The sequence below is a fragment of the Paenibacillus sp. 05T425 genome (assembly GCF_056396205.1).
In genome coordinates this window covers 115,344-173,014 of sequence record NZ_JBFTLA010000008.1, presented here as the reverse complement: position 1 = coordinate 173,014, position 57,671 = coordinate 115,344, and the positions used below count along the sequence as shown (strand labels likewise).

The following is a 57,671-nucleotide window of genomic DNA, read 5'->3' as shown; positions in this document are numbered from 1 at the left end:
GCCTGGACAAGCCTATACTTACAATTCGGGGGCATCGCATCTGTTATCAGCCATATTAACGAAGGCTGTTGGCGTGCCTGCGTTGGATTATGCAAGCAGGAAGCTATTCCAACCGCTTGGGTTCCGCAAGGCGAGATGGACCGAGAGGGATGGAATCAATGAAGGCGGCACCGGACTAAGCTTATTTGGCATGGATTTGGCGAAGTTCGGTCTGTTGTATAAGCTAGGAGGCGTCTGGGAAGGAGAGAGGCTGCTGTCATCCGAGTGGATTGATCTCTCCACTAAGATGCATCATCGCGGTCTGCTGCATTACGAGCCGCCGATTTACGGAGAATACGGTTATCATTGGTGGCGCACTCCGGCAAGCCATAACGGAAACACGGATTGTTACTTTGCTTTTGGACACGGCGGACAATATTTGCTCGTCGCACCCGAACAAGAGCTCATTATCGTCATACGCAAAACGGTCACGAAGCGGAATGATGCCGATCTGTCGAGGCGACTCATCTTCGAGGAGCTGCTGCCTATGTTCAGCTCGATTGCTCAATAACGCGCGTAATAGAAAGGGCTTCGACTTCGGTCGAAGTCCTTTTCTATTCTACGGCTGATCCATCGTCGGATTCAAAATCGATCCTCATGTGGTGTAATATATGTGTGAGGTAAATCCGTCGTTTTGTCTCAATATGATCTGATTCCTAATGAAATGTATTGCCATAAGCCAAATCCTAATATATTATGTTATATAAACTAACATAAATGCTTACGTTTTGCTTGAAAGATGGGATGCTTGAACAGGCGATAGGGAGCAGCAATCATTCGAGAGCGGGGTGTGTCGATTGCATATGACCGTCGAGCAAGCTTTATCGGTGTATCCGTTATCGGAAGGGAAACTGATTGCCGGTATCAAAGGGAAGAATAAAATTATTACATCCGTCAATGTGATGGATGCGCCCGATATTACGGATTGGATTAAGGAAGGCGAGATGCTGCTGACGACTGCGTATCTCATCAAGGATCATCCGGAGGACGCTTGTCAATTGCTGCGAACGCTGCATGAACGCGGATCGGCGGCGCTTGGCATTAAGCTTGGGAGATTCTGGACGGAGGTGCCGCAGCAGTTGATCGACCAAGCGAACGAGCTTGGATTTCCGATTATCGAGCTGCCATACCCGTTCACCTTCTCGGACCAAATGAATGGATTGTTCCGGGCAGAGATGAAGCGAAGCACCGGTGTACTGACCGATGTCGTTAATAAACAAATCCAATTGATGAGATTCGCGTTGAAGCCGAATCCGATTCAACAAATGTTCGACTCGATTGCCGAAGTAGTGGAAATTCCGCTTGCCGTGGTTGGATCGCGCGGACAGATTGTTTATAACGGCACGTTATTGCCTGCCGAAGAGATCGCATGCGGGATGCAAGGGCAACGAGCAGAGGGATGGATCTCCTGCAAGCGGGTCGAGGCGCTTCGCATTCCGCTCATCAAGCATACGCCCGATTCCGGTTGCGTGCTGTTCTTCCAATCGGAGCTGCTCGTAACGCCAATTGAGGAAGGTTTATATTATCAAGCCGCTGAGCTGATTGCCTATCATATGAATTTTAGCTATGAGGATTATTTCGAACTATCGGTGCAGAAGGATTTCGGACTGCTTATCAAACGGTTTCTATTGAACGGCCTTCCTGTCGAGACAATAGAAGAGTATGCGGAGCGCTTCGAGATCGATCTGTTCCGCCCGTGGTATCGCTGTGTGCTAACGGATTTCAGCGGGCTGATCCATAAGGAGCTGCGGACGGAGAAGCTGGAGCTGCTGAAGTCGGAATATCTGTGTAATTCGAGTATTCAACAATTAAAGGGCACTCATATCGTAATGGAAGAAGGACTGCTGTCGGTGTTTCCTGCCGACGCGGACAATGGCGATGAAGCAATCGCTTCGGCGCTTGCTCCATTTTTTGCTTCGGTGAAAACGAAAGGCGGCTATGAGATCAGAGCCTCTATTAGCAGTGCGAAGAAACGTGCTAACCAGCTTGCCGAAGCGTTCGAGGAATGCAAGGAGACGAATCGCCTATCAGCGGAATGGGGCGGCGGCAGCCGAATCTTGAGCTACGAGACAATGGATCTCGCGCTTATCTTCGAGCATGTGACCAAAGAACGAATGGAGACGTTCTGCAAGCGCTGGTTGGGTTCGTTGTTGAACAAAGAACCGGAATACGCCTCCGAGATGCTGCGCACGCTTGAAGCCTACTTGGAAAACGACGGACAATTAAATGAGACGGCCAAAAAGCTGTTCATTCATCGCAACACTGCGACATACCGTATTGAGAAGATAAGCGAGCTGCTGGAAGTTGATTTGAAGAAGATGAATGATTTTATGCGTCTGAAAATTGCGTTTATTTTTCGCCGTATGCTTCATAACCAGCCTTTCGCAACGAGCGGCAGCGTTCAAGTCAAAGAGACGCTGCGTGTCGGAAAGCAATAAAGGAGAGATAGCCGTGGCTACAATATGGATTCGCAATGCCGTTATTATGACAATGAACGAACAGCATGACATTGTAGAAGGCGATCTTTTAATAGAAGGAAATGTAATAAAGCAAGTAGGCGGCGTCATCGACGCCCCGCATGCAGACCGAATAATCGATGCGGGCGGTAAAGTGCTGCTGCCGGGGTTTATTCAGACGCACATCCATCTATGCCAAACGTTGTTCCGCGGACGTGCGGATGATCTTGCTTTAATTGATTGGTTGAAGGAGAAAATATGGCCGCTTGAAGCGGCGCATAGCGAGGATTCTGTATACTACTCAGCCATGTTAGGCATCGGCGAACTCATTCGAAGCGGAACGACGACGATTCTAGATATGGAGACGGTTCATTATACGGAATCTGCGTTCCAAGCTATTATGGAAAGCGGTATACGAGCGGTATCCGGCAAGGTAATGATGGATCATGGCTCGGAAGTGCCGCTGCCGCTGCAAGAGAATACTGCCAAGTCGCTGCAGGATAGCGTCGATCTGCTCGAAAAGTGGCACGGCGCTGCGAATGGGCGAATACAGTATGCGTTCTGTCCGCGTTTTGTCGTCTCGTGCACGGAAGAGCTGCTTGTGGGTGTTCGTGACTTGTCTGCTCAATACGGTGTTATGGTTCATACTCATGCATCGGAAAATTTAGGGGAGATCGAGATGGTGGAGGCAGAACGCGGCATGCGCAATGTCGTCTATCTTGACCATATCGGTCTGGCGCGTCCTAATCTGATTCTCGCTCATAGTATATGGCTGGATGAAGAAGAGAAACGCATTATTCGCGATCGCGGCGTCAAAGTGACGCATTGCCCGGGCTCGAACTTGAAGCTGTCATCAGGTATTGCCGAAGTTCCGCTGCTCCTTGAGCAAGGAATTGCTGTAGGTCTTGGCGCAGACGGAGCGCCGTGCAACAACAACCTTGATATGTTTCAGGAAATGCGGCTGACTGCTTATATTCAAAAGGTGAAACATGGTCCGACGGTCATGAATGCGAGACAAGTGTTGCGGCTCGCAACGATCGGCGGAGCGCGAGTGCTTGGTATGGAGGAGAAGATCGGCAGCATTGAGGTCGGCAAGCTTGCCGATATACAGCTGCTTGATCTAGAGGACTTCCACGTCTATCCATCATTCGATGCGGATTGGTATTCCCGCGTTGTCTATGCGGCGACTAGAGGCGATGTCGATACGGTCATTATTGACGGTCAAGTGGTGATGGAACAGAAGCTTGTGAGGACGATTGACAAAACGGTCGTGCTGAAGGAAGCGGATCAATCGCTTCTCCGTCTTATCGCTAGATTATAATCGTCTATCCATGAAGAAACGGACAAATGATCCGCTAGAATAGGAGGAACGGCATATGGATGTGCATCGGCTATTGCAATCGATTGTGGATAGCGAAGAACCGTCCGTGCTCGCTACGATTATCGATGTGAATGGACATTCCTATCGTAAGCCAGGCGCATGTATGCTGTTCAAGCTTGACGGTGAGCAGATTGGCACCATAAGCCCGGGGTGTCTAGAGCATGATTTGCTCGAACGCACAGAACGGGTATGGTTGTCGGGCGAAGGTCAATTCGAGATTGCGCAATATAATATGAACCCTGAAGAGGATGCGATATGGGGAGAAGCGCTCGGCTGCGGAGGCGAGATAAGGGTGCTGCTGGAGCCGGTAACGGGCCTGCTGCGTGAGCTGCTAATAGAAGCTGCTGCCATTGTTGGCGGCGGACGAAGCGTAACCTTGGAGCGGCGGTTGGTTCATTCGGATATCACGTACCGTATTCGAGAGCGGGTGAATGATACCGCCGAGCCTATCCGCTTCACAGAGATTGATAATGTGCCTGATCGATTATTCTTTACCATCAGACCGCGGCCAAGGCTCGTATTGTTCGGTGCAGGCAAGGATGCTGAGGCTATTTATTCAATAGCTAGAAATGTCGGCTTTCAGCTTGTTATAGCAGACTGGAGAGCCGGTATATGCACGAATGAACGTTTCCCGGAGGCGCTGATTGTCATTGGCACTCCAGCGGAGATAGTGGCTGAGCTGGCGATGAGCCGCAATGATTATTTGATTATTTGCAGTCATCAGCTGCAGCAGGATAAAGAGCTGTTAGGGATCGCTCTTCCGCTTGGGTTAGCCTATATCGGTGTCATGGGATCGAAGAAGCGAATACGCATGCTGTTCGAAACCTTCTTGATGCCGTCGAACGTTAGAGCTCCTATCGGCTTATCGATCGGTGCCGACGGACCTTATGAGATTGCGGTGAGCGTTGTTGCGGAGTTAATCGCTGTGCGGGCAGGCCGAACCGAACGCGCGCGGAGAGGGGCGAGAGCTGATGGTCATATCGGCTATTTATTTGGCGGCTGGCCGGAGCAAACGAATGGGACGGCGCAAGCAGGAATTGGAGCTGATGCCGGGGATGACGCTCGGCAGCATGGCTCTTCATGCGCTGCTTCAATGCAGCGTTGAGGAAGTCGTCGTTGTTGTACATCCAAGCGATCCTCTAAATTGGTTGTCTAAGGAGTTTGATGAGAGAGTCTTGGGCCAGCCGTCTCAAGACTCTCCTTCCGTTCGGATTGTAATTAGCGAAAGAGCGGATGACGGAATGGCTTATTCATTGCGAACGGGATTAGAGGCGCTGCCATGGATTCAACCTAATGGGGAGCATGCGTTGCCGGATGCAATCCTTGTTATGCTGGCTGATCAGCCATTTGTTGATAAGACTCATTTAGAGCGGCTTATGGATCGTTATAGCAAGCAGTCTAACTTGGATTACGTTGCAAGCTCATCATGGAATGAAGAGAATGGGACCTATGCGTTGATGCCGCCTGCAATTTTGTCGAAGTCGATGTTTGCGGCTGTAACTAAGCTGGAAGGTGACACGGGGGCGCGTAAATTGTTTGCAGACGCTCGCTATCGCGGAGAAGCTGTATCTGCACGGTCGAATGGAGTGTTGCTAGATGTGGACAATCCAATAGATTTAGAGCTTGCGTTTGCGTTCAATAGGTCCGTCCGACCGTGAGACACCTCTTTTATGTAAGGTAATATAACGCAACACAATTCATTTAGTGCATGACGCACAATGGACAACGTTGTTTTTAGACACCCGACCAATATAATGTCATATATATTGACGTCATCATGACGTGAATATATATTGAAGTTACATCTCGAACAAAGTTGAGAGATGAAAAATAGAGAGTCGGGGTGGAACGCAATGAAGCAACGCAACAGAGTATTGTCCGTAAGCTTGGCCCTCATCTTAACGCTCGTACTCGTATTATCCGGTTGTTCCAGCAATAACAAAAACGATCCGGCAGAAGGCGGTAACAATGGCGCGACGAACGCACCGACCGATAAAGCTTCGGACGGAACTGCGACAGATACGCCTGCAGAGCTTCCTAAAGTTGCTTTCGTCTACATCGGCCCTCCAGGTGATGGCGGATGGACATTCGAACACGATAGAGGCCGCAAGTACATGGAGGAGAAGTTAGGCATCAAAGCGGATACGGTTGAGAACGTGCCGGAGAGCGCGGATGCAGAGAGGATCATAACAGAGCTTGCTCAGAATCACGACATCATCTTTACGACAAGCTTTGGCTACATGGACCCTACGCTGAACGTTGCCAAGAAGTTCCCAGATGTGAAATTTTTGCACGCCGGCGGCTACAAGACGAATGACAACATGAGCACTTACTTCGGCAAAAACTACGATGCCAGCTACCTAAGCGGTATTGCGGCAGGCAAAGTAACGAAGAAGAACTTGATCGGCTATGTAGGCGCGTTCCCGATACCAGAAGTTATCTATAACATTAACGCTTTCACGCTCGGCGTACAAAGCGTGAATCCGGATGCTACGGTGAGCGTCGTATGGACGAACACGTGGTACGATCCAACGACGGAACGTCAAGCGGCAGTCAGCTTGCTGGACAAAGGCGCAGACGTGCTGCTCGCTTATCAGGATTCGCCGGCAACGCTTCAAGCGGCTGCTGAACGAGGCGCAATGGCAGGCGGCAACGACTCCGATATGACACGCTTCGCTCCAGAAGCGTACTTGACCAACCCGATTTGGAACTGGGGTCCGTATTATACGCAGGTCGTACAATTGGTTATCGACGGCACTTGGAAGAGTGAGCAATTCTCCGGATCGCTCTCCGATGGCATGGTCGATCTCGCCCCGATGGGGCCTAGCGTTCCGGATGATGTGAAGAAGCTGGTTGACGAAACGAAAGTGAAATTGACTAGCGGCGAAATGAGCGTATTCAAAGGACCTATCGTTGATCCGACGGGCGCAGTCAAGGTAGAAGAAGGCAAAACGCTGACTCTCGAGGAAATTCTAGTCATGGATTGGTTTGTGAAAGGCGTAGACGGCACGATCCCGAAATAAATAGCAGCTTTGATAGCTTGTATGTTCTTAAATAACAGTCAATCAACAAATCCCTTCCCTAAGGGATTTGTTGATTTATAACCGTATTATTTTCAAGATGAGGCGATTCAAAGGAAAGATTTATTGAGAGGAAGAACGCCTATGGAGTCCATATACTCGGTAGAGATGCAGCAGATTGTGAAGCGGTTCGGCTCGGTCGTAGCCAATGACAACGTCGATTTCTATGCCAAACCCGGCGAGATTCATGCGCTGCTTGGAGAGAATGGAGCAGGCAAAAGTACGATGATGTGCATGCTGTCGGGCGTTTATCGACCTACGAGCGGAGAAATCCTGATCCATGGCGAGAAAGCTCGTATTCGCTCGCCGAAGGACGCGATGAAGCTTGGCGTCGGTATGGTGTTTCAAAACTTCCGTCTCGTGCAGACGCTGACGGCGGCGGAAAATATTATTTTGGGCGAGAAATCGTCGTTTTGGCGCGGGGCGAAGTGGCTGCGCGATAAGCAGGAGGAAATTGAAGGCATTGCAGATCGATTCGGGCTTGCATTCCCGGTTGACCGCCCGATCTGGCAGCTGTCTGTCGGCGAGCAGCAGCGCGTCGAGATCGTGAAGACGCTGTACAGAGGCGCCAGCCTTATTATATTGGATGAACCTACATCCGTATTGACGCCAGGCGAGGCGGAGCAGCTCTTCGAGACGCTGCAGCATATGAAGCGGGAAGGCAAGACTGTTATCCTGACTACGCATAAGCTGAAAGAAGTCATGGCGGTATCCGACCATATTTCGGTTATGCGTAAAGGAAAGATGATCCATTCGATGGCCAAAAGCGAGACGAATGAACGAGATCTCGCGAAGCTGATGGTCGGCAAGGAAATCGGAGAAGCTCGCCCGCTTGCGCCGCGTCAGCCAGGCAAGCCGTTGCTTACGGTTCAACAGGTTGACGTATTCGCCGATCATGGGCGCAAGACGCTTGACGGCTTCACGCTGCATGTGAATGAAGGTGAAATTGTTGGCGTTGCTGGCGTTGCCGGCAACGGGCAGAAGGAGCTGGCCGAGGTATTGACCGGGCTTCGCAGTTGGAAGCGCGGTACGATTCATTTTAATGGAGAAGCATTAAAGAATGGATCGGTCAAAGGAGCCATCGAGGCTGGTATCGCTCATGTGCCGGAGAACCGGATGAAGAGCGGGTTAGCCGGGAGTCTCGGCGTTGTTGATAATCTATTATTCAAGTCATATCGATCGGAGGAACGTTCGCGCTTTGGCTTCTTGCGCACCGGTCACAATCGCGAATGGTCGCAAAGTCTAGTGGAGCAATTCGACGTGAAGACGCCGAACCTGGACACACCGGTCCAGCAGCTCTCGGGAGGCAATCAACAGAAGCTGCTGCTTGCCAGGGAGGTTCACCAGCAGCCGCTGTTGATGGTAGCTGTGCATCCTACACAGGGACTGGACGTCGGCGCGACGGAAGGCGTTCATCGGCTGCTGACCGATATGCGCGGGGAAGGCAAAAGCGTGCTGCTAATATCGGAGGATCTGGATGAGGTTATGCAGCTGTCCGACCGGATATTAGTCATTTACAACGGACAGATCGTTGGCGAGCTTCCTCGCTCTGAAGCGAATCGCGAAACGATTGGCATGTATATGGCCGGACTGCGGGTAGTGGACGCCCAGAAAGAGGAGGCGGCAGTATGAGCGACAAAGCGGCCTTAACTAGCACGAGCGTCGGTACACCTCCACCGGGTAAATCCAGAGCACCGAAGGGCGTGAACCTGTTCGCCTATCGGATCGAGATCGATCCTTCGAAGAAAGGCAACGCCTGGTGGATCCCGTTCGCTTCTGTTCTGCTTGCGTTAATCGCCTGCGGCATCTTCATAGCAGCGAACGGCATGAACCCCATTCCTGTGTACCGCAAAATGTTCACGGGCGCTTTCGGCACCGAATACGGCATCACGGAGACGCTCGTCAAATCTATACCGCTATTGCTTTGCGGTCTCGGCGTTGCGATCGCTTATCGCATATCGGTATGGAATATCGGCGCAGAAGGCCAATTCGCCGCAGGAGCGATGGCGGCTACAGCAGTAACGATCTATATGCCGAACCTGCCGGGCATTCTGATCATTCCTGCGATGATTGTTTTAAGTATCGTCGCTGGCGGAATATGGGGACTGCTGACCGCAATTCCGCGAACGTATTTCCAAGTTAACGAGCTGGTCAGCTCCTTGATGTTAAACTATGTGGCGCTTCTCGCGATGGACTATTTCGTCTTCGGTCCGTGGAAAGATCCGGAAGGAATGAACTTCCCGGGTACGCCGATATTCACAGAGGCGCAGTCGCTGCCTGTACTCGGCGATACGAGACTTCACCTTGGTCTTGTGTTCGGTATAATCGCTGTCATTCTATACTTCCTGTTCATTAAGTACACGAGATGGGGCTACGAGCTTCGTCTGATCGGCGCCAACCCAGAGGCCGCGCGCAATGCGGGCATTCGAATCAGCAGACATATACTGCTCGTTATGCTTATTAGCGGGGGGCTTGCCGGTCTAGCGGGTATGGCAGAAGTGTCAGGTGTCTCGCATAGACTAATGTACGGCATATCGCCTGGTTACGGATATACAGCGATTATCGTTGCTTGGTTAGCCAAGCTGCATCCGGTTGGACTCATTATTTCGTCATTTCTGTTCGGCGGGTTAATTGTCGGCGGCTACAGCGTTCAGACGATAGGACTGCCGTCTTCCATATCGGAAATGCTCCAGGGAGCCATCTTATTTTTCTTAATTGCCGGCGGTACGATCAGCAAGTTCCGAATTCGCAAGAACAGTTACTAGAGGAGCGGATCAGACATGGATATTGTTATACAAATGGTGCTGGCGGCTATCTCTTCCGGTACGCCGCTCCTGTTCGCGACACTCGGAGGCATATTGATTGAACGCTCGGGTATTATCCAGCTTGGAGCTGAAGGTCTCATGCTAATGGGGGCTGTAACAGCTTGCTTGACTTATTTGCATACGGGCAGCTTGACGCTTACGCTGCTTGCAGTCTGCGGCGTCAGTATGGCGCTTGGATTCGTGCATGCATTTCTTAGCGTCTCGCTTCGAACGAATCAGATCGTGAGCGGACTTGCAATGACGTTGTTCGGTGCGGGGCTTAGCGCATACCTGGGCAAGCCGATCAGCGGTCAGCCTGTGAATGGCGCTGTGCCGAAGCTCGATATGCCGTGGCTCGAGTCCATTCCGTTCATTGGTCCCGTGTTCGCGCATCTCGATGTGCTGACTTGGTTCAGCTTCGTCCTTGTTATTGTCCTTCATCTCTACATTCATAAGACATCAGCAGGATTGCATCTGCGAGCGATCGGTGACAATCCGGCAACAGCTGACGTAATGGGCATTCGCGTACAACTGCTTAGATATGCTTATATCGTCGCTGGATCTGCACTTATTGGCTTTGCGGGTGCCGATCTGCTGCTCGTGTACTCGCCAACCTGGACGGAAGGGATGACCTCCGGACGCGGATGGATTGCGGTTGCGCTTATTATTTTTGCACGATGGAATCCGGTTCGGGCATTGTTCTGCGCCTATTTCTTCGGTGCGCTCGATATGCTCGGCTTCCGCATTCAGCTTATTGGCAGTGAAATACCTTCCTATTTCTTGAAAATGATTCCGTATATCGTAACGATTCTTGTACTTATGTACTTGGGATGGCGCAATCGCAACAAACCGTCGGGCTCGCCGGAATCGCTCGGTGCGCCGTATATAAGAGAACAACGATTCTAGCAGTAGCAGGAGGGGAACAGCATGGGTACAAACGCAAACGCACGGGCACAGGGGACCATAAATTCTCCTCTTGTATGGCATCCGCAATCTGCGGCGGATGCATGGCAATTGAAGCAAAATTACGGAGCAGACGCCGTCTATACGGCGGGAGGCACGCTGCTCCGTACGCAATGGGAATCGGGGTTGGCCAAGATGCCTGCCCATCTTATTGACGTCAGCGGAATAAGCGGACAAGCGGAGTCGATTCGAGGGAATGAAGCGGGTATCGCGATCGATGCCTCGACATCGCTGGCTGTATGCAGAAGCCATGAGCTAATCGCGCAGAAGCTGCCGTTGCTTACGGAGGCGATCAAACAGATCGCCGCCCCGTCCGTTCGTCAGCTTGCGACGATTGGCGGCAACATAAGCTCATTAGTCGGCGATTCGTTGCCTGCTCTGCTCGTCTACGATGCGCAGCTACATCTGTTCGGCGGAGCAGGAGAGCACTGGGAGGAGCTGTCCGATTGGCTGGCCGCAATCGAGGAATCAACGCCTTCTACACCAATGAGCGGTCGTCTTCTGCTTGGTATTTCCGTTCCTCAGCATGGTGCAACGGACGTTATGGATTCGAATGCGAAGCACTTCGGCGCTTATTATAAAGTCGGACGCCGCGAGGCGTTCACGCCGTCCGTCGTTACGGCAGCTGTTAGCGGTACGATTAACGCCGCAGGTGTATTGGAGCATTTGAAGCTGGCCGTCGGCGGCGGCCAAACCGTTCCTCGCCGTTTGAAGGAGCTGGAAACTTCCTTTGCGGACTCTGAGCTTAACATTGCTACTCTTAAGCGAATATACGACGGTGTGCTTGATGTCTTCGAGCCAAAAGGCGATCAATTCGCATCTGCGGACTATCGCAAGTCAACAGCCGCTAATTTGATTGTGACGGAGCTGTGGAAATCGGCGGCAGAAGCTGTTAACGGGGGAAGGTGAGGATATGCTGTTAAACCGAGACGGAAGCGGAAGCCGTTGGCGCATTAGACCGGACGGACCCGCTAAAGTAACTGGACAATTATCGTATTTGACGGATATGACGGCAGAAGGGATGCTGTATGGCTTAGTGCTTCGAAGCGAACACCCTCACGCCCGCATTGTATCGATAGATACCGAAGCGGCAAAGCAAGCGCCAGGCGTACGGGCTGTTCTTACTTATTTGGATGTGCCGGGTCTTAACGCATTCGGAATTGCACATCCTGATCAACCGGTGCTATGCGAGGATCGTGTTCGTTATGTAGGCGATGCCGTAGCGACGGTCGCCGCAGATTCATTGGAAGAGGCGGAATATGCCATAACTCTTATTCATGTGGATTACGAGTTGTTGCCCGTCGTGGACGATGCCGAAGCAGCGCTCGCTCCTGATACGGTTCAGTTGCACGATAAAGGCAATCTGCTTCATCACACTGGATATAGCAAAGGCAGCTTAGCTGAAGGATTCCCGCAATGCGTTCACATTGTGGAGGAGACATACTATACGCCGAGACAAATGCACACTTATATGGAAACAGAGGGCGGCTTGTTCATACCTGGCGAGGACGGACGGTTGACGGTATATGCGCCGACGCAGCACGGCTTCATGGATCGCATGCAGCTGTCGCGCATCCTGGATATGCCGCAGCAGCAAATTCGCATCGTATCGAGCCCTATCGGCGGCTCCTTCGGCGGCAAGGACGAGCTGAACGTTCAGCCGTACGGCGCATTGCTAGCCCTCCGAACAGGAATGCCGGTTAAGTTCCACAATTCAAGGTGGGAATCGGTACGAGCGGGATTGAAGCGGCATCCGATGAAAATAACGATGAAGACCGGCACGAATGCGGAAGGCAAGCTGATCGCGCATGAAGTGCGAATCGTGGCCGATACGGGTCCTTATTCAACGCTCGGCGCTGAAGTGCTTAACTTTGCCGTTGAGCATGTCATCGGCCCCTATGTGTATGAACATTTGGATGTGAACGGATATTCGGCTTTCACGAATAATGGAATGTCAGGAGAGTTCAGAGGATTCGGCGGCAATCAGGCGATCTTTGCCTTGGAAGGCCAATTGGATCGGCTGGCGGAGCTGCTCGGTATGGATTCCTGGACGTTCCGCAAGCTCAATATGAGACAGCTGGGCGATGCCGGTCCATTCAATCAGCCGATTGCGCAGACAGATGGCGCGGACCAGGTGTGGAACGTTATTGCGGGAAGCGACCTATGGAAAACAAAGGATGCGGTTCCTGCTGTTAACGTACCGCCTTGGATCAAGACGGGCGTCGGCGCGGCTTTCACGATGCATGGCGCCGGACTTGGCGTTGGCATCCCCGATCCGGCGGGAGGGCGTCTGCAGCTCGCGAAGGATGGCAAGATTGAAGCCGTATTCGGCTACGAGGAATTCGGTCAAGGGCTGATCGCTTCGCTGGAACTGATGCTGATCGAGCAATTCGGCTTCGCCGGCGGGGATGTCAGGATTATCATTGGCGATACGGATGTCGTGCCGGATAGCGGTTCAACGACCGCGTCGAGAGCGACAGCGATGATGTGGAAGTCTTTGCAGCGCATGCGAGCTCCATTCGAGGAGGCGATTCTCGGTCGCGCAGCGCAATCGGTGAATGTAGCTGCGGATCAATTGCGATTGGGCGAAGGCGGTGTGATGAGGAAGGACAGCGAAGTTATGGTTATCTCCTATGAGCAGCTTGCACAGCTCGATGGCGAGCCGATCAAATGCGAGACATCGTTCCACTTCCCGACATCACCGGTGGAGCGTGTTGGCGCACACTTTATGTACACGTACTCGGCCGTAGCGGTCAAAGTCGAAGTTAATACGTTAACAGGCAGAGTGAATGTATTGAATCAACTGCATGCGGTTGCTGCAGGACCGGTCGTTAATCCGCAAGGTTTCCTCGGACAGATCGAGGGCGGAAGCAGCATGGCGCTTGGCTTCACGCTTACCGAAGATGCCGTTATGGACAATGGTTATTATATGACTCGTAACCTTGACACTTATCTCGTGCCGACGATTGCAGATCAGCGCGGTGAAGTAGAGGTAGTTGCCATTGAGCAGCTGCCGGAAGGTGATACTTACGGGCCGCGCGGCATCGGTGAAGTAGGCTCCGTAACGCTTGCCCCTGCTATCGCGTCGGCCATTCGCGCAGCGACGGGCAAATGGGTGACGAAGCTTCCGGTTCAGCCGTCGTTTTTGCAGGAGCAGCCGGCATTTTTGCAGAAGGCGGTGAAGTGAAGATGGGGGAACTTAATCAAGCAGCAGAAACATCAACGGCGTATAAGCTTGCTTGTACGCTAAATGGCAGAACAACAGAAGTAGATACGGCGCCTGCTAGAAGGCTTCTCTCTATATTAAGGGATGACCTGGAGCTAACCGGTACCAAAAGATCCTGCGAGATCGGGCGGTGCGGCGCTTGCATGGTGCTTGTAGACGGCAAAGCTGTCAACTCTTGTCTGACGATGGCTTATCAGTGCGAAGGCAAGTCGATTGAAACCGTGGAAGGCGTATCGGCCGGCGGCATAGATCCGATCCAACAAGCCTTTCTAGAGGAAGGCGGTTTCCAATGCGGCTACTGCACACCTGGCATGATTATATCGGTAAAAGCTTTATTGGACAGCAATTCCGATCCAAATGATGATGAGATAGCCGAAGCGCTCTCAGGCAATATATGCCGATGTACCGGTTACGGGGGCATATGGAGAGCGGTAAAGCTTGCAGTTGAAAGGAGACGTCATACGTCATGAGTCACAATCATACGAATAGAAGCAATCCTAGTTATCATATTCCTTATTTACAAAGATGCGTAGAAATATCGGCAATGGCCCGGGGAGCAGGCAATACACCGTTTGGTGCTCTGCTCGTCAATCGCGAAGGCGAGATTGTGCTAGAGCAAGGCAATATCGAAATTACGGACTCCAATTGCACCGGGCATGCAGAAACAACATTAATGGCTGCGGCGTCCAAAAAGTTCACGAAGGCGGAGTTATGGGAATTCACGCTGTATACGTCAGTTGAGCCGTGCGCGATGTGTTCGGGTTCGATTTATTGGGGCAATGTCGGTACGGTCGTCTACGGCATCTCGGAGAAAAAGTTGGCCGAGATGACCGGTGATAACGAGCAGAATCCAACGCTCGATCTGCCGTGTCGTGTTGTTTTTGCACAAGGAAACAAACCAATTCAGGTCATCGGACCGATTCCTGAGGTGGAATCGTCCGTTATTGCCGTTCACGAGGGGTACTGGTTATGACAACGATAAATGAAATTAACGAACTTGATCGACAAGCATTCGTTGCAGTGCTAGGAGAAATTTTCGAGCATTCCCCGTGGATAGCAAGCTCGGCATGGGAGATGCGGCCGTTCGTCTCGAAGGAGGCGCTGCATGAAGCGATGGCTAACGTTGTAAGAGAAGCGTCGAACGATCAACTGATTGAACTGTTTCGAGCACATCCCGATCTAGGCACGCGGCTTGCGGTTGCGCCGTATTCGGCCAAAGAGCAGCAGGGTGCAGGACTTAACCAGCTCACTAGCGAGGAATTCGAGGTGTTCTCCGAGCTGAACCGCAAATATGTGGAGCAATTCGGCTTTCCCTTCATCCTGGCCGTTCGCGGCAAGACGAAGGAACATATATTGACGGCTATGGAGTCGAGGATTCATCATAGCATGCAAGAAGAGACGACGCAGGCGTTGTCGGAAATCGAGAAAATAACGAAATTCCGCATTCTGGATCTCATCACGGGCTAGAGAAGGGACGGATGACGATGTTGAAGCTTCGAGGCGGCAGAACGCTTTATTATGGCAAAGGAGATGTGCTGAGCTATCGCACCTACGCTTCTCCGCTTGCCGTAAGCGCAATTCCTGAATCGACGTACACAGGCTGCAGCAACGTTATTTTCGCGCATAATATAAAGTTCTCGGTAAGCGGCGAGTCGTTGCTCACCTCCTTCACGGAAGGGGATAACACGCTTGTTGTAGCGACGGACTCGATGAAAAACTTCATTCTTCGGCAGACAGCCGAATACGAGGGGAGCACGACGGAAGGACTTGTCGCATTCATCAGCGAGAAGTTTCTCGAGCGTTACCCGCATTTGGATGCGGTTGAAATCAGCGCGGATCGGCTTCCGTTCGATGCCGTCACCGTAAGCGGCAGCGATGGGAGCTTCGCGCCGAGCGAGCTTGTCTATCGACGTTCACGCAATGAGCATGGGAGCGCGACGATGACGTGGCAGCGTAATGGCGAGACGGTAGAGCTTGTCGCGCATGAGAGCTCCTTATCTCATATTCAGCTCATCAAGGTGCATGGCAGCTCTTTCCACGGCTTTGTGCGGGATGAATTCACGACGCTGCCCGAGAGCTTCGACAGGCCTTTATTTATTTTTTTAACGATCAATTGGACTTATGAGGAAGCCTCGAATGCGATCAATGGCGACCGCGGCCGATACGTATCGGCTGAGCAGGTTCATGATATCGCCCACACAGTGTTTCATGCAGAGAATACACCGTCGATCCAGCATTTGATTTATAAAATCGGGCAACGAATATTGACGCTGTTCCCGCAATTAGCCGAGGTTCGATTCGAATCGAATAATCGGACATGGKAGACGATTGTTGAGCCTGCTGCGCCGACATCGGCTGGCGTGTATACGGAGCCGCGGCCGCCATATGGCTTCCAAGGCTTCACCATGACACGCGATGACTTATGAGATAAAGGAGCGAATGATAGATGGGTGGACGGATTTCGACACATGTGCTGGACACGGCAGGCGGCAAGCCGGTAGAAGGACTTGTCCTTACATTAACCTACTTTGGCGATGGGGAGACGGACGAATACGCTAAGGTTGTGATCGGGACGTACAAGACGAATAGTGACGGTCGTGTGGATCAGCCGCTGCTGGAAGGGGAGGCATTGAAGCGCGGAACTTATGAGCTGCTGTTCATGGCCGGCGATTACTTCCGCAGCGCTCCGCATCTGTCGCTCGTGTCCGATCCGATATTCGATGCCATACCAATTCGATTCAAAGTAACTGACGAGACGGGACATTATCATGTGCCGCTGCTCGTTGCCCCTGGGGGATTCAGCACCTATCGCGGAAGCTGACGACCGCGCACCAATAAGTAAAGCAAGCTCACGTATACAAGCAGCGCAAGATGTGTATGAATAGAGCAATAAAGGGGGATTCGATGATGAATATGATTAACCAATCAGATGAACCTTCAATTGATGACACGCTGCGCCGAATGCCGAAGGTAGAACTGCACGTCCATCTTGATGGAAGCGTGAAGGCATCCACGATTCGTGAGCTAGCTGAATCAGATGACCATTCATTGCTGCCTGAGAGCGAGGATGAGCTGTTAGCTCTGATGCAAGCGGATCCCGATACGACAAGCTTGACGCAATATTTGAGCAAGTTCAGCTTTGTTCTTCCTTATATGCAGACGGCGGAGGCGATCGAACGGATCGCTTATGAGTTAGTGGAGCAAGCGGCGGAACAGCAAGTCCGTTATGTCGAGGTCCGTTTCGCTCCTTGGCTTCATACGCACCAAGGCTTGTCGATCGAAGATGCCATCCGCTGTACGGTAAACGGATTACGAAGGGGAGAAGCCGCTTTAGGTACAATAGCGAGAGTGATCGTTATCTGTATGAGAAACCATTCCTTCGATCACAACATGAAGGCTATCGAGGCAGCGTCGCGCTTCTATGCGAAGGGAGTCGTAGCGGTCGATCTGGCAGGTGACGAGGCCTCCTATCCTGCGCATCAATTCGCGCCGCTCTTCGAGAGGGCAAAGACGCTTAAGCTGCCGATTACGATCCACGCAGGGGAGGCTGCAGGCGCATTCAATGTGCGGGCAGCCATTGAAGAGTTGGGCGCGGAGCGGATCGGCCATGGCGTGCGGATGGAGGAAGACCCGGCTGTCATCGAGCTGGTGAAGGAAAAGAAGATTCCGCTGGAGATGTGTCCGATCAGCAATATCCAGACGAAGGCTGTAGGGAGCTGGGCAGCGTATCCGCTTCGGAAATATATGCAGGAAGGCGTTATCGTCACAGTCAATACCGATAATATGACGGTGTCGGATACGACGATAACAAAGGAATATTCGGCGCTTATGGAGCATTGCGGGCTGTCTCTTAACGATATTGCAGCGTTAGTCATGAATGGAGTGAAGGCTGCTTTTCTTGAGGCTGAGCGAAAGGACGAGCTTGTGAAGCAATTCGAGCATGAGCTGTCGGAGCTGGGGCTGAATTTTCGTTAAGGTGTTAGCGATTAGAAAGTCATGATTGTCTGGGGACAGGCACTCATGGCTTTTTTGTATTTTTGAAAATAGAAGAAAGTATAAATTTCAATATATACTTTCTTCTATTTCTTCGTGAAACGTTTGCTTCACGCCGCCTGAAAGACGGCGACAGCCGTTTACGCTTGACGTATAGGAAAGTATATGCGTTTACTCATACTTTCTCTATACGTTTCGACGAAACGATGGCGTCTAAAGAAAGGACGCATTCAGGCGTTTCTTCTTAGATGGATTTATTTGGATAACGTTGCAACTTATCATTTATCCTGAAAGTCTATAGGTGTAAGGAACCACGACAGGAAGAACCTCGCACCGAATAAGGGGAAGGAAGTCGTAGAATGAAAACCGTTTATTATCGGGTTAGCGGAATTGTTTTGTTATGTTCGCTCATCACGTATGCGAGTTGTTCGAATGCACAGCGTTTTGAGAATAAGCTGGCAGAGAAGGAGCAAATGATTGGCGAGTTGCAGCAGCAGCTGGATACCAAGATCGTTTTAGAACCAAAACCATCAGGATTGACCTTATCCGTATTGGAACAAACGATACAACAATATGAATGGCTTCAGAAGCTGCAAGCGGATACCAAGTGGGACAAAGTAGTCGTTAGCAGAATTGTTGGCGATGCCGAAGCCGTTACGGTTACGGATCCATTATTTCTAGCGAGCGTAGGTTCGCTGCTTCATTTAAGATCACTCAGCGATTCAGATTTCCCAAGCGGCTATCAATCGGACATTGGCTCGTACGTCTATGAGCTGTATGAACAAGGCCAAGTATACACCGTTCAAGTTGTTAATCGAGGTGTCATACAGGCTGCCGCGAATGAGCTGTTGTTCGAGGTGGATAGCAATGTCCATCAGTTAGGTGCTGCATTTATGCCTAAGCCTGACTTCTTGAAGCATGACGGATTAGTAGCGAAAATGGCTTCGAGCGGCGCAGTGAAGCGAGGGGACAGCTATGTGCAGTTCGCGCCTTTTCGGGTGCAGTCGCGAGTAGCTCCGTTGGCAGAAGGGGAGCTTTTGAAGGACGAACCTGCTCAAGTTGGAGACAAACTAGACCATTTTACGTTTTATTACTATGGTGAGCTGCTTCTGATGGAGGTGTACGCTGATTACGCGCATCTATCCGGTGACGGCTCCGAGGAATGGATCAGCTTGCAGGATGCGGGTACGAAGCTGTTAGTGGAAGCAGGTTAGATTAACACCTATGTTGGATTCTTGCACTAACTTTCCTGCGGAATGCTCCATATCAGCCCACCGAGAGCAAAGGTGATGCAAATTTCCCGTATAGCTGTATTACGGGGTTTTTAAGAGGTGTCTATCCTGCAGAAATCCATTATAGCTAGCACGTTTGCACTTTTTTGGAAGGTTATTGTGCCCTGCTTGGTGAATTTAAATTGTTATGAGGGGGGATGTGTTGAACATGAAAGCGATTATATTTGATTTGGACAATACGCTGTTGGACCGTAGACTTGCTTTTCGTAGATTTACAGAGCGGTTGATAGACGAATATATGATTATTGAGCTTGAATCGGACAAACAAGTCATCATAGAAGAGATACGAATAGCGGATCGTGAGGGGTATCGGGGCAAAAGAGAGCTTTATACGGAACTGTATAACGCATACCGATGGAAGGAGGGCGTTACGCCAGAATCGCTGCTCGCTTACTGGTTTTCGGAGTTTTCCCGCTGCACCGAAGTAATGGATGGCGCCATTGAAGCACTGGATTTGGTAAKGGATAACGGTTTGAAGCTGGGACTTATCACGAACGGCTCGGTACATTCGCAGAATGCGAAAATTGATTTCGCTGGATTAAGACATTATTTTGACGCGATCATCGTGTCGGATGAAGTGCAAACGAAGAAGCCTGACCCTGAAATTTTCGCTATCGCCGTGCAGAGGCTTGGCGTAGAACCTTCTGATGCAATCTATGTGGGAGACCATCCCGTAAATGATGTATTAGGAGCGCGCCTGGCAGGACTTCAATCGATCTGGTACCGAGGTGATCAGCCTTGGGACGAACGATTGAATGAGGGAGAACCGGCACTAGGTCATTTTAGTGAAATGAAGAAGATTCTACCCTAAACGTTAACTACATCTTCGAAAGGTCAGGTTGGACATCAATGTTGGCATACACCATATGTTTCATTAAGCGAGGAAACGAAATATTACTGCTTAACCGGGAAAAGCCGGCCTGGATGGGCTGCTGGAACGGTATCGGCGGCAAGATCGAGCAAGGCGAATCGCCGAGGGAATCGATGCTTCGTGAATTAGCGGAGGAGACAGGCATATCACCTGTCAATCTGCACTTTAAAGGCATTATTTCATGGAAATCGGAGATCGGCGGCGAATATGGCGGGATGTACACGTACGTTGCCGAGGTGGATGAGGGGTTTACATACGAAACGCCGATTAAGACGGATGAGGGAATTTTGGACTGGAAAACAATCGATTGGATTATGCACAAGGACAATGATGGGGTAGCTACGAACATCCCGTTGTTTCTTTCGAAGATATTGGAAGACCCTCATATTTATGAGCATTGCACCATTTACAAGGATGATGACTTGATCTCGCACTTTTCGTATCCTATTGATGCAGCGCTAGAACAATAGACTATCGTATTCATTATTGATAGGGGGACTTATAGATTTGGTACAAATACGCAGTTATCGACCGGAAGATATGGAAGCTATAGCAGAGTTAATGCTGGATCTAGGTTATCCGTCTACGACTGAACAGATGAAATCGAGAATGGACCGTTTGGGTGCAAGCAGCGAGAACGAAACATTCGTTGCGACGATTGAGGATCATGTTGTAGGCATGATTGGCTTTCGCAAATTGTATTACTATGAGGCTGATGGATTTGTCGTACATATTAATGTGCTCGTCACGAAGCATGAATATCAAGGCCGAGGTGTTGGCAAACAGTTAATGGCTTATACCGAGAACTGGTCCAGAGAACAGGGCGCAAACGCATTGTATTTGACTAGCGGCATAAAGCCGGAACGTGAACGAGCGCATGCCTTCTATCGAAACTTAGGCTTTGAAACAACGGGCTACCGTTTCGTCAAGACGTTGTGAAGCGAAACGAAAGGAGAGGGGAATTTAGATGGGTTCGAGAGTGATGCATTACTGTATACAAACGATATTAAGCAAGCGGCTAGATATCAACGACCCTCAGTTTTTTCTTGGTGGAATTGCTCCTGATGCCAATAAACCTCCAGGTGGGCCAAAGAGCGAATCTCATTTTCTACTTACGGATGCGGATGGTATCGTTAAGTCTGACTTACGAGCGTTCAGACAAAAGTATTTGTCGGAGCAGAAGTTGCCCTTCTATCTTGGCTATTATTGTCATCTTATATCGGATGAGGTGTGGGTAGAGGATATTTATTACCCTAAAATCAAGTATTTGCCGCAGCCAGAGAAGAAACGCGCGCAAGAGAGCTATTATCGGGATTTCGGTCGGTTGAATGGGATGCTTATTGACCATTACGGCTTAGTGCTGCAAAAGTTGGACGTTTCACCTGTCGACATAGACGAGATCGATTACCGGATGCTGCCCATGTTGGTTGATGATTTATATGGCGATTTTGAAAGAAAAGATGAGACGATGGATCAGCAGCTTGAGCTACTAACTTTCGATGAAGTTATAACTTCATTGGAGAGATCTGTAGCAGTTTGCTTGGAGCATATGCGATGAGATCACTTCAAGCGAATTTTTTTGTAAAAATTACCGCACTTATATGTCTAGTCCTTATGCTTGGCGGCTGTGCGAACAATGATCACGAGGAGCCGTTTGAATTCGTACTGAAATATGGCGTTATGTACAAAAATGAGCTGAATACGAACGAAAACACGTTTACGAAGGATCTAGTGATGGATGGCGTTGTTACAACCGATCTAACACTCACAGGAGAGCAAAAAAACGATATTCGCAAGCTGATGGAGCTGATGGATATCGAGTCTTATAGAGGGATGAATGAGGGTAAAGTAATGTTGCCTTCTAGCGGGTTCCAGTTTGATATCCAGTGGAAAGGTAAGCAGCTTCTCATTGACTGGATAGGCGGGTTCGGCGACGATTCTAAAGCTGTACAAATGCAAGAGCTTACGCAGCTCATCATTGAAATGGTAGAATCGAATGAAGCCTATAAGCAGCTTCCGCCTATTCAGGGAGGCTATGAATAGAAAATGAAAATGATAGGCAGATGGGGGAAAAGAATGATATGCGGTGGACTGTTGGTTAGTTGCTGCATGATCGGAATACTCGGGTGTTCTGGGTTACGTACATTGCCGGAAATATCAGAACCTATTGATAGTGTAATACAACCGTTGCCTGATCAGATTGCGTTGATTTTCCAGTCGCTGGAGCTAACCGAACTGCCTAGTACTGAAACTGTGTCAGGATGGAAGGAAATCAAATCGATTCCGTTCGGATCGTTAGAAGGTAAGCCGTTTCAACTAGATGTCTACGAAGAATCGAAGTCTGACGAATCGCTGTTTACCATATATAATGGAATTCTCGAAGTCGGTGATCAGACGTATCTCATTCGCGAGTTATCCCAATCTATAACGGAATCCGATCAGAGCCATTGCACAGAGCTAAGTGTTATTCATAAGCTGTTTTCCGGTCAGGAGAGGTATGAGCTAATCGGCAGCGTGCCGCTGTTCGCCAATGGACCGGGGCGTAATCTGTTTGTAGTATTCGATAGGATTGAATCAAAGCTGCTTTCATTCGAAGGTTGGGGAGCGGGCAACTTCATGGATCTCGATGCCGACGGTATGGAGGAATTTATCATTGAGTTCCCGGGTTTGCATATGTCGTGGCCGGATTTGACCGTTATTCGAGCTAAGGATGAAGGACTTGAAATCAGCTCGTCGGTTGTCGATGCGTTTGGAAGAAAACCTGGCGATTTTGCTACGCTTAAAAAGGATCAGTCGCCGCCGCTTATTCACTTTGGGAATATAGCTGACGAAAACTTGAGCTATGACTATGAATATAACAAAGGCGTTTTGCAAGCAGTCGGCAGATAATTGGGTGCACAAAAAAGAGCGAGGAAGTGAGTCAATGAAGCTAATAGCTGAATCGAATCATATGGCGAATTATTTGGCTGAACTGGATGAGGTGGATTACAGTCATCAAGAAATTCAAATGTTGGCGAAGAAGCTTTTCCAGCGGAGCATGAATGAAGTTGAAATGACTGAAGCGGCATACCGTTTCGTTCGTGATGAAATATCGCATACCTGGGACATCCAAAGCGAGCGTATAACAAAGACGGCGTCTGAGGTGCTCAGATTCAAGGAAGGGATCTGTTACGCAAAGTCGAATCTACTGGCTGCGCTCTTAAGAGCTGTTGATATTCCAACGGGCTTTTGCTATCAGAAGCTTACATTAGGGGATACACCGGATACAGGCTACTGCATACATGCGCTTAATGCGGTATATTTGCGCGGTCATGGACGCTGGTTCCGGCTGGATGCGCGCGGAAATAAGAAAGGTATTGTGGCGGAGTTCAGCTTGGAGGAGGAAAGGCTGGCATTTCCGATTCGCCCGCAATATGGGGAGATCGATTATCCGGTTATATTCGCGACGCCAAGTGCAAAGACGATGGATGTGCTTGATCAACATACGAACGCCCTTCAAATGTATGCGCAAGGGTTGCCGGTTGAGCTATAGCAATACATGATCTTCGAATGGAGGCAATCACTAGATGAGCAAAGTAAAGGACGGTATTCTCGGGTTATGCCTCGGCGACGCATTAGGCGTGCCAGTTGAATTTAAGCATCGCGATACGATAGCGAGTAAACCGGTGGTCGATATGATTGGTTATGGCACTTATCATTTGCCTCCCGGCTCATGGTCGGACGACAGCACGATGACGTTCTGTCTGTTGGAGAGCTTAGCGAGCCGTAATAAAGTGGATCTCGATGATCTATCGGATCGATTCGCGAAATGGCTGTTCGAAGGCTATTGGACGCCTTATGGAGAAGTGTTCGATATTGGCAATGCAACGAAAGCGGCTATTATTCGAGTCCGTAAAGATAAGATAAGTCCTTTGCTTGCGGGAGGCAGCGACCTATCTTCTAACGGAAATGGATCGCTGATGCGCATTCTGCCGATGGCTTTTTTCATGCGAGAGGCTTCTTTGGAAGAACGAATGAAAGCAGTCGCTGACGTATCCTCGGTTACGCATCGTCATCCGATTTCGATTATCGCTTGTCAATTTTACGTGGAGATGGCCATTTATTTGCTGGAGGGTCATTCATTGGACGAAGCGCTGGCCGCTACGAGAGCCGTTATAGTGGAACAGTATCGCATTGAGCCTCATTTAAAACCTTTCGATCGACTATTGTTTGGCGATTTCCGCTTGCTCGGTGAAAGCGATATTGCGTCCAGCGGATATGTCATTCATACATTGGAAGCATCGATCTGGTGTCTGCTAACGACTAGAAGTTACAGGGAAGCGGTCATGAAGGCGATCAACTTAGGCGAGGATACGGATACGACAGGCGCCGTTACGGGTGGACTGGCGGGTCTTTACTACGGACTAGATGCAGTGCCGAACGAATGGATTGATTCTCTAGCAAGAATTAAGGAAATTAATGATCTAATTGCAAGATTCGAATCTATATTGATTAAGTAGTTATTATAGTCTTTGCAGCTTGAATGCAAAAAGTAGGTGCAGGATGATAATCGGATTGGTCAGGCATTTTAAGGTGGCCTTCAAATCGGAGCGCTCATGGTTAACTTCCGTCGAATTCGAAGACTGGATCAGTCAGTATAATACAGCAGACGTCATTCCTAATGAGATGCAATGGGATGGGACCAAGTGGGAGCTCTGCTTCAGCAGCGATCTTATTCGAGCGGAACGAACGGCTGATCTGCTGTTCCCTGGAATCGTAACTAGACTGCCTAGCCTAAGAGAAATTGGCTTAGAGCCGATGTTCCGTTCGCGAATAAAGCTTCATTATAATTTATGGCTGCTGCTAAGCCGTATAGGATGGTTTTGTTGCCATCGCTCGCAAAAGGAGAGCCGCAAGCATACGGAAGCAAGAGCGGAGCAGGTCGTCACATATCTCGAATCGCACCCGCAGTTGAATGTTCTTGTCATCACACATGGCGCTTTCATGAACGCTTTGAACAGGGAGCTTATCAGAAGAGGTTATGCAGCTCGAACGAGAATGAAGATGAAGCCGGATAACGGCGTGCTCTATAGATATGAAAAGTCGAAGCCTTGATGTACCGTGGGCGATAGGGCTGAGATGAAACGGAGAACTGGTGTAATGATGAAGCTCAAAAAGATCGCAATTATTGCGATGGTAGCAGCTGCAGTTCTAGCTTTCCTAGAATATAAGGGCTACATATGGCATACGAGTCTATTTGCATCCGGCTACGAAATTCGCGGACTTGATGCGTCGCATTATCAAGGGGAAGTCGATTGGCAGAAAGTGGCTTCAAGCGGTAAATATTAATTCGTGTATTTGAAAGCAACGGAAGGTCACGACTACGTAGACGATACGTTTAAGAGTAATTGGGAGGAAGCGAAGAAAGCCGGTTTTATGACGGGAGCCTATCACTTCTTCTCTGCCAGAAGTTCTGGCGAGGAGCAAGCCAAGTTGTTCATTAGCAACGTTCCTAAGGAAGAGCAGTCATTGCCGCCAGTTATCGATCTGGAAATAGCATTAGATCATCCGGTAGAACAGATTCAGCAGGAACTAAAGTTGTTCAGTAACAGTGTCGAAACCTATTATTCCAAAAAACCGATTCTTTATGTTACGTATGATACGTATAACAAATATGTATCCTCAGGCTTTGAGGATTACGAAATTTGGATACGCGATATCCTTAAGCCTCCATCTTTGAAAGGCGATCGAGATTGGCTGCTATGGCAATATTGCAATCGCGGCAGAGTGGATGGAATAGATGCGTATGTAGATATCAATGTGTTTAATGGAGATCAGAGCGCTTTCGACGCGAGGTTTAAGTAGCTTGGACTAAGGAAGGGGGATAGCTATGCAAACGACCCAAGTACATGATTGGATTAATCGAGATATACAAAGTTTGAGAGGATACACCGTAATCGAGCAAGTGTATAAAGGCTACTCGGGAGATATGAAGTTTATTGTCAGCAAACCGGATAAGCGTTTCTTCCTAAAATGCTTCAGCCTCAGCGAATTGGATCAGAAGCAAGCCGAATACGATGTGCTGAAGCAGTTGGAGACGCTTGGCGTGAAATGCTCGCATGCAATAGAAATCGGGCGGATGACCGTTGTCGCGCTAGGGTTTATGGTATTAACTTATGTGGAAGGTGAAGATGCTTCCGACATGCTGCCTMGCTTTTCAGATGAGGAGCAATATGAGATCGGACTGGAAGCGGGGCGACAACTGCAGCTAATACATCAGTTGAAGGCCGACAATAAGGTGGAGGATTGGTATAGCCGCAAGGCAGCTAAGCACCTCCGATATGTGGAGCAATACAGAGATTGCGGAGTGCGAATTGCTGGTGACTCTGCGATATTGTCGTTTATCGAGGAGCATCTTCATTGGATGAACAATCGTCCAAATCTGTTCCAGCATGACGATTATCATACAGCTAACTTAATTGTGCGCAATAAAGCTTTTGCAGGAGCGATCGACTTTAACCGAATGGATTGGGGCGATCCTGTGCATGAGTTTTTGAAGACTGGATTTTTCAGCGCAGAAGTGAGTATTCCATTCTCCATTGGTCAGATCAAAGGTTATCATAACTTGAATGAGCCAAGTGAAACTTTTTGGCAGCTTTACGCGCTCTATGTTGCCATGTGTACGATCTCTTCTATTGTATGGATTATGAAGGTTAAGCCGGAAGAGCTGAAGATCATGATGGCGAAAGTAGAAAGAGTAGTCGCGGATCACGATCAATTCGCAAGCATAATTCCTCGCTGGTATCAATCATGGAACGGCCGACTTGCTTAATTGCTAGGTTCATTCTTTCCATAATGAGCGATCTGAAGTAAAATGAAAACAAATTGGTTATGCCATCTGGGCGACTAGACTACATACAGGAAATGGTGGAGACAGCTCTTGAAATTCAAGCCATGTATCGATCTTCATGACGGTAAAGTGAAACAAATTGTAGGGGAAACGCTTCATGCCGATCAAGAAGGCATCATTGAGAACTTCGTATCTACGCATGACTCCGCTTATTACGCCTCGCTGTTCAAGCGGGACAAGCTGACAGGCGGCCATGTTATTATGCTTGGCGGCGGCAATACAGAAGCAGCGATACGCGCGTTGAATGAGTATCCGAAAGGCATGCAGATTGGCGGCGGCATTAACGCCGAGAACGCGGAGCATTATTTGGATCAGGGCGCATCGCATGTTATTGTTACATCGTATATATTCCGAGACGGCAAGCTGGACAAGGATAACCTCGACAACATGCTGGCAGCTGTCGGCAAAGAACGTCTCGTTATCGATCTCAGCTGCAAGGAAAAAGATGGCAAGTGGTTCGTCGTCAGCAATCAGTGGAAGCAGTTCACTGACTTCGAGGTCAATCCTGACAATATCGCGTATTTGGAGCAATATTGCGATGAGTTTCTCATTCATGCCGTTGATGTGGAAGGCAAGCAGCAAGGTTTCCAACAAAGCTTGGTGAAGTCACTCGCCGAATGGGTTTCGATTACGACAACCTATGCAGGCGGCGTTAGATCGTTTGCCGATCTGGAGCTGTTCGCTTCCTTGTCAGCGGGCAAGATCGATCTTACGATTGGAAGCGCGTTAGATATTTTCGGTGGCAGCTTGTCTTATGACGAAGTGGTTGCCTATTGCGCTAATCTATAGTCAAGATTGTATAGGTAACGACAGTCCCTCTATAGCCTGTAAGGTGTAGGGGGATTTGTATGAGCAGACTTAAGGAGGGGCGTTATGTTTCGAGTCTTGAATCTATCGTTGCGGTTTCTGTTGGAAATCGTAATTATGATTGCCTTATGCTACTGGGGATTTCATCTCGAAGCGCCATTGTGGCTTAAGCTAATCGTTGGACTTGGCGTTCCGGTGGGCGCAGCTTATGTCTGGGGGAAGATCATATCGCCGAAGGCGACAGTCAAGCTGCCGCTCTACGGCGTATTAGCGGTGGAAACGATCATCTTCGGCTTGGCAATCGCTGCTCTGTTCGAATTGGGTCATGGAACATTTGCGATTATATTTGGTATCGTTGCTATAATTAATCGTACGATTATATTGACTCGGAACATGCAGCCCTGAACGGCCGTGACTTTATTATATGAGGAGGAGTGCCTATTGAAATCCTATGAGGTGCAAGCAGAACTGCTTAAGCATGATGGCATGGATGCCGCCTATATTGAATTCCCGTACGATGTATATAAGGAGTTTAATACGATGGGACAAGTGAAAGTGAAGGCTGTGTTCCGGGATGGAACCGAGTACAGAGGTTCGCTTGTGAAAATGGGCATGGATTGCCATTGTCTCGGCATACCTAAGGTAGTCCGCAGCAAGGTTGGTTTAGCGGCAGGAGATATGGTGAATGTCGTTATCTATCCAGACGATGCGCCGCGTATGGTCGACCTTCCGGCGGATCTCATGGCAGCGCTTCGCGGCAGCGGGCTGGAAGATGCGTTCCGTAATAAGCTATCTTACTCGAAGCAGAGGGAAGCGGTTCAGCTGATCGAGGATGCGAAGAAGGTTGATACACGTGCCAGACGAGTGCAGGCTGTCGTAGAAAGCTTGCTGGCAAAGCGATAGTACGGCATTTTATATGAAACATAGGAGAGGTGCAGCAGCTTTGACGAATCCCACATTTTCTATCCAATATCGATATACGTTATCAGGCTGTTTTAAGCAAATATGGTCAGACTTGTTCGGCAAACATCCTTATCGCGTCTTGGGCAATGCAATAATTACGGTTTGCGGTATTCTGCTTGCGGTGAACACGAAGGAAATATTAATTACGATTAGTATGGTGTGCTGGCTCATATCGATTTACTTCGGACTCAAGTTGATCGTATCATTGGGACTTGTTCCGCTCTTCTTCTATCTCCGAATGAGAAAACATGGCGAGGTGCGTATGAATTACTCGCACGAAGGCGTGGAGATGACAACTAATAAGGAAAGCGGCTTCAAAGAATGGGAGCATTACAAGGAAATTACCGTGGACGAGAACAGCTTCCGAATGGTTCGGCGAGACAATGTTGATACGCACAAAATATTACGGAATGTATTCAAGGACGATGCGGAGTTCCAGCGTTTCCACACGTTCGCCCAGCAGCGTCTTCGTATAGCTGAAGTAAAACTTTCGGTTGAGGCAAAGTCGGAGGCAGAGGAGGGCTAATTCGCAAATGGAAGAGCAACGGCTATCGAACCATTTAATTGCTCGTATCGTTCAGTCGGAGACGGATTACATGACCGACCGAATGATTGCCATCCAGCAAAGGCTGGGCAATCCGGAAGGGATCGAGTTACGGCAAGCTGGGAATGCAACCTGTTACTACAGCGAGACGATGCCTTGGCCAAGCTTCAACACGGTTAAAGGACTGCGAAGCGCAGATCTGGAGCATCTGGATTCGATCATTGACTTCTATCAAGCGCGAGGTCGCAAAGCGCATTTTGAAATAATCCCGTCACTCGTCGATCAGTCGCTGCTTGGCGCGCTGGCGGAACGCGGATTCTATCAATCCGGCTTCCATACTTCAATGTATGTGACTCCTGTTCCCCAAATTTTTGCAGATGAGGACTCGCTTCGAATCCGGATGATTGAGTCGGATGAATTCGAAACGTATGCGCGTATCCACTGTCTGTCGACAGGGCTGTCCTATGACGGCATACCGCATGTCGCGCGCAATAACAAGGTGCTGTATGATCGCCCTGGTTGGTCGTTCTTTATCGCAACAATCGAGAGTGAGCCTGCTGCTGTCGGCGTCATGCATGTTAGCAATCGCATCGCTTCCTTCACCTTTGCCGCGACACTTCCCGACTATCGAAGGAGAGGTCTGCAAAGCCGATTGTTGCGAGAGCGCATTCATTATGCGGCCCAGTTAGGATGCGAGCTAGCTGTTGCACAATGCGGCTTCTTATCGTCAAGTCATCGTAATATGGAGAAGGTCGGCATGCGAATCGGGTATGTTCGAGCTTCGTGGTCGCAGCGATAAATCTTTGACTATAAAGGAGGCGTACCGTGAAGAGAGTAGTGCCTATTTTACGGTTTTTTGATGAAGCGCTAACGAAACAGTTTTATATCGACTTTCTGGAATTTACGGTGGACTGGGAGCATCGATTTGAGCCGGATATGCCTCTCTATATGCAGCTATCGAAGGATGATTGTATTCTTCATCTATCGGAGCACTTCGGAGATTGTAATCCAGGCAGCGCGATTCGGGTAGAGGTTGAAGATGCTAAGCGGCTACAAGAGCATTTGCTCGCCAAAACCTTTAAGTTCGCCCGGCCAGGCTTCGATAGCCATTGGAATCAAGTGAGCCTCACTGATCCGTCAGGTAACAAGCTGCATTTTTATACCGTGCAACCGCAATGAGATGATCCTTAAAAAGAAATTCATGTATACGATCGGTGTTTCTGAATATACAATGTAATCTCAGTCAGTAAGTCGTGGAGGTGCGATGATGGAGCAGCAAGTCGTTCGTATTGCAAGAGAGGTCGCCATATCATCGGCCTATGAAGCAGGTCGGGTCATTCGAGAACGATTCGGAATGCTGAACCAGGTTCGCGAGAAGGATGAGCACGGCGATCTGGTAACAGAAGCGGATCATATGGCCGAAGCCATTATTTTACATAAAATTCAATCGGTATTTCCCGGACATCGCATTCAGTCGGAGGAAGCAGGCGAGATTGCCTCTTCAAGCGAATGGACATGGCTGGTCGATCCGCTAGACGGGACGAATAATTACGCGGTCGGCTTACCGTTATTTGCGGTTTCGATTACACTTGTGCACCACGATAACCCGATACTTGCTGTTATCTTTGAGCCGATGACAGAACGGTTATACGTAGCAGTGACAGGTGAGGGAGCGACTTATAATGGCATACGAGTAGCGATCGGGGAGCGGGGAGCGCTAGCGAAAGCTAGAGTGGGCTGGATCCAAGGTCATCAGGTGCAGCATGATGAAACAGCCGCCAAGCTTCGTCACCACATTGATGCGTCATCGCGTAGAATGATGCGGTTATGGGCGCCGACTCTGCAATGGACGATGCTGGCTAGAGGGGATCTGGACGGCATTATCGTTTACAATTCCGAAGGCGAAGATCTGTATTCGGGGCTGCTCATCGTGCAAGAAGCCGGCGGAATCGTCATGGACTATGAGGGAAATCCTTTCACTGGGACGGGCGGTAGACCTTACTTAATCGCATGCCGCAGCGAGCATCGTTCTTATTTCTTAGACTTAGTCCGCGAAGGGCTGAATAAGCGATGAAGAGAGTGCTGATTATCGGCTCAGCGGGCGCTGGCAAGTCGACCTTGTCAAGGAAGCTAAGCCACCTCATTGAGGTGCCTGTCATTCATCTTGACCGCTATTATTGGCAGCCGAATTGGGTAGCGACTCCTAATGACGAGTGGGATGAGGTTGTGAAGTCGTTCGCCGAGCAAGAGGCGTGGATTATGGACGGCAATTACTCTCGCACGCTCGATTTGCGCATTTCTCGAGCAGATACCGTCATTTTTCTCGATGCACCGCGATTATTATGTATGTATCGTATAATTAAGCGCAGAATGCAATATCAAGGGCGTACGAGACCCGATCTGAACGAGCAATGCCCGGAGAAGCTGGATTGGTCGTTCATCGTCTGGGTATGGAACTATAGGAAACGAAACCGGCCGACGATACTCAGGAAGCTTGAAGCTATTGAAGGCGAGAAAACGATTATAATCGCCAAGTMAAGAAAAGAGGTCGAGGCACTGCTGGAGCAAATCCGCAAAGATCAGGCCGACACTGCTCCCGCGAATAGCGCTACGGGCAGCGGGAGTGGAATGCATACCTAACAGGCGACAAGGAGAATCCATAAACAACATGACAGCGGCACTTATAGGCAGCTTTATATCAGCAATGGCAACGGTGCTTGGCGCCGTACCATTGCTGTTCGTGAAGAGCTTGTCCGAGAGATGGAAGGACGTGCTCATCGCTTTTACCGCGGGCATCATGGTGTCCGCATCAACATTCGGATTAATGCCTCAGGCGTTGAATGAATCCGGCATTATCCCTCTCACGATCGGATTGCTGATCGGTATTATAGCGCTCGATCTATTGGAGAAGAACATTCCGCATATTGATGTCGAGAATGAACGGGGCATTTCCTCGTTTGATTCCAAGTCGCTACTTGTCATCATTGCGCTGTTCATCCATAACATTCCGGAAGGGTTAAGCACAGGATTCAGCTATGCCAGCGAAAATGCCGGCTTAGGGCCGATGGTTGCAATCGCTATCGGCGCTCAGAATATGCCGGAAGGGCTTGTTCTCGCCATATTCCTGATCCATTCGAAGGTAAGTAAGCTGAAGCTGATGCTTCTTGTTACGCTGACCGGCTTAATGGAGGTCGTATCGGCTATCGTCGGTTACTTCACGGCAAGCTACATACAAGAATTAATCGGCTATGGACTGGCCTTTGCTTCCGGTGCGATGCTGTTCATTGTCTACAAGGAGCTTATACCAGAGACACACGGGCACGGTTATGAGCGATCGGCTACGTATTCGTTCATTATCGGATTGCTCGTTATGATCTATATCAGCTATTTCTTCGGATAATGCGACGGACATGGAGACGGGAGAGCTCGATAAAAAGTTTTTGGCAACATTCGCCTCTATCGATTACAATGGACGTACACGAGGGAGGTTTTGTGACATGAGCAATCCATTACGTATGATATTAGATGTAGATACAGGCGTCGATGACGCTGCAGCTATATTGTTCGCGCTGCTCTCGCCAGACATTAAGGTGGAGGGCATTACGACGGGATTCGGCAATATCGACATGGAGCAAGCGACGGAAAATACGCTGCGAGTCATTAGGCTCGCCAATTGCGGCTATGAAGTTCCGGTTGCAGCAGGCGCGGCAGCTCCATTAAAGCGTGCTTTCAAAGGAGCTGTTCCTCATATTCACGGACATAACGGCATCGGCGATGCGGACCTTCCGAGATCGCCTCAGAAGCTGCTCGAGGAATCAGCGGCTGACTTCATCATCCGCATGGCATCCGAGAATCCGGGCGAGCTGACGCTCGTTACGGTCGGAAGACTGACTAACCTGGCGCTTGCGCTGATGAAAGATCCGTCTGTGGCGGACAAGCTGAAGCGAGTGTTCGTCATGGGCGGTACGGTATTCGCGCCGGGCAATGCGACGCCGGTCAGTGAAGCGAATCTGCATGGCGATCCGGAAGCGGCAGCCCTTGTATTCGAATCAAGCGTGCCGCTTACTGTCGTTGGTCTTGATGTAACGCAGAAGACAAGACTATCCCGATCGCATCTGGCCTACTTATCGCAGCATGCGTCAGAAGAGAGACAGCCGATCGTTAAGTTTCTAACGGAATCGATGGAGGTTTATTTCGATTTCTACAATAAGTCCAACAACTTCTTGGGTGAATGCCCGATGCATGATCCTCTCGCAGTTCTCGTTGCGCTGAATCCATCGCTTGTTCAAGTCCAGACGCTGCCAGCCGTTATCGATTGCGGCAGCGGATTGACGGCAGGGATGATTATAACCGATCGACGAGTGAAGCCAACGGTGGGGCGGGCGGTCGAGATCTGCGTAGAGGTGGATTCAGAGAGAGCGATACAGCAATTGCTGTCCGTATATAGTAGAGGGGAAAGATAAAGATGGAACAACGTTTTTCTAGAGAATCGAAATGCTTCAAAACCGCTCGCGTATTTCCGACTGACGTCAACAACCACAACACGCTGTTCGGCGGCAAGCTGATGGCTTATATCGACGATATTGCTTCGATTGCGGCAACGAAACATTGCAGACGTTCCGTCGTAACGGCATCAACAGATTCGGTTGACTTCCTGCATCCGATTCGTCCATCCGACTCCGTATGTCTAGAAGCGTTCGTGACGTGGACAGGCCGATCGTCCGTCGAGGTGTTCGTCAAGGTCATCAAGGAGGATTTGCTTAGCGGCGATCGAATCATAGCGGCTACTTCCTTCCTAACCTTCGTTGCGCTGAATGCGGATCGAAAGCCAGTCCCGGTACCGGGCGTAACACCGGAGACCGAGGAAGAAAAGAAGCTTTACGAGACTGCCCCGCAACGCGCGGATATGCGCAAAATGCGCCGCGAAGAGAGCAAGAAGCTGGCGGATTTCCTAACGGTTACACATCCATGGGATTAAGGTAACCTTAGGGTCTCGTGATTAATAAAGAGCCGTATCGGGAATTCTAGGCTGGATCGCATGCTCTTGCGTACGTAATTACGTCCATATATGCATACATGCGAATCGAGATCGAGGAGGTCTGCACGATGGCTCGGAATAAACATCGCTCTTTCCAGGGCGAGCAGCAAGCGCTGGCGGCTAAGTCGAAGCAAGCGGAGGATAGTGTCGCGGCATCGACGGACGAGAATCGAAATCAGAAGGGGCATGTGCCAAACAGCCCGTCTACGGGTTAGCTCCGCAATAGAGAGCTGCAGCTGCCATCTGAACGGCGACAAAAAGCATGTCTATGTCGATCATTTTCGGCGTAAGCATGCTTTTTTTCGTTGCGCATACATATGGATTAATGGGTATGACTTTGCCGGCGGCAAATATGCGTTTTTTTGTTACTCTTCTGTAACGACATTTTCATAAATGAGCTATATAATTAACCCTATAAACAAGAAGCAACTAGAAAGGGCTGTGCACCATGTACGACAACCGCCGAAGCAGGAGAGCAACACACACATCAAGAAGAAAGAGAAGTCATTATGGCGTTCCTTTAAAGAAAGGAAATGACCATTATGCCTAAACCAATCGGTAACAGCTCCCGTTATATCCCTGGCCTTGATGGCCTTCGAGCGATCGCCGTTCTTGCGGTAATCGCTTACCATGTAAGCTTTGATTGGACACCTGGCGGTTTGTTAGGAGTAACGATGTTTTTCGTCTTATCCGGCTATCTCATTACGGATCTGCTGCTTGCGCAGTGGTCCGAGCACAAACGAATTGATTTCAAAACCTTCTGGTTTCGAAGAGCGCGCAGATTGCTCCCGGCTATGTTCATTATGCTCGCCTTAGTGTCACTATGGTTATTTTTAACCGATACGGGCAGGCTTTACTCCATTGGAGGAGATATTGGCTCGGCGCTGCTCTATATAAGCAATTGGTGGCTGATCTTTCACGACGTATCGTACTTTGAATCTTTTGGACCTCCATCACCGCTTGGTCATTTCTGGTCATTGGCGGTAGAAGAGCAATTTTATCTCCTATGGCCTCTTTTGCTGTTAGGGGGGCTGCATATCGCGCGTATGCGCGGTCAACTGCTATCGTGGACKATCGCTGCAACAGCTATATCGGCTTGTCTGATGACGCTGCTCTACTCGCCGGGCGAAGATCCTAGCCGTGTATATTACGGAACGGACACAAGAGCGTTCTCGCTGCTGATCGGCGCATCGCTTGCTATTGTATGGCCCAGCCGAAGACTTGCGGTCAACATTTCCATGAGATCGCGGGTCGCTCTGAATACGCTTGGTTCGATCGGACTCGGTATTATGATCGCGATGATTGTAATGACGAAAGAATATGATTCTTTCTTATATCAAGGCGGTATGGTTGTCGCTTCCATAGCGACAGCGGCCGTTGTGGCCGCAATCGTGCATCCTGCCGTGAAGCTCGGCAATCTTATAGGATTTAAGCCGCTGAGGTGGCTTGGCGTTCGTTCCTACGGCATTTATCTCTACCATTATCCGATTATCGTACTTAGTACGCCGCAAGCGCAATTCGGGGAATTCCACGCGGTAAGAGCGTTGCTCCAGGTAGCAGCAACACTGGCAATTGCCGAATTGTCATGGCGTTATATCGAAGAGCCGATTCGCAGAGGTGCGCTCACGAAGCTGTTCGCTGAGCTCAGAAGCAACGCGATGCTGCTAAGCTTTAACTTCCGCAAAATGATGATGTTACTGCCTACCGCGTTGTTAGTGACGGTGTCGGTATCCTACGCTAGTCATGCAGAGCTGCTGCATGAGGCTGCACTGCCTGCTGGCTCGATACCAGAACCGCCGTACAGCGAAGTAGTCAACACGCCGATGCCTAGCCTGCCGCCCAATGAGCCGGGAGACGGAACGCATGCCGGTTACAAGCCTGAGCCCACAAGCAAACCTCCTGCGGAGCAGCCTACGGAGAAGCCGGTACCGACGACGAAGCCTACAAGCACACCGCAGCCGGATGCAACAGACCCTTCGGATCATCCAGCTACTGAAGCTCCGCCGCTTACGCAGCCGACGACTACGCCGAACGGTTCTCAGCAGGAGCAGGTTGTGAAGGACGATATCACGATTATTGGCGACTCGGTTATTCTGAATGCTGCACCTTATTTGGAGAAGCAATTCCCCAACTTAACGGTCGATGGCAAGGTCGGGAGACAAATGGCGCATGCATCCGAGGTCATCGATGCTTTCATCCAAAGCGGCAGACTAGGTGATATCGTCATTCTTGAGCTAGGAACGAATGGCTCATTCAAGCCGAAGGTGTTGAACGCTTTGCTGGACGCCATCGGTTCGGAACGCCGTATTATGCTCATTAATACACGCGTACCGCGCGAGTGGCAGGATGATGTGAACAAGACGCTCGCAGAAGCTGCCGAGAAATACGATAATGTATCGCTGATTGATTGGTATTCGGCAAGCAAGGACAAGGAACAATTGTTCAATAAGGACGGCGTCCATTTAGGCAAGGAAGGCGCAATCTATTTCGCCGAGATGATCGCCAAAGCGATTAAAGGCTAGTTGTTCAGAAACGAGACGAAGGCTATCATGCAAAGTCCTAACAGACTTTGCATGATAGCCTTTTCTTATTTCTAACTCGTGATTTAGTCCCGGCCTGCCTCATACAGCTTCCAAGCAACTTGCTTCGGTTGTGTCTTAGGTGTCGTCATATGATCGCCAGGCATCTTAATGAGCCTATGCAGACCGAGTCTGTTCGACATAAGCGGGTGGAAGCTGTATTGGTCGGTCTGGGGAAGTAGATTGTCCGTGGTTAAATACAAATAGCTCTTAGGCGTAGGGAGACTGTAAAACTTCTTGAGATCAAGCTTCGTGAAAGCAGGGACTGCGGGCTCGGGAGTAGTTGTGCGATACAGCTGTTCTGCGAGCTGGAGACTGGCTAAGTTCGTGAAGTTTTCCCGGAAGAGCGGGAAGGGGAGTGTAATYGTGTCGTCTTTGGAGCTCTGTCTAAGCTGCTCGAATAGCGCAAGCGCCTGAGGTGGGAATTGTTCGGACAAGCTTTGGCCGTCCTCCAAGACGAAGGCGTTCATGAAGACAAGCCGCTTAAGCCGATCTGGAATTCGTTCGGCTACCTTCTGGATAACTGTCCCGCCGAAGCTATGGGCAACGAGAACAATATCCTTCAGTTGATGCGATACGATATCGTTCGTCACGGAGTCGATAATCATCTGATGCGTGACATTTTTATTGGGATCAGAGCCGTGACCCGGCAAATTCGGCGTATAGACGGCGTGGCCCATTCTTCTTAACTGCTCGGCAATGGGATGCCAGAAGGTGGCATCTGCCCAGGAGCCGTGCACAAGCACGAAGGTTAGCCGCTGGATGTGCTCATACCCGATGCTTGTATCCGATACTTGAGCATTTGTTGGCCAGGCTAGTAGAGGTAGCATGGGGTAACGATTGTGTAACGGGTTATGCACGTAGCCAACATTAGAGTAGCCATATGGATATGAATATGGATGCATGTTCATTATTCCTTCCGCGTGTAGATGCTCCACTATATGCCTAGTTGTGCGGATAGGTAAATGATTTCACGCAAATGATTACAAAGAGGCTTTATTACTCATGAAACCCTTGTCGTATTTTCTGGAGCAGAGAGATGATCTGATCTTCCTCTTCGTTATTCAAATGCGAAAGCATCACTTTGTTCGTTTCGTCCAAAATGCGCTGCAGCGTAGGCCGAAATTGCTCAGCCTTAGACGTAGGGTATACAAGCAGCGATCTTCGATCGTTAGGATCTGGCTTCCGCTCGATATATCCCTCCGATTCCAAATGCTTGAGCGATCTAGCGGTTGTCGCCTTATCGAAATTCAATTGTTGGGTCAATTGATCCTGATTTACCCCCGGTGTCCCAAGAACTGCTTTCAAGAAGCTATACTGGCCGCCGCTTCCGATCCCGTAGGGAGTAAAATGCTTATTAAGCTCCTTCTGATTTTGCCTGTGAATATAAGAAATTAGCTTGCCGATCGGTTCATTTTTCAACTTGACACCTCATTCCACTAACGTCTGCCGTTAGTTTAACTGAATTTTGTTGCGCGCGCAACTAACTGGTGATACAATAACGTCGATAATAGTTGCGCACGCAACAAATTGTGAATCACATATAGGAGGCGTTTTAAATGAAGACGAATATGAGCACTTATCAAGAGGACGCCGCCGTTCAGAAGAAACGGTGGATTATCCTTATTGTCCTTAATTTATTCACGTTTATGGCGACGTTGGACGGCAGCATCGTTAATATTGCATTGCCGGCGTTATCGGATGACCTCGGTCTGCCTATTGCCGAGATTGAGTGGGTAACGACAGCTTATCTCATGGCGATATGTGCGGCGATCCTTTTCTTCGGCAAGCTTGGAGATATGATTGGCAAAATAAAAGTGTTCAAACTCGGTACGGTCATCTTCATCATTGGATCGCTGCTCTGCGGATTCAGCGAGTCGCTGCCTTTCCTTATTGTATCCAGAGTTATTCAAGCAATAGGCGCTTCGATGACGATGGCAAACAGCCAAGGCATTGTTACTGATATTTTCCCAGCTAAGGAACGCGGCAAGGCGCTTGGATTAATAGGCACTTTCGTCTCGCTTGGCAGTATTGCGGGACCGAGTCTAGGTGGCATTATCGTTTCCTCGATCGGGTGGGAATATATCTTTTGGGTTAATGTGCCGATCGGCCTTATTGCACTCGTAATGGGCTGGAAGGTGCTGCCTGTCGACTTGGTCAAAGTAAAGTCCAAGATCGACGTTCCTGGCAGCTCCATGTTCGCGCTCTTCATCCTTACCTTGTTCGCCGGTCTATTGCTTGGGCAGCAGACAGGTTATGGAAATGCATGGATTATTATATCGTTAGCCGTTGCAGCAATTGCATTCGTGGTATTCTTACGGATCGAGGCAACGAGGGAAGAGCCGTTGCTTCAATTGTCTCTGTTCAAAAACCCGATGTTCTCGGTCAGTATTCTATGCGGTTTCCTTGTTTTCGCTTCGAACTTCTGCGTGAACATCATTGCACCGTTCTATACGCAAAATATGTTGAACTTATCGCCATTCGAGGCAGGACTGCTTCTCATGCTGCTTCCAATATGCATGGTTGTCGTTTCTCCCCTAAGCGGGGCGTTGTCCGACAAGATCGGTTCGGAGCTGCTCACTTTCGCCGGGCTTATCGTAATGTTCATCGCTCAGTTTGGCTTGGCTAGACTGCATGAACAAAGCTCCATTTTATTAGTAGGACTTTGGATAGGAATGATCGGCATCGGAAGCGGCTTGTTCCAATCGCCAAACAATTCGCTTATTATGTCGCAAGTTCCGCGTACGCAGCTCGGATCGGCTGGCAGCGTCAATTCGCTTGTACGCAATGTCGGCATGGTTGTAGGCATAACATTAGCAACTTCTATTTTATTCCACGTCATGAGCAGGGAAGCCGGATACCGGGTTACAGGTTTGGTCCCGGATCGTCCGGAGCTGTTCTTAAGCGGCATGCACACCGTATTCACCGTGTCGGCATGTATATGCCTCGCAGCAGCATTGCTGACTGGTTGGAGAATGTACAGCTCTTATTCGGGCAAGCGGTCGTTGTCCAGAGCTAAAGGATAAAAGTCAAGTCGAATCCACACTAATCTTGTAGGAAATGGCTAGATTACAGCAGCATAATGTAGTAGGATGTAGTAGTGAAGTCGGATAAGAAGAAACCGCTGACGGCGTCCTTTCTATAGACGCCAGCGTTTCGTCGAAACGTATAGAAAATATATGAGAAAATCATATACTTTCCTGTACGTCAAGGAATGGGGGATAGTCGATGTGCAGAAATATTAAGACGTTATTCAACTTTGAACCTCCGGTCGCTGATTCAGAAATTCATGAAGCTTCGCTTCAATTCGTTCGGAAGCTGTCTGGCTTTCATACGCCATCCAAGGCGAACGAAGAAGCATTCCATAAGGCAGTCGATGACATAGCAGTCATAGCGCGGCAGTTAATGGATTCTCTCGTTACGAGCGCTAAACCGCGCAATCGCGAGGTCGAGCAGGAGCGTGCGCGCGCGAGAAATCTAAAGCGTTTTGGACCGCAAGCGTAACCTTCCATTTGAAGGGAATTGCCTTTTATCAGAATAACTAATAATAGTTATAAATTCATTTAAATTGCCCGCATAGCGATAGTTATGGTACGGTCATGTAATGAAAGATTCAATGCGATTAATGTCGAATAATGAAAAAATGAAGCAATTCTAAACAGGAAGCTGCGCGAGGTGGATACTATTGGAAATCCAGGCAACAAACAGTCCGTTTAATCAAGAGCAATCAGATTGGCTTAACCGTCTTCTGCCGACTCTGACGGATTATCAACGTATTTGGTTAAGTGGTTATTTATCGGCTGCGCAAAGCGCTGCCTTGGTCTCTGCGGGTTCGGCTGTTGCGATAGCAGAAGCTCCGCAAGCTGCAGACCAAGCTCAAGTACAGGCACTCGCACCCGTTGCCAAAGACGTGACGATCTTATTCGGCTCGCAGACGGGCAACAGCGACAAGCTGGCGAAGAAGATGGCGAAGCGTTTGGAAGGCGAAGGCTTCGAAGTAACAACGGCTTCGATGAACAGCTTCAAGCCTAACAATCTGAAGAAAATCAGTCATTTGCTGATCGTCGTAAGTACGCACGGCGAAGGCGAACCGCCCGATACGGCAATTTCATTCCATGAATTCCTGCATTCCAAGCGCGCTCCGCAATTGGAAGGTTTGCAGTATTCGATACTAGCGCTAGGCGATACGTCTTATGAGTTCTTCTGCCAAACCGGCAAAGACTTCGACAAACGCCTCGAGGAGCTAGGCGGTACAAGACTTGTCGAACGTGCGGATTGCGATGTTGACTTCGATGAGACGGCTACGGAATGGATGTCTCAAGTATCTGGCGCATTAGCGAAGCTAGTGCAAGCGCAATCTGGCGTTGCAACACAAGCGGCGGGCAGTGCAGTCGGTCAACCGGCAGCGGCTGCAGTTGAATCGGAATATTCGAGAGCGAATCCGTTCCAAGCGGAAGTGCTTGAGAACTTGAATCTGAACGGACGCGGCTCCGACCGTGAGACTCGCCATGTTGAAATATCGCTGGAAGGTTCCGACTTGACTTATGAGCCGGGCGACAGCATCGGCATCATACCTGAGAACGACTCGGCTCTTGCCGACGAGCTAATCGCTTTAATGGGTTGGCAAGCTGACGAGAAGGTAACCGTCAACAAAAATGGCGAGCAGCGTGCATTGCGTGATGCGCTGATCTCTTATTATGAAATTACTGTATTGACGAAGCCGCTGCTTAAGCAGTTCGCTGAGACAACTTCTAATGCAGAGCTGACAGAACTCGTTGGCGAAGGACAAGAGCAGAAGCTTAAGGCATACATGAAGGGACGCGACTTGATCGATCTTGTGAAGGATTATTCGCTTAAGGGATTGTCTGCACAGTCATTCGTCTCCTTGCTTCGCAAAATCCCAGCTCGCTTGTATTCAATCTCAAGCAGCTTGAACGCAAACCCTGAAGAAGTGCATATTACCGTTCGTTCGGTTCGTTATGAGGCGAACGGAAGAGAGCGCAACGGCGTCTGCTCGGTACAGCTTGCAGAACGTGTAGCTGCGGGCAACAAGCTCCCGATCTTCATTCAGAACAATCCGAACTTCAAGCTGCCGGAGAGCACGGACACGCCGATCATTATGATCGGACCTGGTACAGGCGTCGCTCCGTTCAGAGCGTTCCTTGGCGAACGCGAAGAGGCAGGGGCAGAAGGCAAATCGTGGCTGTTCTATGGCGATCAGCATTTTGCGACGGATTTCCTATATCAAGTGGAATGGCAGCGTTGGCTGAAGGACGGCGTATTGACTCGAATGGACGTAGCATTCTCCCGCGATACGGCAGAGAAGGTATACGTTCAGCATCGGATGCTCGAGAAGGGCGAAGAGTTGTACAAATGGCTTCAAGAGGGCGCTCACGTCTACGTATGCGGCGATGAGAAGAGAATGGCGCATGACGTACATGCAGCCTTGCTTGAGATCATCGGACGTCACGGCGGGTTAAGCCCGGAACAAGCAACGGAATATATGACACAGTTGCAACAACAGAAACGTTATCAGCGGGACGTCTACTAGACGTTTCCTGATCGCGAGGGGAGAATAGCAAGCATGTCGAAAAAAGAGTTTTATCCTCCGCACGATGCTCCGCATAGCGACGTCGAGCATATCAAAATTCGAAGCAATTACTTGCGGGGTAGTCTTGAAGAGACGCTGAAGGACCCGATAACCGGTTCGATTCCTGAGGATGACAACCGTCTCATGAAGCATCACGGCAGTTATATGCAGGATGACCGCGACTTGCGGAACGAGAGAGCAAAGCAGAAGCTTGAGCCGGCTTATCAGTTCATGCTGCGCGTACGCGCTGCGGGCGGCGTTGTTACACCGGAGCAATGGTTGATGATGGATACCGTTGCACACAAATATGCTAACGGAACAATCCGTCTAACGACGCGCCAATCGTTCCAACTGCATGGCGTCCTGAAATGGAATCTCAAGAACACGATTCGCGAAGTGAATGATTCGCTGCTAAGTACGCTTGCGGCTTGCGGCGACGTTAACCGTAACGTCATGTGCAACCCGAATCCGTATCAATCCGACATTCATGGCGAAGTGTACGAGTGGGCGAACAAGATCAGCACGCATTTGGATCCGCGTACGAGAGCATACCATGAGATTTGGCTTGACGGCGAGAAGGTCGTAGACAGCCTTCAAGACGGCGAAGAGCAAGAGCCGATCTACGGCAAAGTGTATTTGCCGCGTAAGTTCAAGATCGGTATTGCCATTCCACCGTCCAACGATGTTGACGTTTACTCGCAGGACCTTGGTTATATTGCGATCGTCGAAGACGGCAAGCTGAAGGGCTTCAATATTAGCGTTGGCGGCGGCATGGGGATGTCCCATGGCGATCCGAAGACGTATCCGCAAGTCTCGAAGGTCATCGGCTTCTGTACGCCGGAGCAGGCTATTGACGTTGCAGAGAAAACCGTTACGATTCAACGCGATTATGGTGATCGCGCCGTTCGTAAGCACGCGCGCTTCAAATACACGATCGACGATCGCGGTCTCGACTGGTTCGTTAATGAATTGCATGAGCGTCTTGGCTGGAAGCTTGAAGAAGCACGTTCGTTCGAATTCGATTCCAACGGCGATCGTTACGGCTGGGTCAAAGGCAGCAACAACAAATGGCATTTGACGCTGTTCATTCAGAACGGTCGTGTCATGGATAACGGCGACAACCGTCTGATGACAGGCTTGCGCGAAATTGCCAAGATCCACACCGGCGACTTCCGCTTAACGGGTAATCAGAACTTGATTATTGCCAATGTCACTACGGCGAACAAGAAGAAGATTAAGGCGCTGGCTAGCGAATATGGCTTAACAGACGGCCTTCACTTCTCCGCGTTGCGTAGAAATTCAATGGCATGCGTGTCGCTTCCGACTTGCGGACTTGCAATGGCGGAGTCGGAGCGTTACCTTCCGACGTTGATGGATAAGCTCGATCCGATGCTGGAGGAGCTTGGCCTTAGAGATCAAGAAATCGTCATTCGTATGACGGGCTGCCCGAACGGCTGCGCTCGTCCGATGTTGGCTGAGCTTTCGTTCATCGGCAAAGCGCCAGGCAAATACAATATGTATTTGGGCGGAAGCTTCACGGGTCATCGTTTGAACAAGCTGTACAAAGAGAATATCGGAGAGGCTGAGATTCTCGATTCCCTGCAGCCGATCTTTGCTAGATACGCACAGGAACGCAAAGCCAACGAGTACTTCGGCGACTTCGTTATCCGTGCCGGTTATGTACCGGAAGTGCTGGATGGGCAGCAGTTCCATGCTTAATCAATAAGCTTCACCTCTGAACCCGTGAACGATATGCTTCACGGGTTCTTTCTGTATAATAGAAGCTATAAGGAATAGAAAGGAAGATAAGCATGAAACCGATTATTGGACAGCATCATGTATCGATGTTTACGAAGAACGCTTCAACGAACGTGGCGTTCTATACGAAAGTAATGGGCTTGCGATTTGTGAAAAAGACGGTCAATCAGGACAATGTGGGGATGTATCATCTATTCTATGGGGATAAGCTCGGATCGCCGGGGACGGGGGTTACTTTCTTCGAGCTGCCAAATGCCGGGCATGCACGCAAGGGGACGAACAGCATATCCTCTATCTCGCTAGCGGTACCAAGCGATGATGCGCTGTCCTTCTGGAAAGCTCGTCTTGAAAGCAGCCAAGTGTCGGTTGGCGATATCGTTCATGAGGAAGGACGGGCTTCGCTGACGTTCTCTGATCCCGACGATCTTACCGTTCATCTCGTCTCCGTTCAAGGGGACAAGCCCTACCCTCCAAGCGCTGCATGGAAGGTTGAAGATATTCCTGCTCAAAATGCCATTATTGGCCTTGGTCCGGCCGTATTGACCGTGAGCGACAGCGCTAAGACGATTGATGTGCTGGAGCGGCTATTAGGATACAAAAAAACCCGCAGCGCAAAAGCGTTGGGGGATGGGGGTCATGATGTATCGATCTTCGAGACAGGTAAGGGCGGTCTCAGCACGGAAATTCACGTGAAGGAATCGGCGCTCGAAGACAAAGCAAGGCCGGGACGAGGAAGCGTGCATCATGTTGCGATTCGAATAGCCAATAAGGAAGAACTGGAAGGATGGGCATCCCGCATAGCGGCTGAAGGTTTCAAAAACACAGGAATTCTCGATCGTCATTTCTTTACTTCGTTCTACTTCTGGGATCCAAACGGCATCGTATTCGAGCTTGCTACAGACGAAGGTCCAGGCTACGAAGTGAGCGATGATACCAACGTATTGCACGAGCCGTTATCGTTGCCTCCGTTCCTGGAAGGAAGGCGCGAAGAAATCGAAAGCAAGCTGCGTCCAATTATTGAGTTCTAGAACCTTCGAAGCGCGTGCCGAATGGCTCAATGACTCCGCTTCCCGCACTAACAACCGCAAGTACGGCAACGCGTTCGCCAGCTCTGAGATTCGCTATGCCAGCTACGTCCAATTGATTGCCGTTGATTGGATCAATGGGTTCCGAGTCGAATTGAATGTCTCGACTTCCTGCGACAATAGCTAGTGATACGACACCAGCATCTTCCGTTGAAGGCCGATAATTCATGCTTGCGAAGAAGACGTAAACGCCGCTCCGCTTCGGAGTGAAAATGGAGGTTGCTGGATTGTATTCGTTCGCAAGGTCGAACAGCTCTCGATCAAATAACACTTGAACTACACCTGTGCTACCGATGGGTTGTGCATCGGTTGCGATCGCCGAGAAGGCAGACCCTTTCCTTCTGCACAGTACGGGGCGCTTCGTGTGCCTTTTTGGCCCGCATTTTTTCTTCAACCCGCTCGTCAGCATTTTTTTGCGCAATGCTTGCTTGTTGATCATAAACATTCCTCCCATATGATAGTTGCTATTTCTAGCAATGCTATATGATATGAAAAAATGATAGACTAGCTTGGGTGTTCCTATGAAAAACGCAAAAAAACATCGCCTATGTATTAGGCGATGTTTTTTTGATATTGACTGCTTTTAGCAGCAGAAAGGCTTCTGCCTGGCTTATTGACGAATCGTCTTGAGAGCGCCGCTCCATGCAAGCACTTGATCGAGCATGCCGTTCACGTTCGTTAGATGCAGATCGGCAGGCTTGAATACCGAGCCGTTCTCGAAGTCGGTGAAGAGGGAAAGAGCCGGATGAACGCGAACGTCCGCTACGGAAAGCTCGCCAAGGATGCCTCTCAAATGTTCAGCAGCGCGAGCTCCGCCAACAGAGCCATAGCTCACAATGCCGGCAGCTTTATTGTTCCACGCATCGCGCGCGTAATCAAGCGCATTCTTGAGCGCTCCTGTTATACTATGGTTGTATTCCTGAACGATGAATACGAAGCCGTCAAGGCTGGCTAGCTTCGTATTCCAAGCTGTCGCTTGCTCTGTAGCGTCTTCTTCGCCCAAGAGAGGGAGCTTGTACTCAGCAATATCAACAATCTCATAGTTCGCGTCGCCGCGTTGGTCGGCAATGCTCTTCACCCATTCGCCTACTTGAGGACTGACGCGTCCTTGGCGTGTACTGCCTAGAATAATACCGATATTGAGTTTAGACATCGTTACTCTTTTCCTCCTCGATTGGCTTCATTTTGTTATTCATCCGATGATCACGCTTATAGCCGACTCATCTAGTATGAATAAACTCATTATATCATCATGCCTTGTAAGAAGGAAATTATTCATGTTTTATATTAAAATCCCAACTTTCTGAAGCAGACGTACAGACATAACAGGTATCGGCTCCATAACATGAATGAAGAGAACGCGATTGGAGGAGATGCCGTTTTGATTACGATAAGCTTATGCATGATCGTTCGTAACGAGGAGCAGAAGTTAGGCAGATGCTTAAGCACGGTTGCCAACGCGGTCGATGAAATCATCATCGTGGATACGGGCTCCACGGACGGCACGCTAGCAATAGCAGCACAGTATACGAAGCGTATTTATCACTTTGAATGGATTAATGATTTCGGCGCGGCTCGCAATGAATCGTTTCGTTACGCAACAAAAGATTATATATTATGGCTTGATGCAGACGACTGGCTGGATGAGAGGGAGCGAATCAAGCTTGAGTCGCTTAAGGAAGAGCTGGATTCAGCTGTCGATGCCGTAATAATGGATTATTGGCTGGATTTCGATCCGCTTGGGCAGCCGACAACGGTTGTTAAGCGACATCGGCTTGTAAAGAGGTCTCGGCAATTCAAATGGCATGATCCCGTGCATGAGCAACTAGCAGTTCAAGGTAATGTTATATTATCAGATATCGCAGTCTGTCATGGACGGGTTCATTCGAATAGTGATCGGAACTTGCTTATCTATGAAGCCTTGCTTGAGAAGGGCACGAAGCTAAATAGCAGGCAAACGATGCAATATGCGATGGAGCTTATGGCTAATCACCGTTATGAGCAGGCAATCGCAAGCTATGATTCTATTCTTGGGGATTCATCAGGTCACCATGTAATAAAGCTGGAATGCTGCGGTAGAATGGCACATTGCTTCCATGAGCTTGGTCTAAAGGAACAGGAACTAGAGGCGTTGCTAGCATCATTCAAGTACGATCAGCCGCGCGCGGATTACGTATGCCGTATCGGATATTTTTATCAAGAAAACGGACACTATGAAAAGGCTGTTCGCTGGTATCAAATAGCGCTAAATTTAGAAATGCCGGAAGGCAGGTTATATAGTATGAATCTAGCGGCATGGACTTGGCTTCCGCATCTTCAGCTCGTCTATTGCTATGGCAAGCTCGGGCAATTGGCGCTCGCTTATGAGCACAATGAAATCGCATTATCTTACTCGCCGAAGGATCCGAATCTGCTAACTAATAAGGAACTCCTGATGAAGCACATGAGCAAGTAAGTTCATATCCGATGGATCAGACTCTATGACTCTATTAATATTACGACCAATTAGACGAATGCCGTCTCTATGAAATGCTGATCTCCATATGATATAGAAAGCTAGATCTATTATGCTTTCAAGGAGGAGTAGGCATGACTTTCAAAGGAGCAGTGAAGTCAAAGCCCGCCTGCAAAACAATCGTCGTCAAGAAGACGACGAGCAAGCAGGTCATTCGCAAAGGGTGCGGCGGCAAAAAGTTCAGGGGACGTAAATCTGCCTTTATTGCGGTTTCAGGTGCCGATCAGCAATTAAACATGGGGCCATTCACGCAGGTGCAATACCAAGTCGAAGAAGTCGATCTGAACAACGAGTACAACCCTGCGACATCGACGTTCCGTCCGAAACAAGCAGGCATTTATTCGCTAGTGGCAAGTGTAGCACTCTCCGTCATCACGATGATAGACATTGAAATGACCTTGGAAATCCGCGTGAACGGACTCGCTAGAATATCTGACCGCGAACATTTCATCCAAGGGGATAATCTGATCGATGCTTCAGGGCTTGTGAAGCTGGAAGCTCGCGACAGCGTTCAAGTATTTGCAAGGGCAGTCGGTAATAACGGCATAATCAGCAGAGGCGTGGAGACACATTTTCAAGGCGTTAGAGTTTAATGAATAGGTATGAAAGGAAGACGGCTGCCGTGATGGCAGCCGTCTTTGTCATTATTCCTCATCCTCCGGTATGACAAGTACCGATGCTTCGGCTTCTTTCGGACCGGCATTTTCTGCTATGCCTCTTGCCGGGCTAACGATGAGCAGATCATCCTCGACAAAAGGAGTCGTGAACGGCACTCGTATTTGTATGACATTCCCAACGTGAAATTTTCTCGATCTTAATACAAGTTCAAGCAGCGGAGCGGTCAAAACGAAATTTACAAGCGTAACGTTGCCGATATTCGTTACCGTAATGGTGAAGTAGACCGTCTCTTCCGACTTGACGACCTTTCTGTCGACGGTTTCTGTGATGGTGAAATCGGCAATCGTCTCCGTAATGACGGAAGCTGGCGCTTGCTCGAAAGGCGTCTCATCGGAGAATGCTGTTGCCGTGTCCGTATATAGATTTCCGCTAACGGCATTCGCGGGAATAAGGAAAGGTCTGACGAATACACGGCTCTCGCCAGGGGCCAGCTCGTCGAACGATATTTGCAAGTCGGTTAAATCGTCATACACGCGCACGTTATGCAGCGTAAAGCCGGAAGTATTCGTGACCGTAATCGTGAAGAAGACGGTCGTCCCTGGCGGCGCGACTGGTTGATTAACGACATTCGTGAGCTGCAGAAGGAAATGCGGCACTGCAATTCGAACATCTGCCTCGGCGCTAACCGGATTCGCTTGAGGCGATGTGACGACAACCTCGTTGCGGATCACGGTTCCTTGGTTTGAATCAACCGGAACGGTATATGAAATGGCAAACAGTTCTCTTTGTCCAGGAGCAAGCGCATCCAGATTTTGAACGGTGCCTGTCAAGCTGTCTACGACCATAATGTTCGTCGCTGAAGAGCTGCCGATATTCGTTACCGAAATGGAATAGATGATCGTGCTTCCTGGCGTAGTCACATTGCCGTTAGGAATTTTCTCGACGCGCAGAATCGTTCCCGTAAGCTCCGGTTCAACGACGACATCCGCTTCGGCCAACTGGGTCGGTGATTGATCCGACGAGCAGGAGCAAACATTATGAATGACCGTGCTGGTAGTTACGTTTGGCATCGTCTGTGCGATATTCCGAGTGATGGTGGCGCTTCCTGGGAGCTCGGCAATGAATTCATTCAAACCTAACGCGTTGTCAATCAGATGAACGTTCGTTTGCGCTGTGCCAAGGGGATTCGTGACGGATATCGTATAAATAACGGTGTCCCCTGGAAATGCGAACGACAGATCCACGGATTTTGCAAGCAATAGACCGGAAGCGATGACGGTTACGATCGCTTCGGCTTGAACGGTACCTGCTTCGGGAGATTCAGCGGTAATCAGATTGTCGATGATGGAACCGATCCTAGCATCCAATGGGACGGCATAGGAGGTGGTGAACGTAATGATTTGCCCTACCGCGAGCGCTTCAATCTTCGTGTCTATTCCGAGCAATGGATCGGATAGCCTTGTCGGACTAAGCGGAACATTGCCAAGATTGGCGATCATTATTTCATATTGGATTGTACCTCCGGGTACGACAGTCGGGCGGTCGGCAATTTTGCGAAGCCCTAAACCGGGAGTAACAATCACTTCAATCTCAGCGCTGGAGCGCACGGAATCCGTCTGATCGGAAACAGCCGTCGCCGTGTTTGTATACTGATCAGGCGGAAGCTCCAGCGGAATCAGAAACGGATATACGATCGTCGTCGACTGCCCTGGCATCAATGAGGGGATTGTCGTATCTAGACCGATAATGGGGTCTGCAACTTTAATATTCGTTAAAGTTATATCTCCCGAATTCGTAACAAGAAAAGAAAACTCAAGGGCTGTGCCAGGTGTAATCCTGCTTTGGTCAACGGTTTTCGTCAGCGACAGTCGCGGTACGCCTTCAACGAGAACGGACACCGCAACCGTTATAGGCGGCAAGGAGTCAGCTTGTGTCGTTGCCTTATTCAATATAGTGGAGCCGATAACTGCATTGTCTGGAATGACGTAAGGAAAGTCCGATGTGAGCGTTGCTCCAACAACAATTCGTTCAATCGTTGTATGGATGCCTAGCAGTTCATCCGTAACGAGCACGTTGACAAGGTCGACATTGCCATCGTTCACGGCAGTTAAAGTGAAAATGACCGTCTCGCCTGGACGAGCAACGTTTTTGTTGACGGTTTTGCTGAACTGCAAGGACGGCGTTCTCTCGATCAATACCGTTGCCGTAGCGGTTAAGGGATCGGGGAAAGCGGCGCTTGTTAAAAATACGACGTTTTTGAAAGGACCTTCAGCCGTGCCAGCCGGTATAGTAAATAGGGAGGGCATCGTAAATTGCTGTAGAGGTTCTAGCTCTTTAATTACGAATTCAATGCCAAGAAGCGGGTCTTTGACGATAAGGTCCGTTAAGGTTAAAGTGCCTGTATTCGTTACGACCACGAAATAAGTGACTTGATCGAGCGGTTTGGCTGTGGATCTGTCGGCGAATTTGTCGATGGTTACTCCCGCTATGGGTGCGCACTTGCACGCAACGATCGGCGTTTGGAAGAAAAGCGATTGCGGTGCTGAGCTATAATCGATCACGGCCGTTGCGCTTTCGTAATGGTTAGGAAGAGTATAAGAAATAGAGGTCTGAGCGTCCGTATTGGTGTGCAGATGGTCACCATTAGCGAACCGATTGGACGTAATTTTGTAGCTTAACGTAACGGTCGTTGTACTGTCTTGAGCCAGCAAACCAAGCGGATATGTCCCGAAATTGAGCGCAAAGCCGCCATTTACGAAAATATTATCGCCTACATCCGGCAGCAGGGGAGCTTTAGGATAGACGGTATAATCAGGGTTGCCGGGGTCAATGATAACGGGCTGATTAGGCGATCTCAGCTTCAAACCGTCTCTCGTGCCGCTTATGACTATTGAGCCCGGCACGTAGTCGAATAAAGCCGTGTTGATGAGGTCGTAGACGGTGAGTAGACTTCCCGCATACAAATTCAAAATATCTTGTACGAGAAAGGCAAGCTCGGCAGCAATCTGCGATTCGGGATCATCCGTATTGGCTTCACGGAAGAAGGAAGGGGCGGTTACCCAGCTTTTCATAAGTTCGATGACATTTTGCCTCGTACACGGTCCAGGTGTCTGCGCATCAATGTTAATGCCTAAAGCATATAGCTTCACATTGCCATCGCCTGAGTCTGTGAGCTTGGAGGATATCGCTTGCGACCGCTGAGAGGCCAGAATGATTTCATTGAAGGTCGCCGAACGATTCGAGACTTCAGCCACCAGCGTTGGCAGCGTCTGCTCTAAATAAAGAAAATATCTCCATGGCTCGCCCGGCACGGCAGGAAAGAAGGTGGCGTCCGTATTACCGGGCGCCGCATACACCCCCGGATAGGCTGGGTTGAGGGAGCGGTTCGCCTGACCATCCGTTATGAGAATGACGACTCGCCGGTTAATATCGTCGGATTGTGCGAATCCAGGTGTTTGGAATAGCTGGTAGGAAGCCTGAAGTCCGGCCTCCGTATTGGTGTCTTCAGAGTACGGGATTGCCCAAACAAGATTTTGGAGTATCGAATTGTTCGCGTAGCCGTCCTCGTCCATGCTGTATGTTAGTTGGATCGGAGTTAGCGGCGTGCCGCTCGCAACGGCATTTATTTGATTGTTCGTGTATGCCGTAGGTTGAGGCGTGTAGACATTCGTGATGTAACTGGACAATACGGTGTCTGGAAGCGGATTGCCGTCGTCATCGTAAATGTCGCTGTATCTGATTTGGTAGTAATTATAATAGTTATAGAGACTGAGCTCTGCGCTTGCAGCCAAAGGTGCCGTCTGGGTAAGGAATGCGCTCATTTCCGTCACGGAGACAAACGATTGGTTGCGGTAGCCGAGAATTTGACCGATGTAATGGGTGCTGCCCGGGGGAGGTCCCGAGCTCCTCCTCCAAGTAAATAAGGTGCCTTCGTATTCGTAGCTTAGTCCGGTTGACGGGCTAGGATTGGGACGGAAAGCGTCGCGCCCGTAAGGTATGATTGTAATTGTGGTATCGCGATTGGCTGCCCACATTTGATTAATGGTATTAATCATCGCTCGCTTAGCTTGCACGAATTTCGTGCTGGCGGCAGACATCATGCTTGAAGTGACATCCAGCACGAAGATGACATCCAAGGAATGCGGCGGAAAATATTGAAAGGCGGCAGGATGTCCTTCGATGTCAAGTGTGACAGTAGCCGTACAATCGCACTCTTCCGAGCTATCCAATACCGCTCCTTTGGAAATACGGAGCAGGTTATTGAATGCGATGTTGCCGCCAACGCCTCTATTAAGCGCTGCATCGTATACGATCGACTCTCCCGAGCCTATCCAATAACCGGCATCCGCGGGGGTGTCGGATTCCCGGAAGTTGTCGTACCCCCCGACGTTCACTGGATTTTGCTTGCCTGGACCTTGGAAGGGACATGGTTCCATCGTTTCACATCCTTTCTAACTGCTTCAGATCTCGATCCTAGCGTAATGGCGTCACACTCTGACCGTCCGTTCGTGCTTTTCTACTTACCATTTCTATGAACGAGGAACGATTTCAATTCATCATGGACAACGCGAGAGGAGAAAAATGTAGAAATAAAGGAAAGGCCCTGTGAATTCACAGGGCCTTTCCTTTAATGAATATCAAACAATTACAAGGTAGCTGTGAAGCAGAGTTCGTATATTGTCTTTAGCGAAAGCAACATGTTTATTGTCGCGCGTCAGTCTGCTTGCCATGATTCCGCCCTCGATTGCCGTGAATATGAATGAGGCCATCGACTCCGTTAGCAAATCGCTGCGGAATTCGCCATTATCAATGCCTTGCTGCAGTAATCCTTGTATGAACGACATCATCTGATCGAATGCCTGGGTAGCCTTTTCCCGAAGAATGGGGAAGGAATGGTCGCTTTCAACAGCTGTATTGAGAAACGGACAACCGCCCTTAATTGGCGGATTATTGACCGTATCGCTATATACGTCGCACATCGCTGTGACCTTGTCGATCACCGTTGTCGCGCCTTCTATAGCTGCTGCAAAATGCCCCCACAGCACTTGTCCCGCATAGGCAAACGCCTCTAGCGCGATCTCATCCTTATTCGCGAAGTTGCGGTAGATGCCGCCTTTCGTAAGGCCGGTTGCATCCATAATATCTTGAATAGTCGATCCGGCATAACCTTTATCGTTAAACAACTCTGCCGATTTCATAATAATATGCAGTTTTGTTTTATCGCTTTTTCGCATAATAGGTGTCCTTTCGTAGAAAAATTGAACAGGCTCATTATATTGTAACATTTTGTGCGTGAGTTGGAGTGGTATTCATAGTATGATTATCAAAAAAAGAGACCGTACGGTTCGGTCTCAAAATTGCGGAAAGGGGAATCACAAGGTTTGAGAAAGCAAGGATACAAGGTGTTTGTGATTGTTTGTCTCATGTATGTGTTCTATGTTGCAATCGTAAATTTAGTATTGAATCCGGATGCGGGGGAGTTTTTAGCCCATAAGGTCAACCAACTGAAGCAGCCTAATCGATCGGTATGGCTAACCGTATTGCATATTCATGTGTGGTTTAGTTGTCTCGCTATGCTCAGCGGGGCGATTAATTTCTCGTCCTTCATGTACAACAAACACCGCAAGTATCACAAAAGAAATGGCTATGCCTTTGTGTTCTTTGTAGCAGGCGTGAGCTTAACCGCTGGATATATGGCTCCTTACTCTACAGGCGGCAAGCTTAGCAGCATCGGATTCAATTTAACGAGCATCATCTGGTTGACGATTACGGTATTGGCTATCGTGCATGTTAGGAGCAAAAGGATGGATCAACATCGCGGCTTTATGATTCGAAGTTATGCGTTCTGCTTCACCAATCTGTTCGTTCATTTCATAACTAAGCTATTAAACGACGGCTTCGGAATGCAATATGAAACAAGTTATACAGCGGGGGTATATGGAGCTATCATAGCCAATCTCCTAGTTGCAGAGGTCGTCATTCGATATGGAAAAAGGGGGAGCGCACATTGAGCAGCATGCATGTACAAATCGTATTATTCGACGGTTTCGATTTGATGGACGCGATCGGGCCTTACGAGGTTTTCTGCGCAGCGGAGATGTATTCGGGAGGAGCTTGCAGCGTCGAATTGGTGACAGCCGAAGGGCCGAGGCTTGTTATGAGCGGCATGAACGGGCTGCCGCTTCAAGCTAGCGGAACGCTTGATCCTTCAAGGGCGGGTATTATCGTTGTACCTGGGGCATCAGGCAATATGGCTGGAGAAGGGGAACAATCCGTCCCGGCAATTCTAGCGAGAGCGGCGAATACCGAGCTAACGAGCTTCGTAAAGGAAGCAATGGACCGCAGTGACGTAACGATCGTCACCGTATGCGGAGGATCCTTAGTGCTTGCAATGAGCGGGATGTTGGAAGGTCGCTATGCCGTAACGAACAGGTACGGCATGGACGCGCTTGGGGCGACAGGCGCAATCCCCGTGAACGCTCGAATCGTTGTTGACGGCAATCTGGTGTCCGGGGGCGGCGTCACTTCCGGCCTAGACATTTCGTTGTACATAGTGGAGCGTAAGTTAGGGCCTCGAATTGCGCATGCCATCGAAATGTTGTTCGAGTTCGAGAGAAGAGGAACGGTATGGGAAAATAAAGGACTCGATCCAGTCGACGACAATAGTCAAGGCGACGATGAAGTTCCAATCGAAGACCTGCCGCGGCAGGCTGCCGCTTCTACGGACGGTACTTTGTTCGATGGAGTATGGGAAGCAACGATTGCGACGCCGGTTGGCAAGCTGGCAGTTACGTTTCATATAGCTACCCGTGACGGAGGAATCATCGGAACAGCGAAGCAAGGCGATGAAGCTGCAGTCTCGTTCGTCGATCCTGTTCTAATCGGCAATCGTCTTAGTTGGACTCAGCGCGTTACGAAGCCGATGAAGCTGAATTTGAAGTTCCTCGTTGAGATGGATGGCGGCAACCGATTGATCGGTACTGCCAAAGCAGGTGTTCTGCCGGCTTCGAGGGTAGTTGCCGTGAAAACGGCTGATCGAGATTGAATTAGGGTGTAATTAGCCGTTGACAAAGGAAATCATATCCAGTACTATTCATAATAACTTGAATATTCAGAACAAAAGCGATGAAGAGAAAGAGTATCGAGGCAACGTCTTTGTACAGAGAACCCCGGCAGCTGAGAAGGGGCAAAGAATATCCTTGAGAATATGGTCTCTGAGCTGCGCATCGAACCCTTAACCGGAAGTAGGCTGCGCCGGAACCCGCACCCGTTAACGTGCTAGGGTATAACCGCCAATGGCGGCGTACCTGACAAGGTTAGTGTCGGAAGGCATTAATGAAACTGGGTGGTAACACGTGAGCACAGCTCTCGTCCCTTATGGGATGGGAGCTTTTTTGCGTTCAAACAAAAGGAGGAGTTAAACGATGGCAGCAGTATTTATTGGAGGAGCTTGGCCTTATGCGAATGGTTCTTTGCACTTGGGAAGAGTAGCAAGCTTGATACCAGGCGATGTCATCGCTAGGTACTACAGAGCCAAAGGAGAGCAAGTATTGTATGTCTCGGGCAGCGATTGCCATGGTACGCCTGTTGAAGTGCAAGCGATCCAGACAAATGTCGCACCGGGAGAAATAGCAGATCGTTATCACAACGAGTTCGTTGAGTGTTTTCGGCAGATGGGTTTCACGTACGACTTATACACAAGAACAGATGATGCTAATCACCATCGCATCGTTCAGGAGATCTTCTTGAAACTGTTGGATCATGGTTATTTATACAAGAAGACCGTCCAGCAAACGTATTGCGAGACAGATAAACGTTTTTTGCCCGATCGTTATGTGGAAGGAATATGTCCGAATTGCGGAAAACAAGCACGCGGCGATCAATGTGATTATTGTTCATCTCTTCTTGACCCAACGAATCTGATCGATAAGAAGTGCAAAATATGCGGCAATTCTCCGATAGAGAGGTCTACCGAGCATTTTTACATTGAATTATCCCGATTCCAGAAGGAACTGGAGCAATATGCGGAACAAGCGAAGGGCTGGAAGGATAATGCCGTGCAAATGACTGCTAGATATTTGACCGAAGGGTTACGGGATAGGGCTGTGACTCGCGATCTGACATGGGGCGTCGACGTACCGGTGGAAGGATTCGAAGGTAAAAAGATTTACGTATGGATTGAAGCGGTCAGCGGATACTTGTCTGCTAGTAAACAATGGGCTGCGAAAACAGGCGGTAATTGGGAAACGTTTTGGACGAAGGACCATGCGCACATAACGGCATATTATGTTCACGGGAAGGACAATATTCCATTCCATACCGTGATATGGCCTGCGCTGCTCCTGGGTCTAAGGGGACTTCATCTGCCAGACCGTATCCTTTCTAGCGAATATATGACCCTAGAGGGGAAGAAGTTCTCGACGAGCAATAATTGGGCGGTATGGCTGCCGGATGTATTAAGCCGTTATCATCCGGATTCAATCCGGTATTTTCTTATCGCGAATGGCCCGGAGAAGAGGGATACGGATTTCTCGTGGAGGGAGTTCATTCATAGCCATAACGGAGAGTTGCTTGGCGCATTCGGTAATTTCGTCAATCGCAATTTAGCTTTTATAGTAAAGTCGTTTAATGGCCGAGTTCCCGAAGGGGGATTAACCCTTATCCAAACGAATGAGCTGCATACGTTATATGAAAAAGCAGGCGCATTGATCGAAGCCGGACAGCTTAAGGAAGCGTTAGAGCTCATTTTTCAATATGTGAGGTTATCAAACAAATTTTTTGATGATTATAAGCCTTGGGTCTTATGGCATGAGAATCGCGAAGCTTGCGGTCATACGCTGCATGCATGCGTTCAGATGATAGCTAATCTAGCTCAATTATTACAGCCTTTCATTCCATTCTCATGTGACAAAATCAGAAAATTTCTCGGGCTCGGCAAACCCGAATGGCAGTTGACTTTCGTTCCTGCTAACCGTCAAATCGAAGGTTTGGAGCTATTGTTCGAGCGAATCGACACGAGTAGGATTGAGGAGGAAATAAAACGGTTGGAACTGAACAAGCCATAACAAAGTCCAGCTCAATAGGTTGACTTAATGGGACTTGCCCCATACAATCCACTTAATACGTTAAATGATAGGAGTAAGGGAATGACGCTGCAGCAATTGAAATACGTAATTGAGG

60 protein-coding genes and 1 other annotated feature (2 of these 61 cut by a window edge) are annotated in these 57,671 nt (G+C 49.4%); of the genes, 54 read left to right on the top strand and 6 right to left on the bottom strand.

Annotated elements, in window-relative coordinates:
* From AC1DF0_RS19755 to AC1DF0_RS19545, 43 genes are all read left to right on the top strand, one after another.
* Nucleotides 1–550: the 3' portion of a serine hydrolase domain-containing protein gene (locus AC1DF0_RS19755; protein WP_442049109.1), read on the top strand. 410 nt of this gene lie to the left of the window's left edge; 550 of the gene's 960 nt are visible here — the last part of the coding sequence; its start codon lies off the left edge, out of view; it ends in the stop codon at nt 548–550.
* Nucleotides 551–842: 292 nt separating this feature from the next.
* Nucleotides 843–2,477, top strand: coding sequence for a PucR family transcriptional regulator (locus AC1DF0_RS19750; RefSeq protein ID WP_477575062.1), 1,635 nt, complete (start codon nt 843–845; stop codon nt 2,475–2,477).
* Between the two features lie 13 nt (nt 2,478–2,490).
* Nucleotides 2,491–3,816 (top strand): 5'-deoxyadenosine deaminase, encoded by a 1,326-nt coding sequence (locus AC1DF0_RS19745; protein ID WP_477575061.1) that lies wholly within the window; start codon nt 2,491–2,493, stop codon nt 3,814–3,816.
* A gap of 55 nt (nt 3,817–3,871) precedes the next feature.
* Nucleotides 3,872–4,981 (top strand): XdhC family protein, encoded by a 1,110-nt coding sequence (locus AC1DF0_RS19740; RefSeq protein ID WP_442049106.1) that lies wholly within the window; start codon nt 3,872–3,874, stop codon nt 4,979–4,981.
* Nucleotides 4,893–5,534, top strand: a complete 642-nt coding sequence (locus tag AC1DF0_RS19735) for a nucleotidyltransferase family protein (protein WP_442049105.1) — start codon at nt 4,893–4,895, stop codon at nt 5,532–5,534. The genes AC1DF0_RS19740 and AC1DF0_RS19735 overlap by 89 nt, the downstream gene beginning before the upstream one ends.
* Before the next feature lie 195 nt (nt 5,535–5,729).
* Nucleotides 5,730–6,899 (top strand): BMP family ABC transporter substrate-binding protein, encoded by a 1,170-nt coding sequence (locus AC1DF0_RS19730; protein ID WP_477575060.1) that lies wholly within the window; start codon nt 5,730–5,732, stop codon nt 6,897–6,899.
* 141 nt (nt 6,900–7,040) lie between these two features.
* The gene (locus AC1DF0_RS19725; protein ID WP_442049103.1) at nt 7,041–8,588 is read left to right on the top strand and encodes an ABC transporter ATP-binding protein; all 1,548 of its coding nucleotides are present in this window, start codon (nt 7,041–7,043) and stop codon (nt 8,586–8,588) included.
* On the top strand, nt 8,585–9,721 hold the full coding sequence (locus AC1DF0_RS19720) for an ABC transporter permease (protein ID WP_442049102.1): 1,137 nt from the start codon (nt 8,585–8,587) through the stop codon (nt 9,719–9,721). Before AC1DF0_RS19725 ends, AC1DF0_RS19720 begins: the two co-directional genes overlap by 4 nt.
* Nucleotides 9,722–9,736: 15 nt before the next feature.
* Nucleotides 9,737–10,666, top strand: a complete 930-nt coding sequence (locus AC1DF0_RS19715; protein WP_442049101.1) for an ABC transporter permease — start codon at nt 9,737–9,739, stop codon at nt 10,664–10,666.
* A 21-nt stretch (nt 10,667–10,687) separates the two neighbouring features.
* Nucleotides 10,688–11,632, top strand: a complete 945-nt coding sequence (locus AC1DF0_RS19710; protein ID WP_442049100.1) for an FAD binding domain-containing protein — start codon at nt 10,688–10,690, stop codon at nt 11,630–11,632.
* A 4-nt stretch (nt 11,633–11,636) separates the two neighbouring features.
* On the top strand, nt 11,637–13,910 hold the full coding sequence (gene pucD, locus AC1DF0_RS19705; RefSeq protein ID WP_477575059.1) for a xanthine dehydrogenase subunit D: 2,274 nt from the start codon (nt 11,637–11,639) through the stop codon (nt 13,908–13,910).
* Nucleotides 13,911–13,912: 2 nt separating this feature from the next.
* Entirely contained in the window at nt 13,913–14,419 is a 507-nt protein-coding gene (locus AC1DF0_RS19700) for a (2Fe-2S)-binding protein (protein ID WP_442049098.1), read from the top strand.
* Nucleotides 14,416–14,922, top strand: coding sequence for a nucleoside deaminase (locus AC1DF0_RS19695; RefSeq protein ID WP_442049097.1), 507 nt, complete (start codon nt 14,416–14,418; stop codon nt 14,920–14,922). Before AC1DF0_RS19700 ends, AC1DF0_RS19695 begins: the two co-directional genes overlap by 4 nt.
* Nucleotides 14,919–15,416 (top strand): 2-oxo-4-hydroxy-4-carboxy-5-ureidoimidazoline decarboxylase, encoded by a 498-nt coding sequence (gene uraD, locus AC1DF0_RS19690; RefSeq protein WP_442049096.1) that lies wholly within the window; start codon nt 14,919–14,921, stop codon nt 15,414–15,416. Before AC1DF0_RS19695 ends, uraD begins: the two co-directional genes overlap by 4 nt.
* Nucleotides 15,417–15,433: 17 nt before the next feature.
* Nucleotides 15,434–16,375, top strand: coding sequence for a factor-independent urate hydroxylase (gene pucL / locus AC1DF0_RS19685; RefSeq protein ID WP_477575058.1), 942 nt, complete (start codon nt 15,434–15,436; stop codon nt 16,373–16,375).
* Between the two features lie 20 nt (nt 16,376–16,395).
* Complete coding sequence (gene uraH / locus AC1DF0_RS19680; RefSeq protein WP_442049094.1) at nt 16,396–16,770, top strand: hydroxyisourate hydrolase; 375 nt, start codon at nt 16,396–16,398, stop codon at nt 16,768–16,770.
* A gap of 83 nt (nt 16,771–16,853) precedes the next feature.
* A complete protein-coding gene (gene add / locus AC1DF0_RS19675) occupies nt 16,854–17,924 on the top strand; it encodes an adenosine deaminase (RefSeq protein ID WP_442049093.1) in 1,071 nt (356 codons plus the stop codon).
* Nucleotides 17,925–18,301: 377 nt separating this feature from the next.
* Nucleotides 18,302–19,156: a hypothetical protein gene (locus tag AC1DF0_RS19670; RefSeq protein WP_442049092.1), complete on the top strand. Its 855-nt coding sequence runs from the start codon at nt 18,302–18,304 to the stop codon at nt 19,154–19,156.
* Between the two features lie 226 nt (nt 19,157–19,382).
* Nucleotides 19,383–20,045, top strand: a complete 663-nt coding sequence (locus AC1DF0_RS19665) for an HAD family hydrolase (protein WP_477575057.1) — start codon at nt 19,383–19,385, stop codon at nt 20,043–20,045.
* A gap of 38 nt (nt 20,046–20,083) precedes the next feature.
* Nucleotides 20,084–20,575, top strand: a complete 492-nt coding sequence (locus AC1DF0_RS19660) for an NUDIX hydrolase (protein WP_477575056.1) — start codon at nt 20,084–20,086, stop codon at nt 20,573–20,575.
* A 37-nt stretch (nt 20,576–20,612) separates the two neighbouring features.
* Complete coding sequence (locus AC1DF0_RS19655) at nt 20,613–21,044, top strand: GNAT family N-acetyltransferase (RefSeq protein ID WP_442049089.1); 432 nt, start codon at nt 20,613–20,615, stop codon at nt 21,042–21,044.
* 28 nt (nt 21,045–21,072) lie between these two features.
* A complete protein-coding gene (locus AC1DF0_RS19650) occupies nt 21,073–21,663 on the top strand; it encodes a hypothetical protein (RefSeq protein WP_442049088.1) in 591 nt (196 codons plus the stop codon).
* Complete coding sequence (locus AC1DF0_RS19645) at nt 21,660–22,148, top strand: hypothetical protein (RefSeq protein WP_477575055.1); 489 nt, start codon at nt 21,660–21,662, stop codon at nt 22,146–22,148. The genes AC1DF0_RS19650 and AC1DF0_RS19645 overlap by 4 nt, the downstream gene beginning before the upstream one ends.
* 144 nt (nt 22,149–22,292) lie before the next feature.
* Complete coding sequence (locus tag AC1DF0_RS19640) at nt 22,293–22,994, top strand: hypothetical protein (RefSeq protein ID WP_477575054.1); 702 nt, start codon at nt 22,293–22,295, stop codon at nt 22,992–22,994.
* Between the two features lie 34 nt (nt 22,995–23,028).
* Nucleotides 23,029–23,637 carry a transglutaminase-like domain-containing protein gene (locus tag AC1DF0_RS19635; RefSeq protein ID WP_477575053.1) on the top strand — a complete coding sequence of 203 codons (609 nt, stop codon included), beginning with the start codon at nt 23,029–23,031 and terminating at the stop codon, nt 23,635–23,637.
* Between the two features lie 34 nt (nt 23,638–23,671).
* Nucleotides 23,672–24,604, top strand: a complete 933-nt coding sequence (locus AC1DF0_RS19630; RefSeq protein ID WP_442049084.1) for an ADP-ribosylglycohydrolase family protein — start codon at nt 23,672–23,674, stop codon at nt 24,602–24,604.
* A gap of 55 nt (nt 24,605–24,659) precedes the next feature.
* The gene (locus AC1DF0_RS19625) at nt 24,660–25,199 is read left to right on the top strand and encodes a histidine phosphatase family protein (protein WP_442049083.1); all 540 of its coding nucleotides are present in this window, start codon (nt 24,660–24,662) and stop codon (nt 25,197–25,199) included.
* Nucleotides 25,200–25,244: 45 nt separating this feature from the next.
* Nucleotides 25,245–25,433, top strand: coding sequence for a hypothetical protein (locus AC1DF0_RS19620; RefSeq protein ID WP_477575052.1), 189 nt, complete (start codon nt 25,245–25,247; stop codon nt 25,431–25,433).
* A 3-nt stretch (nt 25,434–25,436) separates the two neighbouring features.
* Nucleotides 25,437–25,949 carry a GH25 family lysozyme gene (locus AC1DF0_RS19615; protein ID WP_477575051.1) on the top strand — a complete coding sequence of 171 codons (513 nt, stop codon included), beginning with the start codon at nt 25,437–25,439 and terminating at the stop codon, nt 25,947–25,949.
* Between the two features lie 25 nt (nt 25,950–25,974).
* Nucleotides 25,975–26,916 carry an aminoglycoside phosphotransferase family protein gene (locus AC1DF0_RS19610; protein WP_477575050.1) on the top strand — a complete coding sequence of 314 codons (942 nt, stop codon included), beginning with the start codon at nt 25,975–25,977 and terminating at the stop codon, nt 26,914–26,916.
* A gap of 108 nt (nt 26,917–27,024) precedes the next feature.
* The gene (gene hisA / locus AC1DF0_RS19605; RefSeq protein ID WP_477575049.1) at nt 27,025–27,783 is read left to right on the top strand and encodes a phosphoribosylformimino-5-aminoimidazole carboxamide ribotide isomerase; all 759 of its coding nucleotides are present in this window, start codon (nt 27,025–27,027) and stop codon (nt 27,781–27,783) included.
* A gap of 84 nt (nt 27,784–27,867) precedes the next feature.
* A complete protein-coding gene (locus AC1DF0_RS19600) occupies nt 27,868–28,206 on the top strand; it encodes a YrdB family protein (protein WP_477575048.1) in 339 nt (112 codons plus the stop codon).
* A 36-nt stretch (nt 28,207–28,242) separates the two neighbouring features.
* Complete coding sequence (locus AC1DF0_RS19595) at nt 28,243–28,704, top strand: YdeI/OmpD-associated family protein (RefSeq protein WP_477575047.1); 462 nt, start codon at nt 28,243–28,245, stop codon at nt 28,702–28,704.
* 40 nt (nt 28,705–28,744) lie between these two features.
* A complete protein-coding gene (locus tag AC1DF0_RS19590) occupies nt 28,745–29,290 on the top strand; it encodes a hypothetical protein (RefSeq protein ID WP_442049077.1) in 546 nt (181 codons plus the stop codon).
* Between the two features lie 7 nt (nt 29,291–29,297).
* The gene (locus tag AC1DF0_RS19585) at nt 29,298–30,107 is read left to right on the top strand and encodes a GNAT family N-acetyltransferase (protein WP_442049076.1); all 810 of its coding nucleotides are present in this window, start codon (nt 29,298–29,300) and stop codon (nt 30,105–30,107) included.
* A 26-nt stretch (nt 30,108–30,133) separates the two neighbouring features.
* A complete protein-coding gene (locus AC1DF0_RS19580) occupies nt 30,134–30,487 on the top strand; it encodes a glyoxalase superfamily protein (RefSeq protein ID WP_442049075.1) in 354 nt (117 codons plus the stop codon).
* 85 nt (nt 30,488–30,572) lie between these two features.
* Entirely contained in the window at nt 30,573–31,382 is an 810-nt protein-coding gene (locus AC1DF0_RS19575; RefSeq protein ID WP_442049074.1) for an inositol monophosphatase family protein, read from the top strand.
* Nucleotides 31,379–31,948, top strand: a complete 570-nt coding sequence (locus tag AC1DF0_RS19570; protein ID WP_477575046.1) for a DNA topology modulation protein — start codon at nt 31,379–31,381, stop codon at nt 31,946–31,948. Before AC1DF0_RS19575 ends, AC1DF0_RS19570 begins: the two co-directional genes overlap by 4 nt.
* A 28-nt stretch (nt 31,949–31,976) precedes the next feature.
* The gene (locus AC1DF0_RS19565) at nt 31,977–32,708 is read left to right on the top strand and encodes a ZIP family metal transporter (RefSeq protein WP_475820687.1); all 732 of its coding nucleotides are present in this window, start codon (nt 31,977–31,979) and stop codon (nt 32,706–32,708) included.
* A gap of 97 nt (nt 32,709–32,805) precedes the next feature.
* Nucleotides 32,806–33,771, top strand: a complete 966-nt coding sequence (locus tag AC1DF0_RS19560) for a nucleoside hydrolase (protein WP_442049071.1) — start codon at nt 32,806–32,808, stop codon at nt 33,769–33,771.
* Nucleotides 33,772–33,773: 2 nt separating this feature from the next.
* Entirely contained in the window at nt 33,774–34,286 is a 513-nt protein-coding gene (locus AC1DF0_RS19555; RefSeq protein WP_337101222.1) for an acyl-CoA thioesterase, read from the top strand.
* 128 nt (nt 34,287–34,414) lie between these two features.
* Nucleotides 34,415–34,561: a hypothetical protein gene (locus AC1DF0_RS19550; protein ID WP_337101221.1), complete on the top strand. Its 147-nt coding sequence runs from the start codon at nt 34,415–34,417 to the stop codon at nt 34,559–34,561.
* A gap of 327 nt (nt 34,562–34,888) precedes the next feature.
* Nucleotides 34,889–36,868 (top strand): acyltransferase family protein, encoded by a 1,980-nt coding sequence (locus AC1DF0_RS19545; RefSeq protein WP_477575045.1) that lies wholly within the window; start codon nt 34,889–34,891, stop codon nt 36,866–36,868.
* 83 nt (nt 36,869–36,951) lie between these two features.
* Here the strand turns inward: AC1DF0_RS19545 and AC1DF0_RS19540 are convergent, their stop codons facing one another.
* Both AC1DF0_RS19540 and AC1DF0_RS19535 read right to left on the bottom strand, forming a co-directional pair.
* A complete protein-coding gene (locus tag AC1DF0_RS19540) occupies nt 36,952–37,830 on the bottom strand; it encodes an alpha/beta fold hydrolase (RefSeq protein WP_442049068.1) in 879 nt (292 codons plus the stop codon).
* Between the two features lie 94 nt (nt 37,831–37,924).
* A complete protein-coding gene (locus AC1DF0_RS19535) occupies nt 37,925–38,347 on the bottom strand; it encodes a MarR family winged helix-turn-helix transcriptional regulator (RefSeq protein ID WP_442049067.1) in 423 nt (140 codons plus the stop codon).
* A gap of 137 nt (nt 38,348–38,484) precedes the next feature.
* On the opposite strand from AC1DF0_RS19535, the gene AC1DF0_RS19530 reads away from it, so the two are divergent.
* The 5 genes from AC1DF0_RS19530 to AC1DF0_RS19510 all read left to right on the top strand — a co-directional run bounded on the left by AC1DF0_RS19530 (nt 38,485) and on the right by AC1DF0_RS19510 (nt 45,301).
* Nucleotides 38,485–39,951: an MFS transporter gene (locus tag AC1DF0_RS19530; protein WP_477575044.1), complete on the top strand. Its 1,467-nt coding sequence runs from the start codon at nt 38,485–38,487 to the stop codon at nt 39,949–39,951.
* A gap of 202 nt (nt 39,952–40,153) precedes the next feature.
* Nucleotides 40,154–40,429, top strand: a complete 276-nt coding sequence (locus tag AC1DF0_RS19525; RefSeq protein WP_477575043.1) for a DUF2277 domain-containing protein — start codon at nt 40,154–40,156, stop codon at nt 40,427–40,429.
* A 181-nt stretch (nt 40,430–40,610) separates the two neighbouring features.
* A complete protein-coding gene (locus tag AC1DF0_RS19520; RefSeq protein WP_477575042.1) occupies nt 40,611–42,476 on the top strand; it encodes an assimilatory sulfite reductase (NADPH) flavoprotein subunit in 1,866 nt (621 codons plus the stop codon).
* A gap of 33 nt (nt 42,477–42,509) precedes the next feature.
* The gene (gene cysI, locus AC1DF0_RS19515) at nt 42,510–44,234 is read left to right on the top strand and encodes an assimilatory sulfite reductase (NADPH) hemoprotein subunit (protein WP_477575041.1); all 1,725 of its coding nucleotides are present in this window, start codon (nt 42,510–42,512) and stop codon (nt 44,232–44,234) included.
* A gap of 92 nt (nt 44,235–44,326) precedes the next feature.
* A complete protein-coding gene (locus AC1DF0_RS19510; RefSeq protein WP_477575040.1) occupies nt 44,327–45,301 on the top strand; it encodes a VOC family protein in 975 nt (324 codons plus the stop codon).
* Here AC1DF0_RS19510 and AC1DF0_RS19505 read toward each other — a convergent pair.
* Together AC1DF0_RS19505 and AC1DF0_RS19500 are read right to left on the bottom strand one after the other, a co-directional pair.
* On the bottom strand, nt 45,288–45,797 hold the full coding sequence (locus tag AC1DF0_RS19505) for a C1q-like domain-containing protein (RefSeq protein ID WP_442049061.1): 510 nt from the start codon (nt 45,795–45,797) through the stop codon (nt 45,288–45,290). The two genes, AC1DF0_RS19510 and AC1DF0_RS19505, sit on opposite strands and share 14 nt — an antisense overlap.
* A 171-nt stretch (nt 45,798–45,968) precedes the next feature.
* Nucleotides 45,969–46,511 carry an NADPH-dependent FMN reductase gene (locus AC1DF0_RS19500; protein WP_442049060.1) on the bottom strand — a complete coding sequence of 181 codons (543 nt, stop codon included), beginning with the start codon at nt 46,509–46,511 and terminating at the stop codon, nt 45,969–45,971.
* A gap of 228 nt (nt 46,512–46,739) precedes the next feature.
* On the opposite strand from AC1DF0_RS19500, the gene AC1DF0_RS19495 reads away from it, so the two are divergent.
* Together AC1DF0_RS19495 and AC1DF0_RS19490 are read left to right on the top strand one after the other, a co-directional pair.
* Nucleotides 46,740–47,813: a glycosyltransferase family 2 protein gene (locus tag AC1DF0_RS19495; RefSeq protein ID WP_477575039.1), complete on the top strand. Its 1,074-nt coding sequence runs from the start codon at nt 46,740–46,742 to the stop codon at nt 47,811–47,813.
* A 134-nt stretch (nt 47,814–47,947) separates the two neighbouring features.
* Complete coding sequence (locus tag AC1DF0_RS19490; protein ID WP_442049058.1) at nt 47,948–48,466, top strand: complement C1q domain-containing protein; 519 nt, start codon at nt 47,948–47,950, stop codon at nt 48,464–48,466.
* Between the two features lie 51 nt (nt 48,467–48,517).
* Here the strand turns inward: AC1DF0_RS19490 and AC1DF0_RS19485 are convergent, their stop codons facing one another.
* Both AC1DF0_RS19485 and AC1DF0_RS19480 read right to left on the bottom strand, forming a co-directional pair.
* Nucleotides 48,518–52,927: a DUF7507 domain-containing protein gene (locus AC1DF0_RS19485; protein ID WP_477575038.1), complete on the bottom strand. Its 4,410-nt coding sequence runs from the start codon at nt 52,925–52,927 to the stop codon at nt 48,518–48,520.
* 201 nt (nt 52,928–53,128) lie between these two features.
* Nucleotides 53,129–53,725 (bottom strand): TetR/AcrR family transcriptional regulator, encoded by a 597-nt coding sequence (locus AC1DF0_RS19480; protein WP_477575037.1) that lies wholly within the window; start codon nt 53,723–53,725, stop codon nt 53,129–53,131.
* A 147-nt stretch (nt 53,726–53,872) separates the two neighbouring features.
* Between AC1DF0_RS19480 and AC1DF0_RS19475 the strand changes: the two genes are divergently transcribed.
* The 4 genes from AC1DF0_RS19475 to AC1DF0_RS19460 all read left to right on the top strand — a co-directional run.
* The gene (locus AC1DF0_RS19475; RefSeq protein WP_477575036.1) at nt 53,873–54,502 is read left to right on the top strand and encodes a DUF2306 domain-containing protein; all 630 of its coding nucleotides are present in this window, start codon (nt 53,873–53,875) and stop codon (nt 54,500–54,502) included.
* Nucleotides 54,503–54,507: 5 nt separating this feature from the next.
* Nucleotides 54,508–55,536, top strand: coding sequence for a DJ-1/PfpI family protein (locus AC1DF0_RS19470; RefSeq protein ID WP_477575136.1), 1,029 nt, complete (start codon nt 54,508–54,510; stop codon nt 55,534–55,536).
* A 71-nt stretch (nt 55,537–55,607) separates the two neighbouring features.
* Nucleotides 55,608–55,870, top strand: a binding site (T-box leader).
* 45 nt (nt 55,871–55,915) lie between these two features.
* The gene (gene metG / locus AC1DF0_RS19465) at nt 55,916–57,556 is read left to right on the top strand and encodes a methionine--tRNA ligase (RefSeq protein WP_477575035.1); all 1,641 of its coding nucleotides are present in this window, start codon (nt 55,916–55,918) and stop codon (nt 57,554–57,556) included.
* A gap of 81 nt (nt 57,557–57,637) precedes the next feature.
* On the top strand, nt 57,638–57,671 hold the beginning of the coding sequence (locus AC1DF0_RS19460) for a LysR family transcriptional regulator (RefSeq protein ID WP_337101203.1). The gene runs 869 nt beyond the window's last position; only the first 34 of its 903 coding nucleotides appear in the window; its start codon is at nt 57,638–57,640; its stop codon lies off the right edge, out of view.

Excerpts from the sequence above, each read along its gene's own strand:
- AC1DF0_RS19750 (WP_477575062.1), top strand. The coding sequence starts at position 843 with ATGACCGTCGAGCAAGCTTTATCGGTGTATCCGTTATCGGAAGGGAAA.
- AC1DF0_RS19740 (WP_442049106.1), top strand. The coding sequence starts at position 3,872 with ATGGATGTGCATCGGCTATTGCAATCGATTGTGGATAGCGAAGAACCG.
- AC1DF0_RS19735 (WP_442049105.1), top strand. The coding sequence starts at position 4,893 with ATGGGACGGCGCAAGCAGGAATTGGAGCTGATGCCGGGGATGACGCTC.
- AC1DF0_RS19730 (WP_477575060.1), top strand. The coding sequence starts at position 5,730 with ATGAAGCAACGCAACAGAGTATTGTCCGTAAGCTTGGCCCTCATCTTA.
- AC1DF0_RS19725 (WP_442049103.1), top strand. The coding sequence starts at position 7,041 with ATGGAGTCCATATACTCGGTAGAGATGCAGCAGATTGTGAAGCGGTTC.
- AC1DF0_RS19720 (WP_442049102.1), top strand. The coding sequence starts at position 8,585 with ATGAGCGACAAAGCGGCCTTAACTAGCACGAGCGTCGGTACACCTCCA.
- AC1DF0_RS19715 (WP_442049101.1), top strand. The coding sequence starts at position 9,737 with ATGGATATTGTTATACAAATGGTGCTGGCGGCTATCTCTTCCGGTACG.
- AC1DF0_RS19710 (WP_442049100.1), top strand. The coding sequence starts at position 10,688 with ATGGGTACAAACGCAAACGCACGGGCACAGGGGACCATAAATTCTCCT.
- pucD (WP_477575059.1), top strand. The coding sequence starts at position 11,637 with ATGCTGTTAAACCGAGACGGAAGCGGAAGCCGTTGGCGCATTAGACCG.
- AC1DF0_RS19700 (WP_442049098.1), top strand. The coding sequence starts at position 13,913 with ATGGGGGAACTTAATCAAGCAGCAGAAACATCAACGGCGTATAAGCTT.
- AC1DF0_RS19695 (WP_442049097.1), top strand. The coding sequence starts at position 14,416 with ATGAGTCACAATCATACGAATAGAAGCAATCCTAGTTATCATATTCCT.
- uraD (WP_442049096.1), top strand. The coding sequence starts at position 14,919 with ATGACAACGATAAATGAAATTAACGAACTTGATCGACAAGCATTCGTT.
- uraH (WP_442049094.1), top strand. The coding sequence starts at position 16,396 with ATGGGTGGACGGATTTCGACACATGTGCTGGACACGGCAGGCGGCAAG.
- add (WP_442049093.1), top strand. The coding sequence starts at position 16,854 with ATGATGAATATGATTAACCAATCAGATGAACCTTCAATTGATGACACG.
- AC1DF0_RS19670 (WP_442049092.1), top strand. The coding sequence starts at position 18,302 with ATGAAAACCGTTTATTATCGGGTTAGCGGAATTGTTTTGTTATGTTCG.
- AC1DF0_RS19660 (WP_477575056.1), top strand. The coding sequence starts at position 20,084 with ATGTTGGCATACACCATATGTTTCATTAAGCGAGGAAACGAAATATTA.
- AC1DF0_RS19650 (WP_442049088.1), top strand. The coding sequence starts at position 21,073 with ATGGGTTCGAGAGTGATGCATTACTGTATACAAACGATATTAAGCAAG.
- AC1DF0_RS19645 (WP_477575055.1), top strand. The coding sequence starts at position 21,660 with ATGAGATCACTTCAAGCGAATTTTTTTGTAAAAATTACCGCACTTATA.
- AC1DF0_RS19635 (WP_477575053.1), top strand. The coding sequence starts at position 23,029 with ATGAAGCTAATAGCTGAATCGAATCATATGGCGAATTATTTGGCTGAA.
- AC1DF0_RS19630 (WP_442049084.1), top strand. The coding sequence starts at position 23,672 with ATGAGCAAAGTAAAGGACGGTATTCTCGGGTTATGCCTCGGCGACGCA.
- AC1DF0_RS19620 (WP_477575052.1), top strand. The coding sequence starts at position 25,245 with ATGATGAAGCTCAAAAAGATCGCAATTATTGCGATGGTAGCAGCTGCA.
- AC1DF0_RS19600 (WP_477575048.1), top strand. The coding sequence starts at position 27,868 with ATGTTTCGAGTCTTGAATCTATCGTTGCGGTTTCTGTTGGAAATCGTA.
- AC1DF0_RS19585 (WP_442049076.1), top strand. The coding sequence starts at position 29,298 with ATGGAAGAGCAACGGCTATCGAACCATTTAATTGCTCGTATCGTTCAG.
- AC1DF0_RS19575 (WP_442049074.1), top strand. The coding sequence starts at position 30,573 with ATGATGGAGCAGCAAGTCGTTCGTATTGCAAGAGAGGTCGCCATATCA.
- AC1DF0_RS19565 (WP_475820687.1), top strand. The coding sequence starts at position 31,977 with ATGACAGCGGCACTTATAGGCAGCTTTATATCAGCAATGGCAACGGTG.
- AC1DF0_RS19560 (WP_442049071.1), top strand. The coding sequence starts at position 32,806 with ATGAGCAATCCATTACGTATGATATTAGATGTAGATACAGGCGTCGAT.
- AC1DF0_RS19555 (WP_337101222.1), top strand. The coding sequence starts at position 33,774 with ATGGAACAACGTTTTTCTAGAGAATCGAAATGCTTCAAAACCGCTCGC.
- AC1DF0_RS19550 (WP_337101221.1), top strand. The coding sequence starts at position 34,415 with ATGGCTCGGAATAAACATCGCTCTTTCCAGGGCGAGCAGCAAGCGCTG.
- AC1DF0_RS19530 (WP_477575044.1), top strand. The coding sequence starts at position 38,485 with ATGAAGACGAATATGAGCACTTATCAAGAGGACGCCGCCGTTCAGAAG.
- AC1DF0_RS19525 (WP_477575043.1), top strand. The coding sequence starts at position 40,154 with ATGTGCAGAAATATTAAGACGTTATTCAACTTTGAACCTCCGGTCGCT.
- cysI (WP_477575041.1), top strand. The coding sequence starts at position 42,510 with ATGTCGAAAAAAGAGTTTTATCCTCCGCACGATGCTCCGCATAGCGAC.
- AC1DF0_RS19510 (WP_477575040.1), top strand. The coding sequence starts at position 44,327 with ATGAAACCGATTATTGGACAGCATCATGTATCGATGTTTACGAAGAAC.
- AC1DF0_RS19505 (WP_442049061.1), bottom strand. The coding sequence starts at position 45,797 with ATGATCAACAAGCAAGCATTGCGCAAAAAAATGCTGACGAGCGGGTTG.
- AC1DF0_RS19500 (WP_442049060.1), bottom strand. The coding sequence starts at position 46,511 with ATGTCTAAACTCAATATCGGTATTATTCTAGGCAGTACACGCCAAGGA.
- AC1DF0_RS19490 (WP_442049058.1), top strand. The coding sequence starts at position 47,948 with ATGACTTTCAAAGGAGCAGTGAAGTCAAAGCCCGCCTGCAAAACAATC.
- AC1DF0_RS19485 (WP_477575038.1), bottom strand. The coding sequence starts at position 52,927 with ATGGAACCATGTCCCTTCCAAGGTCCAGGCAAGCAAAATCCAGTGAAC.
- AC1DF0_RS19480 (WP_477575037.1), bottom strand. The coding sequence starts at position 53,725 with ATGCGAAAAAGCGATAAAACAAAACTGCATATTATTATGAAATCGGCA.
- AC1DF0_RS19470 (WP_477575136.1), top strand. The coding sequence starts at position 54,508 with ATGCATGTACAAATCGTATTATTCGACGGTTTCGATTTGATGGACGCG.
- metG (WP_477575035.1), top strand. The coding sequence starts at position 55,916 with ATGGCAGCAGTATTTATTGGAGGAGCTTGGCCTTATGCGAATGGTTCT.